Source organism: Flavobacterium sp. FG139 (assembly GCF_057809695.1).
Genome location: NZ_JBMDKL010000005.1, coordinates 1 through 57,671, shown reverse-complemented (window position 1 = coordinate 57,671; position 57,671 = coordinate 1). Strand labels below are relative to the sequence as shown.

Below are 57,671 nucleotides of genomic sequence, written 5' to 3'. Positions count from 1 at the left end.
CGAAGGTCCAATAACCATCACCAACGATAAAGTTTTAGAATTGGTACAACAGAATACGGTACTGTATGACAAAACAGGTGAACAGCATTACGACATCGTTTCGGCATTTATTAAATCGATTCGTGGTAGTGATCCCAATGGCGCGGTATATTGGTTGGCACGCATGATTGAAGGTGGTGAAGATGTTAAATTCATTGCCCGACGCATGCTCATTTTATCCAGTGAAGATATTGGCAATGCCAATCCGACGGCTTTCATTATGGCGAATAACACTTTTCAAGCCGTTTCTACTATTGGTTATCCTGAAAGTAGAATTATTTTGAGTCAGTGTGCGGTTTACTTGGCCACTTCTCCCAAAAGTAATGCGAGTTACATGGCGATTGGTGAAGCACAAGCTTTAGTAAAACAAACTGGAGATTTACCGGTACCAATACATTTGCGAAATGCTCCAACCAAATTGATGAAAGAATTGGGCTATGGCGACGAATATCAATATTCACACAATTATGCCAATAATTTTAGCGAACAAGAATATTTACCAGATGCTATTAAAGCAACTAAATTCTACGAACCTGGAAATAATTCAAGAGAAAACGGTACCAGAGAATTTTTAAAAAACCGTTGGAAAGATAAATACGGGTATTAGAAATTTACAATCGAAATGGGTTCTGAAACCAGCTTTCCTTCCTTGTAATATTCAAAAAACCAATTACCACCTTTTTTCAATAAAACCCCTGAATTACTATCTTTACTAGCTATGTAACAATCTGCAGACGACGTTTTGTACACCGTCATAACATACTGCGGTACATTCGTATTGTTGGTTAGTAATTGAAACCCATTTTCTCCAAAAGGTTTGGCAAAAAGAGCTTCCAAAGAAGGTACTGATGGTTTCACTTCTTCAGACTTTGGTGATTCAGTTTGAGTTTTCGCAACGGTTTGAGTTGGTTCCCCAATCATTCCCATTTTTTTTTCTGAAGGTTTATATTGGTGTATTTTTAAGATATTAAAACTATCAAACGCCATACGCAATGCTTCGTTGTAGGCAATTCGGTATTCTTTATCGCGACTCGAACCTTCTTCTGAAGAACACAAAATTGTTCCTTTACAATCTTTAATCACAACTTTAATTTTAGTGGTAAAAATGCCATTGCTGGGTATCACATCAACAAAAACTTTATTGCAATTGGTATTTACAAAATCATCGGGTGCGGTTTCATTACTAAGATAGGTTTCGAAGCCATATTTCTGCATAAACATCTTAGTTAAAACATTCAAATTATACATATTTTCCTCTTTCAAAAAAGAAAATTTTGCAGGAACTATAGCATACTTATACTCATTAAGATTTTGAGAAAATCCAGTTACAAAAGCCAATAAAAACAATAGAATATATTTTTTCATTACAGGTATTTTTTTAATTCAATTAAGTGATTTACTTCTTTAATGTGTGATGGAATTTTTATTTTACTTTCGTTAAAAAAAATTGCGTCTATTCCAAAATCTAAAGCACCATTAACATCGGCGTCGATGCAATCGCCAATCATGATGCTGTTTTGTTTTTCGGCATTGGCTTGTGTTAAGGCGTATTCAAATATTTTAGGATGTGGTTTTTTTACTCCTGCCATTTCCGAATTGGTTACCGAAACAAAATAGTCTGCAATACCCGAATTTTTTAGTTTTTTATACTGAACTTCGGCAAAACCATTAGTAATAATGTGCAGTTTGTATTTTTGATTTAGATAGTCTAACACTTCTTCAGCGCCTTCAAAGAGTAAATTATTTTCGGGTAAAAAAGTAATATAATCGATGGCCATTTGATGAATATCATCATCTGAAATGGTATAATTTAGGGCATCAAACGAATCTTTCAAACGTTTGTACCGCAATTCGTCGTGTGATAGTTTATCGACTTGATAGAGTTTCCAACACGCTTGATTGATGGGTGCATAAACGGCTACAAATTCTTTAATATCAACATTGGGATGCTGCTCTTTAAAAATCTTGTCGAATGCCAATTCAGAATTTTTATCAAAATCCCAAAGCGTATGATCTAAATCGAAAAAAATATCGGTAATCTGATTCATGGTTTAAAAGATGCCTTCGTCGTTAAAACTGTAATAGCCATTTTCGGTAATAATGATGTGATCAAGCACTAAAATATCGAGCTGTTGTCCTGCCAGTTTCAATTTTCGAGTCACTTCTTTATCCGCATCACTGGCTTGCAATTTTCCAGACGGATGATTGTGCGTCAAAATTAACGAAGTTGCGTTATATTCCAATGCCGTTTTAAAAATTAATCTATTGTCAACTATAGTTCCGGTGATACCGCCTTTTGACAATTGGGCTTTATGAATCACTTTATTGGAATTATTGAGAAATAAGACCCAAAATTCTTCGTGCGGTAATTCGCCAATAATAGGCTGCATGATTTCAAATACAATTTTACTAGAAGTAATTTTGTCTAAAACAGGAACTTCTTCTGCCCTACGCCTTCTACCCAATTCTAAAGCTGCAGCAATAGAAATGGCTTTGGCTTCTCCTATTCCTTTGAATTCGGTAAGTTGTTGGATGGATAATTTGCCGAGTTGGTTTAGATTGTTATTTGTTGTCGCTAAGATGCGCTGACACAACTGAACAGCACTTTCGTTGCGTGAACCCGAGCCTATGAGAACCGCTAATAATTCAGAATCCGAAAGTGAGCTTTTCCCTTTTAATAGAAATTTTTCTCTTGGGCGGTCGTCTTCAGCCCATTGGTTGATTGGTGTATACATATGTTTTTGGCGTTTAAAAATACAAATGAAAATAAATTTTCAATGCGTTCAAAATAAACAGATTGAAAATTTAGTTTACTTATAAAATTGAATATATTATTTATGAAAAGTAACCCATTCAACGGCGATATCCTCGACTTTTTCGATATTCCAAAACCCTTTTTTAGTTGTTAGAACAAGCGTTTGATTAACAACCTCTTGTTTCTCTACATCTAATAAGTAATTGTTTTCAGAATCATAAATCGAAATATTGATTCGTTGTTCTTTAAATCCGTCTTTTTTATAATCGAGGTAGAAATTTTTCTGAAAATGAATATGTTGCCTTTGCCTCCGCGTTCTTTTGTATTGTAATGGATTATAAAGATTGGTAATTCGATATTTCTCGATATTGGATTTAACATCGGAAGTCGAATAATACATTAACGATTTAAATACTACATTAGAAGCAGTTCCAAAACTCGCGTATGACAACATCAAACTAAATATTCCGTAGAACAAATAGAGAATAATGGTATAAATACTAAACTTTGATTTTACCTTGTAATCGAAATATTGTTTGTATTTCAAATTAAAATACACTACTCCTATTCCAATGGGTAATATTTGAAAAAGAAGGTAATAGCGGTAATCCAAATTTAAAAATTGTTCTACCCAAAACATCCAATTGGCCAAACCAAATAATACAAAAACCAAAAAAAGCACATAAAGTTTACTGCTTTCTTGTTGGAACAGCTTCTTGTTATGGTTTCGCTTCTCTTTGAGAATGTTATTTCTTCTTTTGTCCAAAAAATTTACTGCATTAGATTTTTAACCTCATCAAAATTCAATCCGCCATAATTACCCGAACTCATCAACAACAACGCCGAATTATCGAAATTTTGACTGAACAAGAAATTTTTAAAATCGGCTGGATTGGTATAAATGATTAAATCTTCACGTTGAAACGATTGTGCAATTTGCTCGTAAGTTACTTCTTCTAACTGCTTGATTTTTACGGCATCTGGCGAGTAGAAAACCACCGCAACATCGGCTGCATCCAGCGCGCCTTGGTATTCTTTTAAGAATTCGGCATTCAAACTGCTGTACGTATGCAATTCTAAACACGCAATTAATTTTCTATCAGGATATTGATTTTTTACTGCTTTAGTTGTTGCAGCAACTTTACTTGGCGAATGCGCAAAATCTTTGTAAGCTACTTTGCCTTTGCCTTCGGCTATTTTTTCCAATCGTTTGGAAGCCCCTTTAAAACTGGCAATGGCTTCATAAAAATCGGCTTCATCAACACCCATGCATTGGCAAATCCATTTGGCACCAGCCAGATTATTTAAATTATGAGCACCAAAGACCTCAATAGGCATTGGTCCTTCGGGAGTATCTAATAGGGTAGTCCCGTCTTCAACCGAATAATTTGGTGTTTGATACGGAATTTTACGAATGGCATTTGAGGATGTTTCAGCAACATTCTTAACCGATGCATCTTCCTCATTATACACCAAAATACCGCCTTTTGTAATTTGATTTACAAAAATTTCAAATTGTTCTACATAATTTTCAAAAGTGGGAAACACATTAATATGATCCCATGCAATGCCAGACAGCAATGCAATATTAGGTTGATACAAATGGAATTTTGGACGTCGGTCTATAGGTGAAGACAAATATTCATCGCCTTCTAAAACAATAAAATCATTTTCGTGTGTAAGATGAACCATAGTATCAAACCCTTCTAATTGGGCTCCAACCATATAATCTACCTCAATATTATGATAATGCATCACGTGAAGAATCATTGATGTAATGGTTGTTTTTCCGTGTGAACCTCCAATTACGACACGGGTTTTATTTTTAGATTGCTCGTATAAAAATTCGGGATACGAATAAATTTTCAATCCCAATTCTTGTGCTTTCAACAATTCTGGATTATCTGCTTTGGCGTGCATTCCGAGAATGACGGCTTCAATATCAGAAGTAATCTTTTCGGGAAACCAACCCAATTCAATAGGAAGCAACCCTTTCTTTTCCAATCTAGATTTTGACGGTTCAAATATGGCATCATCGCTACCCGTAACTTGATATTCTTTATTATGTAATGCCAATGCTAAATTGTGCATGGCTGCGCCACCTATGGCTATGAAATGTGTTCTCATTTTTTTTATTGTCGGTTCTCGGTTTATTTTGTTGTAAACTGAAAACTATTTTTCAAATTGTTCTTTTAATTTTTGTGCTTTGGTTTTGTCTTTAATTTTATTCAAATACAAATTGTATAATTTTTGAAATGTAGTTTTGGAATTACCAATTTCATGAGCTTTAATGTAGTTTTTTTCGGCCTTGGTATAGCGTTCAAAATATTCATCAATGTACCCTTTTGCCAAATAACCATCCACTTTAGAAAGTACATAAAGTTCATCAGCATATTTCTGTGCTTTCTTTTCACTACCGCCAATAATTCCTGGTAATTCAATGTACAAAATAACTAATGCCCAACGGGAATCGATGTGCTTTGGATCAAGTTTTGCTGCTGTTAAAAATGATTCTTCAACCTCATCAATCATTCCCAAAGCCTTGAATTTACTGACTGATTTGGCTTTCATCCCTAAAGCACCTCCATATTTATAATGGTAATTGGCCGAAGTTGGAAACTGATTCTTTAAAATTTTATATTGTTTAATGGCTTCATCCCACTTTTTTTGATGTCCAGCGATATCACCTAAGTATTCTATTGTTTTATAATTGCTTGCATTAGTTTTTAAATACGATTCAAATAGTACTTTGGCTTGATCAAATTTATCTTGCTTATATAATTTTTCAGCCTTTTCAAAGTCGGATTGCGCCATTATTTTAAAGGAAAAAAGCAATAAAATAAACGTTATAAATTTCATCTTTTGAATTATTTTTTCAAAAATAAGAAATTGGTTCTGTATCTGAATGTTTGAATTGAAAATAGTTTATTAAATAAAATAAAACCAACCTTAATGTTTATTCGTAAATGCTTTGAAAAATTGAATAATGAGAAAATTTGACCCCGAATCTATTTTTAAATTATCTAGCGATACTGGTTTCGATAGATATTTTAAATTATTACTTTTATTTGTTATAGCACTTTATACAAATACAATTAAAGCGCAAACTTCACAAACGTTTACAACATCAGGTTCTTTTACAGTTCCATGTGGGGTAACTTCCATAACAGTAGAATGCTGGGGTGGCGGTGGCGGTGGCGCAAGAAGCACAACAGGTTATCCTGGTGGCGGTGGTGGTGGCGCTTATGCCTCTTCTACACTATCAGTCACAACGGGAACAACCTACAATTTTACTATTGGAACCGGTGGTAATGGATCAACAGCCATAACCAATGGAGCTAATGGCGGAAATACCTCTTTTGGAACCAACTTAGTAGTAGCCGCTGGTGGAACCGGTGGTGCCACTACTGGTGCAGGTGGAACTGGAGGAACTACAGCAGCAAGCATTGGTACAACACTCTTTGCTGGTGGAAACGGTAGTGCCGGAAATGCATTACTAGGTTTAACGGGTGGTGCTGGTGGCGGTGCAGGAAGTACAGCGGCAGGCGGCACTTCAATTCTGGGTAGTGCTGGTACAGGTGGAAATGCCAATGGCGGTGCTGGTGGCGCTGGAGTGGCACAAAACACTGCTGGAAAACCTGGTATTAACTATGGTGGAGGTGGTTCTGGAGCCTACAGAACATCAGGTACCATAAATGGTGGTAACGGAGCACAAGGATTAGTTAAAATAACTTACACTATTGGTGCCGCAACTTCTTTAAATATTGTCGAAGGATTCAACACTGCTTCAAGCGGAACGCTTCCATCATGCTGGTCACAACAAAATATTACTGGAAGTTCGTCAATTCAATTTCAAACAAACAATTCTAACCCAACAACCAGTCCCTATGAAGGAACTCGTTATGTATATTGGAATTCGGCAAATATTGCAAATGGCAACAGTACTCGACTAATTACTCCTTCGTTTTCAACTACAGGAATCACGAGTGTTGATGTACAATTTCAGTGGTATCATGACAGTTCTAATGCAGCAAAAAATGACGGTGTTTACGTTGAATATTCTACTGATGGAATTAACTTTACACAAGTAGGAAATCTAATCACTAGATACAGTGTAACCCAATGGGGATGGAATTTAAAAACCATAACGCTTCCAGCAGTTGTTGGAAATAAGCCATTAGTATTTGTTAGCCTTCGATTTGTGTCAGCACAAGGAAGCAATTGTTCGTTAGACACTTTGGTAGTGCAACCTACTCCGAATTGCTCTGTTGCAAAAACACTTCCTTATACTGAGAATTTTGAAACTATATATTTGCCAAATTGTTGGACAACAAATTTGGTCAATCCTACCAAAAGCAATGGAACTGGAGCTCCTAATACCAATGCAACATCAAGAATTATTATTTCTGCAAGTGATACTAACCTTCAAGAAACCTGCAACGGATCAACAACGTCTTTTGTTCACAATCTACAAGCAGGAAGTACCAATATGATCAAATATAATTCTTTCAGCCCTGTAATTAGTGGGAATTTTAGTCAAGGAAACTGTACCGAGTTTAAAGAACAGCTAATTTCTCCTTCCATAAACACTTCTGGAATACAATATGTTCAAGTAGAATTTGACTGGCTGGAAATGGAACGCACTTGTTTTACTAATATTAACTCAACCAACATTAGAGAAGGTGTAACTGTTCAATGGTCTTCAGATGGGATTTCATGGGAAAGCGCAGGGTATTTTCCACGTCATGTTGTTGGAAAAGCTCCAAACGGAACTTGGTCCAGAAAAACAGTAGTACTTCCTACTGGTGCTGGTAATAAACCGCAAATTTATATCGCCTTTTTATTCCATTCTGAATGGGGTTATAATATGTACATCGATAATTTTTTAGTAAAACAAAAACCTAATTGTACTGCATCAACAACCTGGAACGGATCGTCTTGGAGTGCTGGTGCTCCAAATAGTACTACCAACGCAATCATTAATGGTAACTATTCTGGATCGGGTTTTACTTGTTGTTCATTGACTTTAAATGCACCTATGTCAATTGCCAACGGAGTTAATATAGAAGTTTTAGACGAATATTCTGGAGCAGGTACCATAACCATTGCTAGTGAAGGAAGTTTCATTCAGAGAAATAATGCAGCACCTGGACCGAAGATTATTTTGACTAAAAATACTATCAACAAAAGACGCTATGACTACATTTATTGGGGTTCACCAATTGTAGAAAACATTACCACTTTTCCAGCAGAAACCGATTTAAAATACCAATGGAATTCAGGCATTGGAGGCGGATGGACTAATCTATCGTCTCCAACATTATCTGGAAAAGGATTCATCACTCGTGTTAAAAATATAGCTCCATTTAACGCTGGTGGTGGACCAATATCATTCACTTTTAACGGTACCGCTAATAATGGAATTGTGAGAAGAACTATTTTAACGGAAGATCAAGTAACAACTAATCAAAAAAATTACAACTTGATTAGTAATCCGTATCCAAGTGCCATCAGTGCCAGAGAATTTTTATCCTTAAACACTCATCTAGGTGCGGTTTATTTTTGGACATCAAACACATACTACTCTGGAACAGGACCTTATACAACTGCCGATTATGCCTCTTGGAATTTTTCAGGTGGTGTTAGTGCTAACAGTCAAGGTGCTCCTACTGGCTTCATCAATTCGGGTCAAGGATTTTTTGTACGCGGATTTGAAAATAATGTTGATGCTTATTTTACCAATACGATGAGAGTTAGCGGAAACAACAATCTGTTTTTTAAAAATACTTCCAACGCTACAGTACCTGGAACTGAAATTGTTGATCGCTATTGGTTAACCTTAACTAATGCTGATGGAGCTTTCAATCAAATATTGGTTGCTCATTTGCAAGGTGCTACTTATGGCATTGATAATTTATATGATGCTCCTAGAAATAGTGTTAGTGCTGTAAAATTGTATACTGTAATTGACAATGATAAATTTTCAATTAATGGAAGACCTATATTTGACATCAATGATCAAATTCCCTTAGGGATTACAAAAACCAATACGAACAAAGAATCATTTACACTTACATTAACTGATAAAGAAGGAATTTTTAATACTAATCAGACAATCTATTTATATGATAGCTTAAAAAACATTTACCACGACTTAAAAATAAGTCCATATACTGTGATAACTGCTAGTTTAGAGGACAATACTCGTTTTAAACTTACGTATACAACCAATAATACTCTTGCTGTAAACGACCCTCAAAATCCTGTTACTCGTGGTGTAACTACATTTTTGAATGATAAAAAATTGAAAATTCAAGCTTTTGACAGCATCAAACAAGTACTTGTGTATGACATCAATGGAAAAGAAATAATGGTTGTCAATTTAAAATCTGATTCCAACTCTTTTGAAACTGATTTCAATTATTCTAAGGGTGTTTATATCATCAAAACGATTTTGAATGATGACACTTATGTAAATCAGAAAGTTGTGCAATAAACTGATACATTTTTAAATAAAAAAACTCCGAACTAATTTCTTAATTCGGAGTTTTTTATTTCAACTTTGTACCCTGGAAATTGTGCTTCGAGTTTTTATTTCACCAAAGTCATTTCATCTACAATGTGTTTTGCTCCTGAGAAATTCTCAATCACCCACAATACATAACGAATATCAACATTAATGGTTCTTTGTAGTTTTTTATCAAAAATTACGTCACCTGCCATCGCTTCAATGTTTCCGTCGAAAGCGATACCAATTAATTCTCCTTTTCCGTTAAGAACTGGTGACCCTGAGTTTCCTCCAGTGATATCATTATCCGTTAAGAAATTTACGTGAAGCGAACCGTCTTTATCGCCATAACGACCGTAATCTTTGTTTTTAGCCATTTCCAAAACTTTGGTTGGTAAATCAAACTCCTCGTCACCTTTTTTGTATTTTTTAACTTGACTGTCTAATGTCGTGTAGTTATTAATGGCAACTGGATTGCGTTTGTCCGCTGGTAAAGCACGAACTTTTCCATAAGTTAGACGTAACGTTGAATTGGCATCTGGATATTTAATCGCTCCGATTTTTGATTCACGTAAACCTTCTACTAATAGACGGAAAGCAGCACCATAATCGTTTTGAGCTTTAGCAATTTCATCTGATTTTGAATTGAAATGCGTCAACATATCATTCGACAAAACATACAATGGATCGTTGTCTAACATGCCTTGACTTGGAACTTGTAAAAATGCTTTCACTTTATCCAAAGAAGAAAAAATACTCAAATCAACCACTGAATTAACATAGCTAGAAAAATCATTTTTATTGTCATCACCAATTTTCTTAACCATTGGCGCAATAGTATATCCTGTAGATTTTGTAGCATACAATTTTAATTGTGCTGCCAAAATATCTTTTTCAGCTGGTATATATAAATCTTCGAAGAATTTAGTAGCAAATTCTAAAATTTGAGGTGCCATAGTTGCGCGTTTGGCAGCATCGGCTTTTACATAGTTATCCAATTGTTTCCCTAACGTTCTTCCAACCGGACCAAAAGCAGATGTTCTAAGTAATTGTTGTAAATAGTTATCGTGACGAGCTTTCTCGTTAGTCAACCCATAGAATTTATTAATTGTGGCAACAACATTCCCATATTTAGCTTTATTTGCCGCTTTATTTGCCCATTTGTCAAATTTAGCCTCTTGAGTTGCTTTAGATTTAGATGTTTCTGCTTTAGATAAAGCGTCAATCATTCCTTGACGATTTTTCCAATAATTTGCCGTAGAAGCATATTTGGAAGCATAAACCAAACGAAGTGCGTCGCTTTGCTCCATATATTTTTTCATGTTATCCATACCGGTTTTAGCACCTTCAACCCATGCAGGATAAGCAAATTTTACGTTTTGCTCGATTCCGCCAGCTGGCATCCAACGGTTGGTTCTTCCAGGATAACCCAAAATCATAGCAAAATCACCTTCTTTTACACCACTCAAGTTTACTGGTAAATAGTGTTTTGGTTGCAACGGAACATTATTTACAGAATAATCGGCTGGATTTCCATCTTTATCAGCGTATACTCTAAACATAGAAAAATCGGCGGTTTGACGTGGCCATTCCCAGTTGTCTGTATCACCACCAAATTTTCCCAAACTTTCTGGCGGAACACCAACTAAACGAACGTCTTTATAATCTTGATACACAAAATAATAAAATTCATTTCCTTGAAAAAAGGAACGAACTGATACCGTATATTTTCCACCTTCATTGTTTTCTTTTTCAATCAAAGCAATCTCGGCATTAATGGCTTTTTCTCTATCCGCCTCACTCATTGATGGGTTTACCTTTGCTAAAATACGTTTCGAACAATCGTCCATACGAACAAAGAAACGTACGTATAAACTAGACGGTTTTTTCTCATCAGCTCTATTGGCTGCCCAAAAACCATCTTTTAGCAAGTTGTGTTCAGGAGTAGAAAGTTCGGCAATTCCATCGTATCCACAGTGGTGATTGGTCAATACCAAACCATCTTTAGAAATAATTTCGGCCGTACACCCTCCATTAAATTGCACAATAGCATCTTTCAAACTGTGGTGGTTGATGCTGTAGATTTCTTCGGCTGTCAATTGCAAGCCCATTTTTTGCATGTCGCGGTGGTTCAAACGTTCAATGAACATTAAAAACCACATTCCTTCATCTGCCTTTGCACTCATTGGAACCAGCATGATGGCAGCGATTAAGGATAAAATAATTTTTTTCATCTTAAAAATATATAAGGTTAATTGTTTGTGAGCTAATAGTCTGTCAAAAATGAAATAAGTTACACTTTAAACAGCTTATTTGCTAAAAATAGTGATGCGAATTTAGTGATTTTTGAGGATTTAATAGCATACTGAAAAAAGGATTTATTCAAAATAAAAAAAGCTCCGATTTATTCGAAGCTTTTAATATAATTTCAAGGATTTATAAACCGTGACTGTTGTCTGGCTTTTCATCTTCCACATTGAGCATTTCCCATAGTTTATCTTTTAACTCGGTTAAGCCTTGTTGTGCCACTGAAGAAATAAACATGTAGGGAATTCCCAATTTGGATTTATCTAAAAGCTGTCTCATTTCGGCTTTCAACTCGTCGTCTAGCATATCGCATTTGGAGATGACTAAAAGACGGTCTTTGTCTAACATCTCTGGATTGTATCGACGTAATTCGTCCAATAGAATTTCATACTCTTTTTTAATATCAGCTGCATCGGCTGGAACTAAAAACAACAAGGTTGAGTTTCGTTCAATATGGCGTAAGAAATAATGGCCTAATCCTTTTCCTTCGGCGGCACCTTCAATAATTCCAGGAATATCGGCAATTACAAACGATTGAAATTCTCTATAAGCCACAATTCCTAAATTTGGTTTTAGCGTAGTAAACGGATAATCAGCAATTTTAGGTTTGGCAGAAGTTAAAACAGAAAGTAAAGTTGACTTTCCAGCATTTGGAAAACCTACTAAACCAACATCGGCTAAAACTTTAAGTTCTAAAATAACATCTAACTCCGTAGAAGGCATTCCAGGTTGTGAGTATCTTGGCGTTTGGTTGGTTGAACTTCTAAAGTGCCAGTTTCCTAAACCACCTTTTCCACCTTGAGCCAAAATACGCTCTTCACCGTGCTCGGTAATTTCAAAAAGAGTTTCACCCGTTTCGATGTCTTTAACCACAGTTCCTAGCGGCACTTCTACATATTTATCTTCACCATCGTGACCGGTACTTCTAGAGCTTCCTCCATCACCACCATGACCCGCACGCATGTGTTTGACAAATTTTAAATGAAAAAGTGTCCAAAGACTTTTATTTCCTCTTATATATACGTGACCACCACGGCCACCATCACCACCATCGGGACCACCTTTTTCAATAAATTTTTCTCTGTGTAAATGCGTAGAACCCTTACCTCCTTTTCCGGAAGTAACATATATTTTTACGTAGTCTACAAAATTTCCCTCTGTCATTGTAATTTTAGATTTTAGATTTTAGATTTTAATAATAGATCTAAAAAACTATTGTTTCTATTCAAATGGTTTACTCTCTAGCCCTGATTGAAGCGGCGCCTTGCAGAGCGGAAAGCAGGAACATGGACCCTAAAAATGCCCAACCCATTCGCTTCTAATTTTCTTTATAGGTTTTAATCAACACTTTGTCAATTTTAGCGCCATCCATTTTTTGAGCTTCTAACTCTAATTTATTCCAAATTAATTTTTCGCCTTGTTTTGGTATGTTTCCCAACTCTGTCATGAAAAATCCACTAACCGTAGTTACTTCATAATCATTTGTTAAATCGTCCATATCAAAATACGTTAAGAAATCATGCAACGAATATTGACCATCTACCAACCACGTCCCATCTTCGTTGGCTACTAATTTATATTCATCATCATCAAAATCGGAAGCATCGCCAACCAACGCTTCTAAAATATCATCTAGGGTAATTATTCCTTGAAAAACGGCATGCTCATCAACTATAAAAGCATAATGAACACGAGTTTTTTTGAAATTTTCCAAAGCTTTGTATGCCGAAGTCTGTTCGATTAAATAAGCTGGCTCTTTGGCAATCGCTTTCAAATCGAAATTGCCTTTGTCAAAATTAGAGAACAAGTCTTTCAACGAAACGACACCGATAATTTCGTCTAAACTATCATTACAAACGGGAAAAACAGAATGCAACTCATTTAAAACTTTCGCTTTTAATTCTTCAACCGAATCGTTAATAGATAGCGAAACAATATCCGAACGATGGGTCATTAACGAATTAATTTTTCGATCTCCAATATGAAAAACACGTTCTACAATATCTTGTTCGATTTCTTGCACCTCACCTACTTCGGTTCCTTCCTTGATAATGGCTTTGATTTCATCTTCAGTAACTTTTCCGTCGGCCGTAGGTTTGATATTGAATAATTTCAAAAGGGCATCGGTAGAAATGGTGAGTAACCATATGAACGGCGCTGTCAATTGTGAAATCACCTTCATCGGAACAGCCATCCCTTTAGCTATGGTTTCAGGATAATTTAACCCAATACGTTTGGGTACTAATTCCCCTAAAACTAAAGAGAAAAATGTCAGGATTACAACCACAATTCCTACCGCAATGGTATGTGCATAATGTGCCAAAGCAGGAAAAGTGGCAACAAAGGCTTGTACATCGGTTGTGATTTTATCTCCTGAAAATATACCTGTTAAGATACTAATTAATGTAATTCCGATTTGAACGGTTGAAAGCAATTTGTTAGGAGAATTTACTAAATCCAAAGCCACTTTGGCATTTTGTTGTCCTTTTTTAGCGGCGGTTTCCAAACGATTTTTACGTGCCGAAATCAGAGCGATTTCCGACATCGAGAAAACACCATTTAATAGTATTAAAAAAAGAATAATTAAAATTTCCATAATTGTATTTTACAAAAAAAGAGCTTGTATCCTTGTTTTGGATCTAGCTCCTTTTCTGTGTGCAAATATCTGAAAAAAAATTGAATGCTCGAAACTTTATATCAGTCAATAAATTAGACTATAATTTATCAAAAATCTCGTTCAATCGTTCGTTCACTTCTAAAATAGTTCCGATACCATCAACCGCATGGAATTTGCCTTGCGCTTTGTAGTAATCCATCAATGGCGCAGTCTTTTGGTTGTATTCGTCGTAACGGTTTCTGATTTTTTCTTCGTCTTGATCGTCAGGCCTTCCCGAAGTTTTTCCTCTTTCTAACAAGCGAGCCACTAGGATATTATCATCTGCTTCCAATGCAACTGTAGCTGTGATGTTTTGATTTTTAGATGCTAAAAATTGATCTAGTGCTTCGGCTTGCGCCAAGGTTCTTGGAAAACCATCAAATAAAAATCCTGCTGATTGTGGGTTTTTATCCACTTCACTTTGCAACATTTGAATCGTTACTTCGTCTGGAACTAAATCACCTTTGTCCATGTAGGTTTTGGCTAATTTCCCTAATTCTGTGTCGTTTTTGATATTGAATCTAAAAATATCACCTGTTGACAAATGTGTTAAATTGTATTTTTCTTTTAAAAATTCAGCTTGTGTGCCTTTTCCTGCACCTGGTTTTCCGAAAAGAACGATGTTGATCATTTTGATTAAGATTGTTAGATTATTGGATTGTTAGATTATTGTGCTAATTGGTATACGTCGGCCAAATTTCTTCCTAATCCGTCGTAGTCTAAACCGTATCCAACGATGAATTTATTAGGAATTCTAATTCCAACGTAATCAATTTTAATATCTTTTTTATAGGCTTCTGGCTTAAAGAATAAGGTAGCAATTTTTAAGTGTTTCACACCTTTTGATTTGAAAATTGCTTTCAATTCTTCAACCGTATTTCCAGTATCTACAATATCTTCCACGATTACAACGGTTCTTCCTTCTAGATTTTCGTTGATCCCTATTAATTGCTTCACGTCATTGGTTGATTGCGTTCCTTCATACGAAGCCATTTTCATGAAACTCACTTCACACATCCCTCTGTAGTGTTTCATCAAATCGGACATTACCATAAAAGAACCATTCAGAATTCCGACAAAAATTGGAATCTCATCAAAAAAATCGTCGTCCATTTGCTTGGCCATGTTGGCGATTGCAAAATCAATTTCTTCGGCAGCAATAAACGGTTCAAAAGTTTTATCGTGAAGATGTATCATAGTAGTGTTGTTTTTAAAAATAAAGAGGCAAATTTACGAACTAATAACTATTTAGTAACAAGTATTTTGAGTTTTTTGCTAATTTGATATATTTACCAAATGAATGCAGAATTTTACAACCAAATCGCGCGAAGTACAGCACATCGAAAAAGCAGGGATGACAATAAAAATTTTGTCTTCTCTAATCCAAGCTATTTATCCGATTTAACCAAAATTGCCTTCAATCCCAAAGATAAAAACCATCATAAGGCCTGTTGGATCTTAGAATTAGTTTGTCAAGAACGCATGGAGATGTTTGTACCATTTGTAGACGATTTTTGTAAAACTTTACCGAATTTTAAAATTGATCCAGCGCTTCGTCCTACTTCTAAAATTTGTTTGTTTCTAACCCAAAACAAAAAAATATCGTTAACCGAATTTCAAGAAGAAAAAATCATTGAAACCTGCTTAGATCGATTAATTGATACCGATTTAGCGGCAACAGCAGCCTATTCAATGCGCGCTTTATACCTACTTGGAAAGAAACACGAGTGGGTAAACGACGAATTAAAAGCAATCCTTTCTAGAGATTTTAGCAATCAAACACCAGGTTATCGTTTTGCTGTGAAAGATATTTTGAAGCGGTTAAAATAATTTTCAAATGTTTATCTTTGCGCAAACACAACTACAACAAAAAATGAATTATTTTTCTTCCGATTTTAAACTGGGAATTCTCGGTGGCGGTCAATTGGGCAAAATGCTGTTGGCTGAAACTCGAAAATTTGACATTCAAACTTGTGTAATTGATCCAAGCCCAGCAGCACCGAGTCAATTTGGAGCTACTGAATTTTTTATAGGCGACTTAATGGATTATGAGGCGATTTATCAATTCGGAAAAAAAGTGAATGTGCTTACTATTGAAATCGAAAATGTAAATCTAGACGCTTTAGACCAATTGGAAGCTGAAGGATTAGCTGTATATCCCTCACCAAAAACCTTACGTTTGATTCAGAATAAAGGTCGCCAAAAAGATTTTTATATTGAAAATACCATTCCAACATCACCACACCAACGATTTATAGACCTAACAGAACTTAAATCGGCCGTTACATCAAATAAAGTCGAAATGCCTTTCGTATGGAAATGTGCGCAATTTGGGTATGATGGAAATGGTGTGAAAATAGTGCGTACTGCATCCGATTTAGACATTTTACCGAATGTAGAATGTATTGCGGAACAAATGGTTCCGTTTAAAAATGAGTTAGCGGTAATTGTGGTTCGCTCGGTTTCAGGTGAAGTTAAAACCTACCCAGTAGTCGAAATGGAATTTCATCCCGAGGCCAACCAAGTAGAATATGTAATTTGTCCGGCTCGTATTGATGAAAAAGTGGCTCAAAAAGCAACCGAAATTGCCTTAAAAGTTTCTGAAGCATTCCATCACGTTGGTTTATTGGCAGTCGAAATGTTTCAAACCGAAAACGATGAAATTTTAGTCAATGAAGTCGCACCGCGTCCACACAATTCGGGACATTATTCAATTGAAGCAAGTTATACCTCGCAATTTGAAAATCATTTGCGTGCCATTTTAAATTTACCTTTGGGAACTACTGCAAGTAAAGTAGCTGGAATTATGGTGAACTTGGTCGGTGCTGAAGGCTTTTCAGGGCCTGTAATTTACGAAAACATCGAAAAGATCATGGCGATAGATGGGGTAACTCCACATATCTATGGCAAACGCGAAACACGACCGTTCCGAAAAATGGGCCATGTTACGATTGTAAATGAAAACATGACCGAAGCCCGAAAAATCGCTGAGGAAGTGAAGAATAGTATTCGAGTAATTAGTGAGATAAATTAAACACAAATTGCACAGATTTACACAGATTTAATTTGTGCTAGTCTGTATTCAAAAAAACACAAAATGAGTAAAGTAGCCATAATAATGGGAAGCATTTCGGATATGCCTGTAATGCAAGAAGCCATCGACATCTTAGAAGGATTTGACATCGAAACCGAGGTGGATATTGTTTCGGCACATCGAACGCCCGAAAAATTATTTGATTTCAGCAAAAACGCCCACACTCGCGGTATTTCAGTAATTATTGCTGGTGCTGGTGGCGCGGCACATTTACCGGGAATGGTAGCATCGATGTCACCGTTGCCTGTGATTGGAGTACCCGTAAAATCGAGTAATTCTATCGACGGTTGGGATTCGGTTTTGTCGATTCTTCAAATGCCTGGTGGCGTTCCAGTCGCAACGGTAGCGCTAAACGGTGCTAAAAATGCCGGAATTCTGGCCGCACAAATCATAGGAAGCCAAGACAAATGTGTGCTCGACAAAATCATTTTCTATAAAGAAAGCTTGAAAGAAGCAGTCAACAAAGCTTCTAATGAATTGAAAAAATAAAATTATTTAATTAATAAAACCCTGTCAGAGTTTAAAACTCCGACAGGGTTAATCGTACTATAAAAATGAAAACACTTACATCAACATTCCATACCAAATACAATACTGCGCCTTTTTCGCAAATCAAATTGGACGATTACAAGCCTGCTTTTATTGAAAATATCGCAAGCGCCAAAGCCGAAATTGATGCTATAATTACAAATTCTGATGCTCCAACTTTTGAAAACACTATTGTTGCTTTAGACTATTCGGGTGAACCATTGGATCGATTATCATCCATTTTCTTCAACTTAAATTCGGCAGAAACTTGTGATGAAATGCAAAAAATTGCTCAAGAAGTCTCACCACTTTTAACCGCATTTGGAAATGACATTTCGCTAAACGAAGACTTGTTCAAACGAGTAAAAGCCGTTTACGATCAAAAAGATACTTTAGATTTAACTCCTGAACAAGCCACTTTATTGGATAAAAAATTCAAAGGCTTTTCTAGAAATGGTGCCCTACTTTCGGAAGAAAACAAATTAAAATTGCGAGAAATAGACACCGAATTAGCGAAACTAAAATTGACTTATGGCGAAAATGTTTTGGCCGAAACCAATAACTATCAATTGCATATTACCAACGAAGCTGATTTAAACGGTTTGCCGGATGGTGCTAAAGAAATGGCCGCCAGTTTGGCAAAATCTAAAAACGTAGAAGGCTGGATTTTCACCTTAGATTTTCCGAGTTATTTACCTTTTGTAACGTATGTCGATCATCGAGAATTGCGCAAAGAAATCGCCATCGCAGCCGGAAAAAAAGCGTTTCAAAACAACGAATTCGACAATCAAGAAAATGTAAAAAGAATTGTGGAGTTACGTCATAAACGTGCTAATTTATTAGGATACAAATCACATTCTGATTTTGTTTTGGAGGAACGAATGGCTCAAAATCCTGAAAAAGTGCAATCGTTTTTGAATGATTTGTTGGTTAAAGCCAAACCAGCAGCTGAAAAAGAATTTGCCCAATTGACCGCTTTCGCCAAAGAACTCGACGGCATCGATCAATTGGAAAAATGGGACGGTTCGTATTATTCTGAAAAATTGAAACAAAAATTATTCAATTTGGACGACGAATTATTGAAACCTTATTTCAAATTAGAAAACGTATTGCATGGCGCGTTTACCGTTGCCGAAAAACTATTCGGAATCACGTTCAAAGAAGTTTTTGACATTGATAAATACCACGACGATGTACAAACCTTTGAAGTATTGGATTTTGAAAACCAACTGGTTGCTGTTTTCTACTCCGATTTTTTTCCAAGAAAAGGAAAACGAAACGGCGCTTGGATGACATCATACAAACCACAATACATCAAGGATGGCATAAACGAACGACCACACGTTTCTATTGTGTGTAATTTTACACCTCCTACCGAAACGAAACCATCATTATTGACTTTTAACGAAGTAACCACTTTGTTTCACGAATTTGGTCACGCACTACACGGCATGTTGGCCAACACTACCTATCCGAGTTTGTCGGGAACTTCGGTGTATTGGGATTTTGTGGAACTACCAAGTCAGGTGATGGAAAACTGGTGCTACGAGCCCGAAGCCTTAGCCTTGTTTGCAAAACATTATGAAACAGGTGAAGTCATTCCGCAACAATACGTCGACAAAATAAAGGAAAGTGCAAGTTTCTTAGAAGGAATGGCGACTTTACGTCAATTGAGTTTCGGAATTTTAGACATGACGTATCATGCCAAACCACAAACAATTGAAAACGTAAAAGCGTTTGAAAAAAAGGCAATGGAAAACACTAATTTATATCCCGATGTGGCTGAAAATTGTATGAGTACCTCGTTTTCTCATATTTTTCAGGGCGGATATTCTTCGGGATATTACAGCTATAAATGGGCCGAGGTTTTGGATGCCGATGCCTTTGCGTATTTCCAAGAAAAAGGCATTTTCAATACAGAAGTGGCAACCAAATTTAAAGACAACGTACTTTCCAAAGGTGGCACCGAATTACCTATGGAATTGTATAAACGATTTAGAGGTCAAGAACCCAATGCTGACGCGTTATTGAAACGCGCTGGATTACTATAATCATCACAAAAAAGAAGTTTACAACCCAGCAGAAACTATTTTCAAAAGTATTTTTCTGCTGGGTTTAAATTAAAAATATAGTATGTTTGCCAAAATTTAAACAAAGACAAAAATGAAAATCAGTAAACTTTTTACACTATTATTACTTGTACTCTTTAGTTTTAATCTTAATGCACAAACAAAGATTAGTGACAGTAAGTATAACAAATTAATTAAAGCAGAAAAATTCTCGGAAGCATTAGACTATTTAAGAGACAAAGGAGTTTCCAATCCAGACAGCTATTGGTTTAATAAGGATGTACAACAATTAGCTACGTTTTGTTTTGATCCAAATTTTGACGATTATAAATTCAACATTATCATTACTTATGTCAATAATTCATTCAAAAATATGGATTATATGAATAGAAGTTATTATGAAGTTGCTACTTGTTATTTTGTAAAAACAAACTATTATTTATGGAAAGGTGATTATACTAATGCAGCGGTAGCTTATAAAGAATCGTTAGAAAAATTAGAAAAATTTAAGACCGAAAACGACATTAAACCGGATGATATTAGAACTATAAAAACGGTAATTGATAGACTTTATTTCAACCAAACCGAAACACAAAAATTAGTTAAAGTATTGAGAGATACTGATGTTAATGCATTAGGCCTTACTGAAGATCAAGCATTTGAAGCAAGACAATCGATAAAAAAATTATTGGCTGAATATGATAAACCTCATAAAGTTCATTTCTTTACCTATGAGAATTATTCTACTTTGAATGAAGCTTTTGCTTCTTATAATTTTAGAGTGGGCAACTATTTTGAAGATAATTTTTTCTACAACATGCCTAAAAAAATTAAAGATAAGTACTTCCCTACCATAAATTTAAACAATCTTTTTGATGACAAATACAAAACTAAAGAACAGAAAGATCAACAAACTGGTGAAAGAAAAGCTGCATTAATTAAAAAATACGGAAAAGTTAATGGTGAAGCTATTTTTAATGGAAAAATACTGATTGGAATGACCAAAAAAATGTTAGAAGATGAATTCAACAAACCAAGAGCTGTAGATGTTTTTGAGTATTCTGAATTTTGGACATGGTCTAACATAATGGTGACTATTGATAAAAAAACATTGAAAGTAACCGGTATTACAGAGTTACAATAAAAAAAGAGCGCAAATTTATTCCTCAAAAGATCCGTTTTACAAGCAATTTGTATGACGGATTTTTTTTTGTTGGAATACTACAAAACCTCCTATGAATGACATTTGCGTTAGGGATTGCAGCGAAAAGCCCACAACAAGGAGGAACGACGCCGTGAGGACTTGCAGCGGAAAGCCCGACCTGAAAGGAAACGCCAAAAAAAATCAAACACAGATTTCACAAATTACACAGATAAATCGGTGTTGTTTAAATTTCTTTTTTAAAAAAATTATTGCCTTACAAACAAAGTTTCATTTTTTTTTGAAAGTTTAAAAACTTTGTTGTACATTTGTCCTATGGAATTCAGAGAAGCAAAAAATAAGTTCGTTCAAACCTGGGGTGCCTTGGGCAGTCAATGGGGCATTAACAAAACAATGGCTCAGATTCACGCGCTGTTGATGGTGTCGCACGAGCCAGTTTCTATGGAAGATATTATGGAAGAATTGCAAATTTCACGTGGAAATGCTTCTATGAATTTGAGAGCCCTAATGGATTGGGGCATTGTGTATAAAGAATACAAAGCAGGTGAACGACGCGAATTTTTTACTGCTGAAAAAGATTTAGACGAATTGGCCGTGAAAATCTCTAAAGAGCGTAGCAAACGTGAAATCAAGCCTGCCTTGAAAGTATTGAAAGAAGTTTCGTCTATTGAGGCTGATGCTACTGCAGAAGAACGTCATTTTGTGAATCAAACTACTAAACTGTATGATTTTGTGTTGCAAGCCGACAATGTTTTAGATAAAATCACCGAATACAAAGACAATTGGTTGGCGCAACTTCTTGTTAAATTTATGAAGAAATAAAAAATTTTAATCCAAACTTTCATTTTTTTCTGAAAGTTTAAAACAAATAATAATTATGAAAACACTATTTACCATTTCAAAAGTCATTAATATTATAGCCTTAGTATTTTTAATCCTTGGCCCATATGGTTTGGCAATTACTGGAGCGTTGCAAGTTTTGGCTGCCGTGATATACTTTTTTGTATTTCCAAAAAGCAAATTGATCTATACCTATTTCGGATTAGTCGCACTTTTCTTTTTGATTTGGGATCAAGAAGGATTTAGCTGGTGGTTTGCTATTCCGTTTTTTCTAATTGTATTCTTAAGTTATATCATTCACTTTAATAAAAATCAATTATGATGACAACGGTACCCAACTGGCTCATCATCACAAGTGGTGTGGGTCAAATTTTTACGGCGCTGATTTATCCTTATATCCGTCATCAGGTTTTTGATTGGTACAATGATGTGAAGCAACTCAAACCCTTAAATCAAGAAATTGCCAAAACCTATGGAAGATACATTCAAGGACTGAACTTTTCATTTGGATTGATTGCGATACTTTTTACTAACGAACTTCAAGAACATTCTGCTTTATCAGTAGCATTAACCGGATTAATAGCAACGTATTGGGTTGGGAAAGTCGCCACACAAATAGCGTATTATCCGATGTATGATATTCCGAAAAGAACCTTATTTAAAGTAGGAAGTTATTTTATGAATACGTTGTTTGTGCTTTTTGCAGTGGTGAATACACTCCTTTTTGCTTACAACTTAATAGAACATTACAATCTATTTTAGTCATGAACCTCAACATCATTGGTTACACAATTTATTTATTGATAACCACAATCATCATAATGAAAGTTGGCAAAATATGTTACCATAACGGCAACATATTCGTTTCCGAACTACTCCCAAATCACGAAGATTTGTGCCATAAAACCAATCAAATATTGTTAGTTGGTTATTATTTATTGAATCTTGGTTATTGTGCGATGACCTTAATTTCTTGGGAAAAAATTCTATTCTTTCATCAACTCATTGAGATTATTGCCTACAAATCGGCAGTCATTATTGGCACTATTGGTCTGATGCACTACTTCAATATTATCATTATTTCGAAATACATCAAAAAATTAATTTAAATACATTTATTATGGAAACTACAAAAATTTTAATCGGTTATGCCATTTATTTACCTGTTGCTTTATTCTTAACCTATTATGTTTCTAGAACACTTTTCAAAAACAGTAAAGTTTATATGTTAGATATTTTTAAAGGTCGCGAAGAAATTGCAACTGCAACCAACAAATTATTCGAAACCGGATTTTACCTACTCAATTTAGGATTTGCCTTAATGATTCTTGAAATGAATATGAACCAAGACAGTTACCAATTATTAATAGAAAAATTGAGTTATAAAATTGGTGGATTTACCATCTACTTAGGAATCATGTTGTTTTTGAACTTATACTTTTTCTTTCGAGGAAAACGAAAAGCAAGTGAACATAAAACAGAAGAAAAAATAGTAGTAAACGCATAGAACACTATACCTGACAGGTGCTTAAAATCTGTCAGGTGTTTTGTACCATTGCAACTAACACCCACCAGAATATTAGTATACTTTCGACCCAAAAAGCAGTATAATAACGTGATCGTTTTTCATTTGAAAATACTAAAAAAAATAATGTCGTAACCGCTAACACCGATTTTAGTCCCACAATTTGAAAACTAAAATTACTTGAAAAAAACTCCAATCCCACGAATAAAATCAGTAGAAAAATTCCAATCAGTTTCGTTTTAAAAACACCAATTTGTTGCGGAACTGTTTTTAAATGAGGATCATCTAGAGGCAAATCGATTATTTCAAAAATTAAAATCAGGACAAAAATTAAAATAAATCGCTGTAACGCCACCAGAAAAACAACACTATCTAAAGGCAATCCATTATTAATTATGGGTAAAAAAAGCGTTACGCCTACCCAACATAATGCTACAATATAAATCTTAATTCCGGCCCAATTTCTAGCATTTTTTCGATTGGGAAAGAACGGCAAAGTATATAACAAGGTAATAGCCAGAAACACAATACCAATTATTTGAGTAGTTCTTTGAAGCTGAAAAAAATAATAGCCTGTAGCCATTAAAGATAAAAAACTAACTACCGTAATGGCTTTCAACTGGTTTCGCATAGCCCTTTTTTGGTCTCGAGCCAAAGCATCGTATTTCACAAAATTATACCCTACAATAGTGCCAAAAAAAGCAAACCAAACCGTACATTCATCGTCATAAATATGAAACAGCATTTGAGTCATTTTTACCAACGAAAATACTCCCAAAGCAACATGAATGCTTGAATTGATATAAAAATCGAGAAGTTTCTTTAAAAATAACATCCTACAAAACTAATCATTCTGTTAATAAGACTCGTTTTTGGTTAACAAATTCTCAAAATATTACGTCTTGTTTAACTTAAAAATAGAAGTTTAATAATTACTTTTGTGTGCTTTAATCTGAACTCGATTTAGATTCAAAACAACACACACAAACTTTATATTTATTATCTTCAAATGAGAACAGACGCATTTGCATTACGCCACATAGGTCCACGTGAGAACGACCTACAACATATGTTTAAAACCGTTGGAGTTGAAAGTCTTGACCAGTTAATTTATGAAACTGTGCCCGATAATATCCGTCTCAAAAAAGAGTTGGAATTGGACGCTCCAATGACCGAATACGAGTATTTATCACACATTCAAGAATTAGGAAAGAAAAACAAAGTATTCAAATCCTACATCGGATTGGGCTATCATCCAGCAATTGTTCCGGCGGTTATTCAAAGAAATATTTTTGAAAATCCGGGTTGGTATACCGCATATACACCCTATCAAGCCGAAATTGCTCAAGGCCGTTTGGAAGCTATTTTGAATTACCAAACCACCGTTATCGAACTAACCGGGATGGAAATCGCTAATGCTTCATTGCTAGATGAAGGAACTGCAGCTGCCGAAGCCATGGCACTGTTATTCGATGTTCGTTCTCGTGATCAAAAGAAAAATAACGTAAATAAATTCTTCGTTTCGGAAGAAATATTACCTCAAACTCTTTCTGTTTTACAAACTCGTTCTACGCCTATTGGGGTTGAATTAGTAATTGGAAATCACGAAAACTTTGATTTCTCAACAGAGTTTTTTGGAGCAATTTTACAATATCCTGGTAAATTCGGACAGGTAAACGATTACGCTGGATTTATTGCAAAAGCCAAAGCAAATGAAATTAAAGTAGCCGTTGCGGCCGACATTTTATCCTTGGTAAAATTAACGCCTCCAGGAGAAATGGGTGCCGATGTGGTAGTAGGAACTTCACAACGTTTCGGTATTCCGATGGGTTATGGTGGACCACATGCCGCTTTTTTTGCTACTAAAGAAGAATTCAAACGCTCGATGCCAGGAAGAATCATTGGAGTTACCATTGACACCAACGGCAACAGAGCTTTACGAATGGCATTGCAAACTCGTGAGCAACACATCAAACGTGAAAAAGCGACATCTAATATTTGTACAGCTCAAGTTTTATTAGCTGTTATGGCTGGAATGTATGCAGTATATCACGGTCCAAAAGGATTGAAATATATCGCCAATAAAGTTCATGCCTCGGCGGTTACTTTGGCAGATGCCTTAAACAAATTGGGCGTTTACAACATAAACACTTCGTTCTTTGATACTATTGCTGTTAAAGCAGATGCCGCTAAAGTGAAAACTATTGCTGAGAAACACGAAGTAAACTTCTTTTATATTGATGAAGAAACAATCTCAATTTCGTTAAACGAAACAACTTCATTGAATGATTTGAATCAAATTGTTGCGATTTTTGCAGAAGCTACAGGAAAAGACTCTTTTACTATTTCTGAATTGAATACCAACAATAACTTGCCTACTTCTTTAGAAAGAACCTCAACTTTTTTGACACACGACGTTTTCAACAATCATCATTCTGAAAGTCAATTGATGCGTTACATCAAAAAATTAGAACGCAAAGATTTATCGTTAAATCATTCGATGATTTCGTTAGGTTCTTGTACTATGAAATTGAATGCCGCAGCCGAAATGTTGCCTTTATCAATGGCAAATTGGAACAGCATCCACCCTTTTGCTCCTGTAGAGCAAGCAGAAGGATATCAAATAATGCTTAAAAAATTAGAACAACAATTAAACGTTGTAACTGGTTTTGCTGGCACTACACTACAACCTAATTCAGGTGCACAAGGTGAATATGCAGGTTTGATGACCATTCGTGCTTATCATTTATCACGTGGCGATCACCACAGAAATGTATGCTTGATTCCGGCCTCAGCTCACGGAACCAATCCAGCTTCTGCAGCTATGGCGGGTATGCAAATTATTGTTACCAAAACCATGGAAAACGGTAACATTGATGTAGAAGATTTAAGAGCTAAAGCTATTGAACATGCTGCTAATCTATCGTGTTTGATGGTAACATACCCATCAACTCATGGTGTTTTTGAAAGTGCGATTTGCGAAATCACGCAGTTAATTCATGAAAATGGCGGATTAGTATATATGGATGGTGCCAACATGAATGCACAAGTGGGATTGACTAATCCGGCTACCATTGGAGCCGATGTTTGTCACTTGAATTTACATAAAACCTTTGCTATTCCTCACGGTGGTGGTGGACCTGGTGTTGGACCAATTTGTGTAAACGAAAAACTAGTGCCGTTTTTACCAACTAATCCTATTATTCCAACCGGTGGTAATCAAGCCATTACCGCAATTTCTGCGGCACCTTATGGTTCAGCTTTGGTTTGTTTGATATCCTATGGTTACATCACAATGCTAGGTTCAGAAGGTGTTACTAATGCTACTAAATACGCTATTTTGAATGCTAATTACATGAAAGCGCGTTTGGAAGAACATTATCCAATTTTATATTCAGGAGAAATGGGACGTGCCGCACACGAAATGATTTTAGATTGTAGAGCATTTGAAGAACACGGTATTAAAGTTACCGATATTGCTAAGCGATTAATGGATTATGGTTTCCATGCGCCAACAGTATCTTTTCCTGTAGCAGGTACGTTAATGATTGAACCAACAGAATCTGAAGATTTAGCAGAATTGGATCGTTTTTGTGACGCTATGATTTCCATTCGTAAAGAAATTGCTTCTTCTACCAAAGAAGATGTAGACAATATTTTAAGAAATGCACCTCATACTTTGGCTATGGTAACGAACGATAGCTGGACGTATCCTTACACTAGAGAACAAGCGGCTTTTCCTTTAGATTACATTTCTGAAAATAAATTCTGGCCAACCGTACGACGCGTTGATGAAGCCTATGGTGATAGAAATTTAGTATGTAGTTGTGCGCCAATTGAAGCATACATGTAATTTTTAAAGCAGCTACAATATATAATCAAAAAAAAGGTTTCAAGTGAAAATTTGAAACCTTTTTTAATTTCAAAAAATGATATTAATCAGATTAATAAATTTGTAAAGAAGTACCTTTGTATTTTAATTTTTCAAGAAATGAATGACGTTCAAAATCAAGACGATTTATATTTAATAGTAGATAAATTCTACCAAAAGCTTCTAGCCGACGACAAAATTAGTTACATTTTTACTGATGTGGTTAAAATAAAATTAGAAGAACACTTACCTATTTTGGTCACTTTTTGGTCTCAAGCTATTTTTGGAACCGGTGGATATTTTAATAATTTGACACAGATACATTTGGATGTCAATATGAAATCTTATTTATCGAAAGAGTTGTTTGAAATTTGGCTAACTCATTTTGAAGCCGCTATAAACGAAAATTTTGAAGGCTTTAATTGTGAGCGAATGAAAAATATGGCACACAACTTATCGACCATCATGCAAATTAAAATTGCCCAACAAAAAGAGGAATAATTACCACATCAACAATTAAAATAACCTTTTTTTAAACATTTGATAATAAAAAACTATTTGTCAATGTGATTCAGAAATAATAAAATTATTATTAATAAATTCGTCATGTAATTTATTCAAAATGAACATAAAAATAACCGGATCGGGAAGCTATATCCCTACCGAAACAGTTTCTAACCAAGACTTTTCTAATCATATATTCTTAAATGAAGATGGCACTCCATTTGCTCAACCAAATGAAGTGATTACACAAAAATTCAAAGGCATTACTGGAATTGAAGAACGTCGTTATGTTACTGATGACTTATTGACTTCCGATATTGCGGTTAAGGCTGCTCAAAAAGCCATTGAAGATGCCAAAATTGACCCAGAAACACTAGATTACATCATCTTTGCACATAATTTTGGAAATGTAAAAAAAGGCGCTATTCAAGCCGATTTATTGCCTAGTTTAGCTACAAGAGTAAAGCACGACTTGCGAATTAAAAACCCCAAATGTGTTGCTTACGATATGCTTTTTGGTTGTCCGGGTTGGGTTGAAGGTGTTATTCAAGCTACAGCATTTATTAAAGCTGGAATGGCTAAAAAATGTTTAGTCATTGGAGCAGAAACCTTATCTCGAGTAGTTGATCCTCACGATAGAGATTCAATGATTTATTCTGATGGTGCAGGTGCTACAATAATTGAAGCCCTAGCCGGAGAAAATGAAGGAATCCTGGCTCATGAATCGGCAACTTACGCCTATGACGAAGCACATTATTTATTTTTTGGAAACTCATTTAATAAAGATCACGATCCAAATGTGCGTTACATCAAAATGTATGGTAGAAAAATTTACGAATTTGCTTTAAGCAATGTCCCAAAAGCGATGAAAGAATGCTTAGACCATACCGGAATTGAAATTGGTCAAGTTAAAAAAATACTCATTCATCAAGCCAATGAAAAAATGGATGAAGCCATCATTCAACGTTTTTACAAATTATATGGTCAAACGCCTCCAGATGGAATTATGCCAATGAGCATTCATAAATTAGGAAATTCGAGTGTGGCTACCGTTCCAACATTGTATGATTCACTTATTAAAGGGCAAATCGAAAATCAAGAAATCCATAAAGGAGATATTATCTTATTCGCTTCAGTTGGTGCAGGTATGAATATCAATGCTATTGTATACAAAATGTAATAAACTTTGTAAATTTGCAACTTTATAACTTTGCAACTCCATAAAATGTACGAAAAAACATTTCCAAATAAGCGATTCAAACATACGTTAGAATTTTTACAAAAACACATTACCACTTCTGAAACAATTTTTGATTTAGGAGTCCCAAATCCGTTTTCCAAAATTATGGAAGAAAATGGATATACTGTCAAAAACACAAAAGGTGAAGACCTAGACAACGACCAAACGGCTTTACAAAACGAATCGTATACTGTCTTTACAGCCTTTGAAATATTTGAGCACTTATTGAACCCTTATACGGTATTGCAAAATGTAAAATGTGATAAACTGTTAATTTCAATTCCGTTACGGTTGTGGTTTTCACCGGCTTACAGAAGTAAAACTGATATGTGGGACCGTCATTATCACGAATTTGAAGATTGGCAATTGGATTGGTTGTTAGAAAAAACAGGATGGAAAATAACCGCTAGAGAGAAATTCACCCATCCCGTTAAAAAAATCGGATTCAGACCTTTATTACGTTATTTCACTCCACGATATTATATCGTTTATGCAGAAAAAGCAAAAAATTAATTTTACAAATCATCTTCGGATGATTTTTTTTTTGACACAAAAACAATAAGTTAATCTTTTTCTTACTTTTAGGTATTTTTTTTTGTAAGTTTTGTTTTATAAAATATGTTAATTTTAACAAATTAATGCATTTTGACCTGTTTTTTTAACACTTAATCGATTTTTATTTCTATGTTTGTCTCGTTAAAAACAATAAAAAAATAAAACCCCTAAAAACCTATTAAACATGAAAAAAATTTTCTCAATCAGCATGCTATTTTTAGTTACTTGTTCTTTTGGTCAAAAATTATTTATCGTTAAATCTGATGAACGATTTGGACTTATTAATGAATCAGGAATTGAAGTAATTCCGCCAAAATATAATTTTATTGAAGACTTTGATAAAGCACACGCCAATTGGGCTAAAGTTGAATTGAATAACTTGTACGGATTTGTAGACAAAAATGGTAAAATTGTTGTAGAACCAAAATACGAATCAATTAGTGATTACAACGAATACAACCAAGGTTGGGCACTAGTAAAAAAAGACGGAAAGTTTGGATTTATCAACGAAGCTGGAAAAGAAGTAGTTCCTCCAGTTTATGACAAAATTGGAAAATTTGGTGAATATACTAAAGATTGGGCTTCTGTTGAATCTCAAGGATTAACTGGATTTATTACCACAGATGGAAATATTATTGTTCCATTGAAATATGCAAGTATTGAAAAATTTGACGGAATTAGAAGAAACTGGGCATTAGTTAAAGACAAAAAAGACAAATTAGGATTCATCGATAAATCAGGAAAAGAAATTATCCCTGTGGTTTATGATAGTATTGAAGCTTTTACTAAGAAAAAAACGGAAAGCATTTCAACTGAAAAAAAGACTGAATTAGCAAATGCAGACTAATTCAACCTAACTTATTTTATATTAAAAAGGGATTTCTTAACGGAAATCCCTTTTTAGTTTTATTGTTTTCCTAATTTTACAAAATCAAAACTACACTTAATGCATTATTACATTGTTATTCCAACTCACAACGAAGAAGCTTTTATTGCTTTAACCTTACAATCATTGGTAGAACAAACCGTTTTACCCAAAAAAATTGTAGTTGTGAATGATAATTCTACCGACAAAACTGTTGAAATTGTAACTTCATTTGTGTCAAAATTTCCTTTCATAACCTTGGTCAACAAAACTTCTGATGCTATTCATTTACCGGGAAGCAAAGTAATTCAAGCATTTCAAAAAGGCTTAGAAACTTTAGATGAAAATTATGATATTATGGTAAAAGCAGATGCCGATTTAATATTCCCAAACCATTATTTTGAAACTATCATTAAGCATTTCAAATCGGATGATGCCATTGGAATGGTTGGAGGTTTTGCCTACATTGAAAAAGAAGGTACTTTCATTTTAGAAAACCTTACCGATAAAGACCACATTCGAGGTGCTTTTAAAGCCTATCGAAAAAAAACTTTCAAGCAAATTGGTGGTTTAAAACCAGCCATGGGTTGGGATACTGTTGATGAATTACTTTGTAAATTCTACCATTGGAAAGTAGTTACGGATGCTACTTTAAAAGTAAAGCATTTAAAACCTACTGGCGCAAACTACAACAAAACCGCCCGATACAAACAAGGCGAAGCCTTTTACTCCTTGGGTTACGGATTCTTAATAACAGCCATTGCCTCAGCCAAATTGGCTATGATGAAACGAAAACCCTTACTTTTTTTGGATTATATTAAAGGTTTTTGGAAAGCCAAACGCGCAAAAAAACCACTTCTAGTAACCGAAGAACAAGCCGAATTCATTCGTAAGTATCGTTTAAAAAAAATGAAAGAAAAATTGTTTTAAGTTAAAAACTGCTAACGCATAACCTATAACTCATATCTTCTTAGTATTTTTGACCATATTTTAAAACTATGATGCTTGTTCGCTATTTATCGCAAATAGGAAAATATTTTCTAATGCTGAAAGAAGTCTTTAATAAACCAACCAAATGGTCGGTGATGAAAGGCTTAATTTTCAAAGAAATTGACGATTTAATCATCGATTCACTTGGAATTGTAGCATTCATATCCTTTTTTGTTGGAGGTGTAGTATCCATTCAAACTGCTTTAAATCTAACCAATCCTCTTATTCCTAAAGAGCTTATCGGTTTTGCAACAAGACAATCCATTATATTAGAATTTGCACCAACTTTTATATCCATTATTATGGCTGGAAAAATGGGTTCTTTTATTACATCAAGCATAGGAACCATGCGTGTTACCGAGCAAATTGATGCCTTGGAAGTGATGGGAGTAAACTCTTTAAACTATCTTGTTTTTCCCAAAATAATTGCTTCGCTTTTGTATCCATTTCTTATCGGAATTGCCATGTTTTTGGGTATTTTAGGCGGATGGATTGCTGGAGTATATGGCGGATTTGTATCTAGCAATGAATTTATAACGGGTCTTCAAACAGAATTTATTCCATTTCACATTGAATATGCTTTTATAAAAACAGTAGTCTTTGCAATCCTTCTGGCTACAATTCCCTCCTTTCATGGATATTATATGAAAGGTGGTGCTTTGGAAGTTGGAAAAGCAAGTACCGTTTCATTTGTGTGGACCAGTGTGGTCATTATCCTTTCAAACTATGTGCTAACTCAATTACTTTTAACCTAATGATCGAAGTTAAAAATGTAGAAAAATCGTTTGGCGAATCAAAAGTTTTAAAAGGAATTACAACCACTTTTGAAACTGGAAAGACCAATTTAATTATCGGACAAAGTGGTTCGGGTAAAACGGTATTACTAAAATCGTTGTTGGGAATTTTTACTCCTGAATCAGGAACTATTTCTTTTGATGGCAGAATATATTCCGACTTAGATGCCGATGAAAAACGTGCCTTACGTACCGAAATTGGAATGGTATTTCAAGGAAGTGCCTTGTTTGATAGCATGACTGTTGAAGAGAATATTGGGTTCCCATTGAAAATGTTTTCAAACAAATCTCTAGAAGAAATAAGAGAACGCGTAAATATTGTTATTGAAAGGGTGAATTTAATCAATGCCAACCACAAAAAACCTTCCGAAATATCTGGCGGAATGCAAAAACGTGTTGCCATTGCTAGAGCCATTGTGAACAATCCGAAATATTTATTTTGTGATGAACCCAATTCAGGTTTAGATCCAAAAACAGCTATCGTTATCGACAATTTAATTCAGGAAATTACAAAAGAATATAACATTACAACCGTAATCAATACCCACGACATGAATTCGGTTATGGAAATTGGCGAAAAGATAGTCTTTTTAAAAGAAGGTATTTTGGCTTGGGAAGGTTCTAAAAAAGAAATCTTCAAAACTGATAATGAAGCTATTGTTGACTTTGTATATTCCTCTAATCTTTTCAAAAAAATCAGAAAAGCTCAGAACAAAGAAGAATAAAACTTTATTTGGCAGTTATCAAAACCCAACCGTGTTTCTCTTCTCCAGATCGCATTTGCAAGTAATAATAATACGTTGAATCGGGCAACATTTGTTCATTTTTGTTTTGTCCATACCATTGATTGGTGTAATTATTTTGTTCATAAACCAATCTACCCCATCTGTTATAAACTTGAAATACCGCTACATCATATCCTGTTAAATCAAAACTATCATTACTCCCATCATTATTTGGGGTAATAACATTTGGAAAATCACAAAAAGTATTTACAATGTTAATGGTTTGAGGAATCGAACAACCTTCAGTGTTGGTTACAATTACCGAATAATCGCCTCGAGGCTGGTTGGTTAAAATTAATGGATTTTGCGAACTTGTAAAACCATTAGGCCCTGTCCATTGATATGTCGCTGAGTTTGCACTAAACGAATCGTCAACCGGAACGATTAAAACGGTATACGCTCCGCCTAAACAAGAGGCTTCATACGTATAACTCGGAACTGCATGCACTATTACATCAACAGTTGCTGATGCTAAACATCCATTTACTGTCACAGTTATGGTATAGGTTCCAGAATCGCCCACTGTGCTATTTACTATTGTTGGATTTTGAAGCGTCGACGAAAAATTATTTGGTCCACTCCATTGATAGGTTGCATTCGCAAAATTTTGAATGTTAAATTGAATCGTTTCTCCCGAACAATAGGTTGGATTAACAGCAATTATAGGAGTATCTGTAGCGGAATTATACTGAATGGTCACAACAGATTCGTCGGTACTATTACAAAATCCTGAAACGGTATATTTAAAGACATACGTTCCAAATGGAATACCAACTGGAAGCCAACTACTACCCGACAACATACCACTGGAAGTAGTTTCTTGCCACACACCTCCTGTATCATAAGCACCAACTAATAAAGAAAATAAATTAATTCCTCCTGAAGCTCCACAAATTACCAAATTACCATCCAAACCTGCATTTGGAGCATTTACTGCTGGAATAGTATACGAAAGAATTTTATCGACACAGGAAGTTCCATCCGAAGAATAAATTCTCACATAATAAGTCCCTGGTGAAGTTGTATTAGAAAATGGATTAAACGACAATACATTGGTGGTACTCAAAATGGTTGTTGTATTGGTTCCCTCCCACCATTGATAATTTAAAAAAGCCAAAGGTTGAACCGATAGTGATCCATTTAATCCACTACACAAGTTATTGGGTGTAATCGCTGGTTCGGGTAAAGAAGTGATATCAAATAAACGATTGACAATATTTCCACAAAAATCTTCCACTCTAAAATTATAAATCCCAGGTTGCAATCCCGAAAAAACATTTGAATTTGAATTATCCACAAAAAAAGGCAGACCATCTTTGGTAGTGATTTTATAATGTAATGGAGGTGTGCCATTGGCCGTAATAACCACTTGGGAAACCCCATTAGAACAAGGCAATAGGTAGGCCGAAATAATTTTTAATTCTCCTGTAAAATCAAACGTTTTGACTGGTTCAACACAGGTTGTTAAAGTTGAAGATCCATTGGAATAATAGTCGTATTGCATCACTATTCTAAAAGTCCCCAAAACAGCTATATTGTAATTTATTGTATTGTTGGTTAAAGAATATGAATTAGAAGCATTCGGCACCGAGTTCGCAGGATATAGAACATTGGTAAAAGGATGCACCCATTGATTTGAAATAGGATCATACTTTTGCAACCAAAACCCATGAAGTGAAGGATTATTATCCTGAAAATGCATATCTAAATTAAAAGAACCACAATTTGGAATGACTTGAATGTTATTATTGACAACATGATAACCTAGCAATTGTAACGTTTCTGTTCGCTCTACATTGCAAACATCTTTAGAATAAAAAACATAGGTTCCTTCAGGCAAAGAGTTCATATAAAAATAGCCTCCACTATTAATATTTGAAGAAACATTGTAGGGCAAAGGAAATGGAAAGCTTAATGGAGCAGCAGTAATAATAACACTTTGAAGAGCACCATTTGGACTTGAAAGTGAAATAGAATCAAAATTTTCTCCGCATCCTTGCTTCTCATAAAAAACTAAAGGTGCTTGTGAAATAACAGTAGTAATCGTAACCGTTTTAATATAATGATTCCCACAACTATCCGTAATGTTCAACGTGTAATTCCCACTTGGAAGATACATGATGTGTGCAGTAGTATAATAAGTTGTATCTATACTTGCAGAAGCATCATAAGGCAGCGTTTGATTGTAAGAAACTGGGGCTTGAGTGATACTAATTGAAGCCAATTGAGCTCCAATAGCAGTGATATTAATCGCTCCATTCGGACCAGAACAACCAGTAACATTAACTCCCAAAGCGGTTACATCTATTATTTTAGGCGGAACTTCAATAGTGAAATTATATAAATTACCACAAGCATCTGCACCTTCAATAACATAAGTACCTGCCGGTAACGCCATATTAAAAATACCATTGCTGATGTTGAAAGAAACATCATAAGGCAAGGTATGATTTAGGGCTGCAGGTGCCGAAGTGATGATCGCTGAAACAATGTCAGAGTAAATTTGGACAATTATTTGAGTACTACAAATATCTGGGTTTGGTATTAAAAGATATTTTGGCCCAGGCGGTACAACCTCAACTTGTGTTTGTGCCGAATGCCCACAAGCATCTGTAATTTCAATAATGTATACTCCATCAGGCAAATTATTAGTTGCCGTAGAAAGATAGCTGGCAGTACTCGTAAATGGCCCAGGATGAGTGGCATTATAGTCCGATGGATTAAATCCCGAAGGAGCAAATACAAAATTTACAGTATAAGGCGGCATAAAATTACAAGCTGTAATATCAATTCCCTTAAGACAATTACTGTAGGTATATGCTGCACTAACACTCAACTGTTTGATAATTTGATTGCCATCACTATGGTATACATTTCCGCAAGCATCAGTCACCTGAACATTAAATGTATACAATTGATTGTAATAAAATGGTAGTGTTAAAAAAACATCCTGTGTCGTTGAATCTCCTGAATTTAGGGTTTGATTCAATACAATAGGTGCCCCAGACGCAGGAGGAAAAACGGTGGTTTGGATCGTTAACGGATATCGAATGGTGGTGTTAAAAAAAGAGGTAATATTAAAATATCCAGACAGCGTATTACAAGAATTAAACTGACAATTAGTATGAAAAGAATCTAAAATTAGATTTGGTGGATTTGAAAAAGTTAAGGTATACGATTGCACTACACCTTCATTACAACCATCATTAACTCTGATATTGTAAATGCCAGAAGGTAAATTTTGAAAAATATTGGAAGATTGAGGCGGCACAATAACCGGTCCTGAAATAATTTCATAACTTACTGGATTCCCAGATAATACACTTACAATTATGCTCCCATTATTACAACTAACCGCTTGACTTGATAATTGATAGGAGACAACCGTACGAGTATCTATTATTTGAATATCTTGTTGTTGTGTATTACTTAAATTACCTAATGTTTGTGTTGCAATCACACGATAATTACCCGATGCTAAACCCGTAAAATTAGGCGCAACTGTAACAGCAATTGGCGTTGTTAAATTTGGAAATTTATAAATACTATAGGTAATTGTAGCACCTGCAGTTGTTCCAGAAACGCTAAAAGACAATGAACCATTACCCGTGCAAGATTCATCCGTTTTTGTTACCGTTAATGAAAAATTGGCTAATTGTGCCTGTGAAAATTGTACTAAAAATAAAAAGAAAATAAGGCTAATACGCATCTTAAATTGGCTTTTCATAGGTTTAAATTTACAATTGCAATATTATAAAGATACACTTTTTACGAATTAGTTATGTTAAAAAATAAAAAAAGGAGTCTAATTGACTCCTTTCTTTTACAGCTTATCTACCATTGCAGTTATTCGCTTAATATCTTGTTCTTTACTTTTAGGATATATCATTAAGACATTGTCCTTGTCAACAATAATAAAATCATCTAAACCATCAATAATAATAATTTTTTTTCCTTCCGATCTAATGATGTTATTAGAGGCATTTTCAAGAACAACTGTCGCATTTACCACAGCATTATTTTGATTGTCTTTATCCAATTTTTCGTGTAATGAACCCCAAGTTCCTAAATCATTCCAATCAAAAGTGGCCGGTAAAACATATACGTTTTTGGCATTTTCCATCACGGCATAATCTATCGAAATGTTTTCAGCATTTGGGTAATTTTCATCAATAAATTGTTTTTCTAAATGGGTATTGTAAGATTCTAATCCTTTTTGAAACAACACATTCATTTGGGGTTGAAATTTTTCAAATGCAGCAGTAATCGACTTAGCTGACCATATAAATATACCACCATTCCAAAGAAAATTTCCAGCTTCTAAAAACGATTTAGCCGTTTCATAATCAGGTTTTTCTCGAAATTGATTTACTTTTTTTATCGGATTTTCATCTGATTTATCAAATTCAATATATCCAAAGCCTGTGTTTGGAAACGTGGGTTGAATTCCCAAAGTCATTAAGGCATCCTCTTTTTGACAAAAATCAAAACATTGCTGCAAATTAGATGCAAATTGATTTTCGTCTTCAATCCAATGATCACTAGGTGCCACTACCATCACGGCATCCGGATTCATTTTTTGAATTTTTAATGACGCATATAAAATACATGGTGCGGTATTTCTCATCGCTGGTTCTAACAAAACTTGGGCTTGTTTTACCATCGGCAATTGCTCTAAAACCAATCCGTTATAGCGTTCGTTCGTTAGAATCAAGATGTTTTCAACCGGAATCAATTTTGATAACCGACTAAAAGTTTTTTGTATCAAAGTATCGCCCGAACCCAACATATCGTGAAATTGTTTAGGAAAATCGGTTGTGCTTACTGGCCAAAATCGTGAACCAACACCACCAGCCATTAATATTGCGTAATAATTTTTATTCATTTTTGAGTTCTAGCTAGTTAGCAGCTACCTTTCTTATATTCTTTAGCTGTGCGACAAATATATTTATTAAAAAGAAGAATTGCAGAAAAATAATCAACAACAGATTTATTCTTACATAATAATCATAATTTATAGGTTTTGAGAAATTTTGACCGATAACTACAGTTAATGTTTGATTACTTTTATAGGTAAAAAAAATCATGGAAGACATCAAAACTAAGGTGCCAAAAATATGAACTTTGGTAAAAACCGGTTTTAATGCCACCAACGACTTATCCAACACAAAATAAACCAAACCTAATGTTAACGATAAAATAGCAAACATCTTATAAAAATCGGAACCCGACATCACATAATACGTGTCGGAAATATTAAAATTGTATCGAATTTCTTTTGAAACAAAAGTGCTCAATACGAACAAACTCAATGCTGAAATCAATAATAAATAGTACGCTTTAAAAATTTTCATGTTATCCTGGAATTAGTTCTACTTCGGCATTGGCATTAAACAAAAAAGTTCTACCTGTTTGCACCTCAACACATTCGTATCGTTTGGTTCGAAGTCCTTTTTTTTGAAAAACCCTGCCATTTTTTATTCTAAACAAACTCCCACTAGGCACTTCATGAATGTAGTACACATCGGGTTTTCGCTCGTCAAACTGCTTTAGCGCAAAGGCCAATTTTGCATCGGTATCACTACTTGCTGTGGGGTTTCTAAAATGATTGGCTACCAACGGCAACACCGAATGCGGAAAAATTTCGGGTCGAATAAACGGCACCATCAACCGTTGAAAAGTCATCTTCCACTCGACTCCATGTGGTTTAATATTCCTACCAAATTTTTCGAAAGCCGCTAAGTGCGAAATTTCATGAACTAAAGTAATCAAAAATCGGTATTTGTTTAAATTGGCATTGACCGTAATTTCATGTTTGCCTGAAAGGCCTTTACGATAATCGCCATGACGTGTTTGCCGTTCGTTAACGATTTTGAGATGCACACTGTTGCTTTTGATCAATTCAAAGCACATTTGCACAGCGTGTTCAGGCAAATATTTAGCTAAAACTTCACTCAAAATCAGGGCGTAGTTGATGAAACTTGCAACACTCTTCCGTTGTAATAGGTATTTCCGGTTAGTGCAAAATTATAAATATAATCGGCCATTTCTTTGGCCGAAATTGGAGCTTGATATCCTGGAAAAGCTTCAGCTAACATTTCGGTTTGCACCGAACCCAAAGCCAAAACATTGAAGGAAACTCCTTGTTCACGGTATTCTTCTGCTAACAATTCAGAAAGTGTGATTAACGCACCTTTACTCGAACTATAAGCAGCCAAACCAGGAAATTTAACACTTCCTTGAATGCCACCCATCGAACTAATCGAAACCACATGACTACCCTTATTCATATAAGGTAAGCATATGCGAGTTAAATTGGCAACCCCAAAAACATTGACTTTATACACCCGTTCAAAATCAGACTGTGACGTTTGAGAAAAAGGTTTGTTCAACAAGCAACCAGCATTGTGGATAAGAATGTCAACTTTTTTCCACGTTGCGGCTATGAATTTATCTATTTCATGCATTTCATCTTCAACAGACATGTCAATAGAAAGGCACGTGATTTTTGGATTTCCTAACAACTGCTCTGGAATTTTTCTAGAAACGGCTAACACTTGATGCCCTTTTTGAGCAAATTCTAAAGCCAACTCCAATCCTATTCCGCGAGAAGTTCCGGTGATAATAATATTTTTCATTTTCAATTTTATTGTTGTAAAGATACTAAAAGTTGAGAAATGAATTTTATTTAGAATATTTCTTGTAAAATTTAATTCCTTGAAGAATTCCCAATCCCACAAAAACCAGTGGAATGATTATTCTCATGAGGTATTTCGACAAAAAATCGGTTTGAAGTGTGAGGAAATTCAAACTTAAAATTAGGACTAACATTCCGAAAAAAGTTCCAGTTACTGTTCCGAACACGTAAAAATACTTCTTGAACTTAGAAACCTCAATATGATTTCCGTTCAACAAATACAGATTCCAACTCAACCAAAACGGAATTTGAATAAAGTTAGTGCTACTCAAGAGAATTCCAGCTAACAGAAAATGTTGTGAAACATTAGAACTAATAGTGCCATTAAGCTGTTCTGAATGGCCACTAGAGAAAAACACATAAGCCAAAACAAACATAAAAATCACAGAAAAAGCTTCAATAAATCGAATTAATTTCAAATTACTAGTTAGTTTTTTGGCAAAAACTAGTGTACAAAAAATTACAAAAAATTCAATTATTATAACCCCAAGCAAATAATGTATTGCTGGATATAAACCCCTATTTCTGTAAATATCATAGCCTACAACATTGAGGTATCCCAAAGGAATTGAACCTATGAAACTGACAAGAAAACCAACAAAAATGTTTTTTATGATTTGCATTAAAAATTAACAATTTTAGCACTTTGTTCTAGATGCAATCGATATTGACGCATGCCTTCTTTGTGAGAAAGATAGGGAAATCCTCGCTTGTGATTGGCCACACTAATTTTGTACATATAGGTGATGTGCTTCGCTAATGTTGACCATGCAAAAAAGAGGGAATGTTTTGGATCATAAATATGGGTTGGTTCACTTGCAGCGCCATTCAACTCCACTATTTGGAAGTTTTTACCTTCTTCTAAATCTTGCCAATTGTGGTACATTACATCCATTCTACCAAAGTAAAATTCGTTTATTTGTAAACACATTTCGTCTATTACCTTGGTCAATTTATCTGATATTAAATGACTGGCATCGATAAATTTGGCGCCACGAGCATGATTTCCGTAAGGTACTAAATTGCGTTTTTCGCCTTTTGGTAAAATTTCTTTCAATGCTTCCCCATATTCCATTTTTAAGACATTTAATTGCAAGGCAAACCTTGGGTTTTGGCAAATTAAATCTTCAATAGTTGAAATTCCATTTCCTTCCACAATCAAAAATTCTTTGGAAACTATTCCCGTAATTCTACCGTTTTTTTCATGCGGAAAACGAACGTAAAAAATTCCGACTTCATGTTCATACGGAATTAAATCCTGTACTAAATAATCAAAATTGGCTTTGCTGTGATACGCTTTTAACTCTTCCAAATTACTGATTTTTTTTACTGCTGAACCACGCAAACCAATATCCGGCTTAGCTATAAAAGGAAATTTGATTTCCGATTTACCGAGTACTGTTGTAATGGTTTCAAAATCGCAGTTCTCTTTTACAAACTGGGTTTTAGGATAATAGTGTTGCGGAATCAAATCATAAATTTCTTTTTTACTATCCATAATAAATCCGCCATTTTTCATAGTTGGATTGCTCGAATTAAAAAAGAAAATGGAACGTGCTTTTAGAGCATAATAGGCCCACAAAAAGTAAATGGGCACATAAACTACTTGAAATGGCCAATATTCCCAGTGAAAAAGTTTGTGAAAAAAGAGTTTCATCCAAAGTAATTAAAGAGTGATAAACGCATTTGAAAATTCTCTTTCTGCAATCAAATCGGTATAAAATAGTGCTGCTTTATTATCTTCAATTACAGCTTGAGTGATGCTCAATGTTTTTAAAACATCATTTCTGTTGATGACCAATCCGTGCTCTTGATTTTGATTTTCAGTATAACGATGAAAATGAAACAAATCTTCTGGCACAAGATTGGCATTAGAATTCACATAATTATAAAACCAATCGGCTCTTTTCTCGCGAATCTCATTGGCATACAATGTGGCTGAAGACCAAATATGACTTTGGGTTACTTCTAAAATTACAGTTTCTTTTGTGATTTCATTCCAGCGCAATTGATACAGTTTTTTATCTTCAAAAAGCACTAACGTAAAAGGTTCAATACCTTCTAAATCTATAGTTTCCCATTCTAAAATAGGCGAATTGGAAGTAATCAAATCGATTACAATCAAGCCCCGACTTTTTCGATAATTGGATTTTAATTGATGTTTTTCTGAAGCACCGTTGAGTAAAACTAGTACCGTTCCGTCTTCGTTTACTGCAAACCAAGTTCCACCTGCTTTTGGGTCTTTTGGAAAAATAATGTTTTTATTATTAATGAAATAATTTTTAGGTTCGATGGCGCTTTCTCGGACTACTTTTTCGTCACGATTAGACGTGATGATTGTTTGTCCATTAGAAGCAACAAAACTTACTGTGCACATTGTTTTCTGTATTCGATTGTGGAACGAGCGACACCAAAATTTTCATCGATTTGCAGATGATGCATTTTTAGTAAGGCAACTTTAATCAACGCTTGATGATGAATGCAATGCTCTAAATTATACAATAATTCTCTAAAATAGTTACTTTCGATGCACACCTTATCATCATCAATTTGTTGTTGCAAAGCAAGTGATTTATTAGGTTTTTCGATTGTATATAAGATACTATTTATAGCTTGTTTAGCCACAAAAACATCTGTTTGAATTGTATAATCTCGTAATCGATTGTCGTAATTAATTACTCCCGAATGGTATTGATTCTCCAAACATTGAAACAATTCAATAATATGTCGCGTATGTTGCCCAATGCTTGAATTGCTTAATTCTTTACAGGGAAGCGTATAGTCATCGTTGGAAAGTTGCGATAACAAATCGAAAAGTTCATTTAATGTTTTAGCAATTGAAGATGTTAGCATATTAGTCAGTTTGAATCTTATATACGATGTTAAATATAAGAAAGTTCTATTTAAATCTATATTTTAATAATCCCGAAATCTCTTTTTTATTTTGATACATCAATAAGGTACAACATAAAAAAGTTACTAATGCCAAAATAAAAAGTGTTCCACCATCATTTTGAACAACAATTCCAAGAATTAAAAGGTGCGAAAGAAGTGCCCCAAGCATGGTAAAAAAACCAAGTAATGCCCCAAGTAATGTCGTTCTTGGAATTAAAATTAAAACCGAAGCAACAAGTTCAACTATACCAGAAGCAATTCTTCCATAAGGCTCAACTCCTAACTTTGAAAAAATATAAACACTTTCTTCTGCTCCAGTAAATTTAAAAAACAAAGTTTGTATTAGAATTATTACTGCCGTTAACTTAACAATCCAAGTTAAAATTGGGCTTTTCATAAATATCATTTTTAAATTAGTTTATAAATTTCTTCCAGTTAGCATCGGCTTTTTTCTTCAAATTCGATTCATCTTTGTTCCAAGATTTTAAGGTATTATTAAAGTAGGCATTGTAAAATAGATACAATTTGCCTTCAATAATTTTAAAAGTTTCGGGATCAATTTCAACTTTCTCACCAGAACTTCCCATCGCATAAGCACACCATCCTCCATATTGCGGTTCATAGCTTGCTGGGCTTTTCAAAAAAGCATCCTTGTTGGCTTGAGTAGAAAATTGATAGATTACACCTTCATAGGTTGTATTAATTGCCGACTTACCTTTAACCGCTTTTTTCTGAGTAAAATAAGCCACTGGATCATACCCTTGTAGGGCAACTTTGTTTTCTAAATTAAATGCTGATGCTCTTTTAGCAGCAGTTTGTGCATAAGCAGTTATCGAAATAAATGCGAATATTATAACAACAATTTTTTTCATGATGTTTTTGATTTTGTTATTGATGAAGCAAATGTAAAACAGGTTTAAAAATGGTTTTGTCTGCTACTTTACATTTGAGTAAAAAAAGTGAATTAAAATGCAATTTTATAAATCAAACTCGCTACAACACTACGTGTTAATCCATCAGGACGTATCGTTCTAACTACAAATGGAGTTGCTAATGACAATTCTAAACTGTTGCTTTTATTAAAATTGTATGCAGAAATTAAGTTCCCATTTACTGTTAAGCCATCAGAACCAACAATAGATTGACGTTGACCAAAAATAGTTTCAAAACTATCTTCACCTAAATGATAAATGAATAAAATATTGGGTTTGAATGTAAATTTTTTGTTTTTTGTTTTCAAAGAATAGGTAGCACGAACTAATGCATCTGATTTACGTCGAAATAAATTCGTGGTTGGAAAATCAGTTGTTCCAGAAAATTCTGAGAAATAGGAGTTTTTGTTATTGTTAAAAACAGGAAGCTGTAGAACAGCATTAAAATCCCATTTATGGTATTTAAAATTGGCTCCCAAAAACAAATCGAACGTTCCCAAACTGGCTTGATAATCCAACGGAAGTGAATAGCCATTTATTTTTTTGTTGGCACTGGTAAAGGGAAATTTCCATCCAAAAATAGTACTCCACTGGTTTTTATTTTTTTCTTTAAACGTATAATTCCCGATTAAAAAAGCATCTCCAAAAGTAGCTCGAGTACCAAAATCACCAGTTGCAGACGAAAAGGTTACTTTAGTATTTAATGAAAAATGCTCCGAAAACTTTCGAGTATAAGATACGTATGGCGACACATAAGTAATATTAGTTTCACCTTTACCATAAATGGCAGCCACCTCAATATTGTTTTTGGCGGCCTTTTCAGAAGCCTCAAAAGAATGCCCAATGGAACAAATACCTGCATCACTACACCCTTGCGCATTTGCAAATTCAGCCACAAATGTGAATAATAATAGATAAAATATATTTTTCATCTTAATTTTGAATTAGTTGAGCAATAGCATATAAATGATTGTATTGTTGGCAGTGAATCAATACATGAGAATAGGTCGACACGTCTACATTTTGAGGAATGGAATATACGGTAGCAGCCGTCAAATTTCCGAGAGTAACAAAATCATTGGGCGTGTCTGCTTTAGACAAATACACTTTCAAATCGGGACCATTTGAGATAGAAAAATCATCAAGAACCAACGTATACTGGTTATTTTCTACATAAATTTTGACTCCTCCAGCGACTGTAATTCCAGAAGTTGGCACAAACGAACCATGATATTTTAATACCGCACCTTGATTTACAGTGGCAACATTAAATCCATCTTTGGTTAAAATCCCTTGTTCTTCACAACCGAACAACAAGCATAAAATTGGTAACATAAAAAGTTTTTTCATAGCATTTTTTATTTTATTAAAACAAAAATAAGAAGCTATAAAAAAGAGAAATGTCAGGTAGTTTACAAAAGAGGTAAAATAGTTTTATTGCATTGCTTTAGCAAAACCAACGGTATCGCGATACAACTGTGGAGATACCTCGGCATTGTTTTTAAAGAATCGACTAAAATAATGTTCGTCATCATACCCCAACTCAAAGGCAATTTCTTTAACTGATTTATTGGTGAGGTACAACTCTCGTTTTGCTTCAATAATGATGCGTTCTGAGATTAAACTGGTAAGGGTTTTGTTAAAATGATTTTTTGTAATCTTTGCTAGCGCCTTTGGTGTAATATGCAACAAATCGGCATAATCACTAGCCGAATGTTTGGTTTTAAAATTCGTTTCGATGTAATTTTTTAAATTCTGAAGAATAAAAGGTGTATCGTTTTCAGATGCAAAAGTCACCTCTGATACTTGTTCTTTCTTCAATCTAGAGGCGGTTATTAGCATAATCTTCAAATAAGAAATCAACAATTCATATTGAGCCAATGCTGGATTTTGCATTTCAATTTTAATTTGTTCCATAACCATTTCAAAAGTATTTTTAGCAGCCTCATCAATTGTTACATAAGGTGGCTCATATATATTATTGAATAAAACACCATGGCAGGCTACCTCTTGGTGGTGTTTGTGAATACAAAAAAAATCAGGATGAAAATGAATCACGGTAGCTTCTAACGTTTCTTTAGTTGACATCATAAAAGGCTGATAAGGTGCAAAAGCCAACAATTGATTTTCTGAAAAATCATATTCTGAAAAATCAACTTTAATGCTCCCATTGCCTTTTTGAATCCAAATTAAAGAATAATAATTCAGGCGCTGAATATGATCAAAATGGGAATTGTCGTCTAATGAAAATAACTTAAAAGCTAAATTCCCTGTTTCTGGATTAACTAAAGTAAACGTTTTGTTATTGGTCATTTTTTATTTTAAAATTCGATCAAACTCATTAATTTCCCTATCGTTAATACTAGCAAAACGCTTTTGCATTAAACCGTTTTCATCAAATTCCCAAAGCTCATTACCGTAAGCGCGAAACCATTGTCCATCTTGATTTTGATATTCATACTCGAAACGCACAGCCATTCTGTTTTCACGAAAACCCCATAATTCTTTTTTAAGTTTATAGTGTAATTCCTTTTCCCATTTGCGTTTTAAAAAAGCAATGACTTCTGCCCTTCCATTAATAAATTCGGTTCGGTTGCGCCATTCGGTATCTAAAGTATAGGCTTTTGCAATGTGCTCTACATCTTGACTGTTCCAAGCGTCTTCTGCCAATTGTACTTTTTGCAAAGCGGTTTCCATAGTAAATGGAGGTAAAGGAAATTTTTGTTCTATTGGATTCATAAGATAAAATTAAAGCAAGCCAATCTATACCATTGGCTTGCTAAGTTACAAAATTATAAAGTTGCAGCTACTGGAAAATCTACCGGTACTTGTGTTAAATTATGCAAGTAATTCATTGCCGTCTTGTCGCTAATTTGAAGCATCAAATCAACCAAGTTCTCATTGGTATACCCTTGAGCAAAAAAAGCATCAACCAAATCAGCATTAGCATTCCCTCTAGTTTTTGTGATTTCTGCAGCCAATTGTACTAAAGCATTTAATTTAACATCCGAGCTTTTGCCTCTTCTTATGTCAAGTAATTGTTCGTCTGAAAAACCATTCATTTTTCCAATAACCAAATGAGCGCTTTGGCAATACACACAATTATTAACTTGACTTACAATTAAATTTACGGCTTCTTTTTCTTTATTAGATAAAGAGGTTTTTGCATTTTGATAGGCTAAAAATCGCTCTAAACCATTTTTAGAATAGGCAATGGTAGCATATAAATTAGGTACAAATCCTAAGGCTTTTTGTAAATTATCAAAAATTACTTGATTGTTTTCAGATACTTCTGATCTAGTTGGAACGGTAAATGTTGTCATTGTAAATTTTATTTAAAGTTGATTGTCATTATTGACATGGCAAAGTTGCAACAACTTTAAATCTTATAAAATGGAGAATTTACGCCTATAGGTGGACAATTTTCAAACCTGAAATGCGGTAATAAAACCAATACTAAACGGATAATTACAACTTATTAATATCGTCAATGATAATTTCTTTTCTGTTGTAATAAATCAAGTTTTTTTCTTCTAATTCGTTCAGTAATAACGTGGCGGTTTGCCTTGAAGTACAAATGATTTGGGCAATATCATTTTGGGTGAGATAATTGTCAATCGTATATTTAGTACCCTCTTGTTTGCCTTCTTTTTCGGCCCATTCTTTTAGGAAAGAAATCAATCGGGTTTTGGCATCTTTAGAAACTAAATTAGCATAATTATTTTTGATACGCTTCATTTTCAAACCAACAAATTTGGTGTAGGATAAAGCCAAGCTCGGATTTTTAACCAATAAATCCTCAAAATCAGACATCAAAAAACTACAAATTGATACCTCATCGGTTAAGGCTTTAGCATACTCATTAACATCGGTATCCTTTTCTAATGACAATTCACCAAATAAATCGCCTTTTTGAAGAATCTCTTTTATGGTTTCATTGCCTTCATCATCTACCGAAACGATTTTGATGTTTCCTTTTTTAAGTAGAAAAATTCGAGGTACGTCTGAAGTAGAAAAATAAATCACATCCCCTTTTTTGGCTTTTTTAAAACCCGTAATTATACACAACTGCTTGATTTGAGACATACTCAATGTCCAAAACAACTTGTGATCACGTAGATACCAATATTTTAATTCTTCATACATGATGTAAATGTATTAAAAAACCCTTTCAATTAAAAACTGAAAGGGTTTGTTGAATAATAATTACCATTTTTTATACTAATCCTCTAGAAATCACAATACGTTGAATTTCTGAAGTTCCTTCATAAATTTGAGTGATTTTAGAATCACGCATCATTCGTTCCACATGATATTCAGCAACATAACCGTTTCCACCGTGAATTTGAACCGCTTCGTTAGCCACTTCAAGTGCAATTTCAGAGGCATACAATTTGGCCATAGCACCCGAATGCGCAATGTCTTTACCTTCGTCTTTTTCACAAGCCGCTTTCATCACTAATAATTTAGCTGCCGTAACTTTTACATACATATCAGCCAATTTAAAGGCTATCGCTTGATGATTGAAAATTTCTTTCCCAAATGCTTTACGCTCTTTAGAATATTTTAAAGCAATTTCATAAGCTCCTGCGGCAATACCTAAGGCTTGAGATGCAATTCCGATTCGTCCACCGTTTAAGACATTCATGGCAAATGAAAATCCGAAACCATCTGCGCCAATTCTGTTTTCTTTTGGAACTTTCACATCATTAAAAAGTAATGAATGTGTATCGCTTCCGCGGATTCCCATTTTCTTTTCTTTCGGACCAATATCAAAACCTTCCCATCCTCTTTCAACGATAAATGCATTGATTCCTTTGTGCCCTTTTTCTAGATCAGTTTGAGCAATTACTAAGTAAGTAGAAGCAGTAGAACCATTGGTTATCCAGTTTTTAGTACCGTTTAACAAATAATAATCGCCTTTGTCAATAGCCGTAGTTTTTTGCGAAGTAGCATCACTTCCTGCTTCGGGTTCAGACAGACAAAAAGCACCAATCACTTCACCTTTAGCTAACGGCACTAAATATTTCATTTTTTGTTCTTCCGAACAATATTTTTCCATTCCAGCACAAACTAGTGAGTTGTTCACCGACATAATTACGGCTGCAGAAGCATCTACTTTGGCAATTTCGGTCATCGCCAAAACATACGAAACACTGTCTAAACCAGCACCACCATATTTTGGATCGACCATCATTCCTAAAAACCCTAATTCACCCATCATTTTAACTTGTTCTGTCGGGAATTTTGAATGCTCATCTCTTTCAATTACTCCAGGTAATAATTCGGTTTGAGCAAAATCTCGCGCAGCTTGCTGAATCATTAAATGCTCTTCGGTAAGATTAAAATCCATATTTTTGATAAATATTATTTAGTAAAATTTTCGTTTGAGTGGTCAAAAGTAGCACATTTTCATTAATATCTCAAACGTTTTCGTAATTTTAGCCAATGTTTAAAGAAACCTATAATGTTATCGGAGTTATGTCGGGCACATCGCTTGATGGAATCGATTTAGCGCACATCCATTTTACTGTATTTGAAGACAAATGGACTTATAAAATTCTTGAATCAGAAACGGTTTCATATACTAATGAATGGGTCAACAAATTGAAAGTTGCAGTTGGTTTTTCTGAAGAAGAATTGACGCAATTGAACGAAGAGTACACCCAACTTTTAGGAAAAACCATCGCCTCATTTATAACCCGATTTTCTATTGCAAATCTTGATGCCGTTTGTTCACACGGTCATACCATTTTACATCAACCCCAAAATGGATTTACGCTTCAAATCGGAAATTTACCAAAAATTGCAGAAATCGTAGGTGAAAAAGTAGTTTGCGATTTTAGAGTGCAAGATGTAGAATTAGGAGGTCAAGGTGCACCACTAGTGCCAATCGGCGACCGAATTTTGTTTTCAGAATTTGACTATTGTTTGAACTTAGGAGGATTTTCGAATGTTTCATTTGAGCAAAATAACCTCCGAATTGCATTTGACATTTCACCTGTAAATACCGTTTTGAATTTCTATGCCAATCAGTTAGGATTGGAATATGATGATAAAGGAAAAAACGCTCGTTCCGGAAAATTAAATACGGCTTTATGGAACGAATTAAATGCATTAGACTTTTATAAAAAACCATTTCCGAAATCACTTGGCTTTGAATTTGTAAAAGAAATTGTTCTGCCCATAATAGAAAACTATTCCATCGCTATTGAAGATAAAATGCACACATTTACCGAACATATTGCTTGGCAAACTGCATTAGCGCTTCCTAAAAAAGAAGGTAAATTATTAATCACAGGTGGTGGCGCCTACAATGATTACTTGATAGGACGAATGGCATTTTATGTGCCCAAAATTAAAATCATCATACCCAACACTAAAACCTTAGAATATAAAGAAGCACTAATTTTTGCTTTGCTTGGAGTTCTAAAATTACGAAATGAAATTAACGTGTTGAGTAGTGTTACTGGCGCGAAAAAAGATCATAGTTCGGGTGTGATTTTTAACTAATAATTCACATTCAAATCCATATTATTTTATACATTAGCTATTCAATCTTAAACTTATAAAAAATGAAAAAATTAATTTTAACCGCAATCGCACTTTTAGGTTTTACTTTAAGTACTACAGCGCAACAAGCACCTAAAAAAGCCGACAAAGCTAAAACTGAAACTAAAAAACCGGAAACTAAAAAAACAGAAGCAAAGAAAGCTGAAGCTAAAAAGCCAGAAGCTAAAAAAGACGTGCCATTAAAGAAAGATGGAACTCCAGATAAACGCTACAAAGAAAACAAAGAAAAAGTAGTTTTGAAAAAAGACGGAACTCCAGATAAACGTTACAAAGGAGGAAAAAAATAAAATAAAAAAGCCGCTTAATTTTAGCGGCTTTTTTTATGAGATAGATTTACTTTTTGTCCATTTGGTCGAGCATTGCTATAATTTTGTCCAACTTATCAACCTCTAACTTATTCAATTTTATAGTTAAAGCTTCTATTTCTTGCTTTGCTTCTATATTAGTTTGGTAATCTGCCTCGGCATGCATTCTATCACGTTCATTTTGTCTGTTTTGTGCCATCATGATAATTGGCGCGGCATAGGCCGCTTGTGTAGAAAAAAGCAAATTCAGTAAAATAAACGGATAAGGATCCCAATGGTTGATGAGTGCTACCACATTTAACCCCATCCAAACAGCAACAATAACGGTTTGAATAATAATAAAACGCCACGAACCCATTCCGGTTGCTACGCCATCGGCTAATCTGCTTCCAAAACTTAAATTGTCTTTGTGTTCTTGATGCCATGTTTTTGCTCTCATAAAGTAATTTTTAAATTTTTAACTTGTTTTTTGAATTATAAATGTAATTATTAATTTATACATTATCACAAATTCTAAATCTTTTTAAAACCTTATATTTGCACCACAAACTAAACAAAAGCATGAAAGAATTACTAAAAAAATTTGAAGATAAACAACCCGAGATAGTATTCAATTGGAAAGATAGCGAAACCGATGCCGAAGGCTGGACTGTTATTAATTCTCTTCGTGGCGGCGCTGCAGGTGGCGGAACTAGAATGAGAAAAGGTCTTGACATGAACGAAGTGTTATCGTTAGCCAAAACCATGGAAGTAAAATTTTCGGTTTCTGGACCAGCAATTGGTGGCGCCAAGTCGGGCATCAACTTTGACCCGAATGATCCACGCAAAAAAGGTGTTTTACAACGTTGGTATAAAGCCGTTTCGCCGTTATTAAAAAGCTATTACGGAACTGGTGGTGATTTGAATGTTGATGAAATTCACGAAGTAATTCCGTTTACCGAAGAATGTGGCGTTTGGCATCCTCAAGAAGGGGTGTTTAACGGTCATTTTAAACCTACAGAAGCCGATAAAATCAATAGAATTGGACAATTGCGTCAAGGCGTAATTAAGGTTATTGAAAACCCTAAATTCTCTCCAGATGTATTGCGAAAATATACCGTTGCCGACATGATTACGGGTTATGGAGTTGCCGAAGCGGTGCGCCATTATTACAACACCTATGGTGGCGACTTCCACGGTAAGAAAGCCATTGTTCAAGGTTTTGGAAATGTTGGTTCGGCTGCGGCTTTTTATTTAGCTGAAATGGGGGTAAAAGTGATCGGAATTATCGACCGAGATGGCGGTGTGATTAATGAAAACGGATTTTCATTTGAAGAAATCAGACGTTTATTCTTGAATAAAGACGGTAATAAATTGGTTGCTGAAAACATGATTCCTTTTAATGAAATCAACCAAAAAATATGGACGATTGGCGCCGAGATTTTTGCGCCTTGTGCCGCTTCTAGATTAGTAACCAAAGACCAATTGGATAATTTAATCGGTTCTGGATTAGAAGTGATTTCTTGTGGTGCAAATGTTCCGTTTGCCGACAAAGAAATTTTCTTCGGACCCATTATGGAAGAAACCGACAGCAAAGTAAGTCTGATTCCTGATTTTATTTCCAACTGTGGAATGGCACGTGTATTTGCCTATTTTATGGAGAAAAAAGTTCAAATGACGGATGAAGCTGTTTTTTATGATATTTCTGAAACCATCAAAAAAGCGATTGAAAGAGCACACGATTTGAACCCTGATGCCAAAAATATCAGCGCCACCGCTTTTGAAATTGCCTTGAAACAATTAGTATAATTGAACGTAACCACATTATTTAAATCGTTTTTCGAAAGTGAAAAAGCTGGCGGATTAGTGCTTTTAATTTGCACAATCATTTCGCTGTTGCTTGCCAATTCAACATTTTCAGAAGCCTACTTATCTGTTTGGCACCATCCTATTGGAAATCATAATGCCGAATATTGGATAAACGATGGTTTGATGGCAATTTTCTTTTTATTAATTGGCTTAGAATTAGAACGTGAAGTCTACATAGGCGAACTGTCCAAATTAAAAGATGCCATTCTGCCTTTATTTGGCGCTTTGGGAGGTATGATTGTTCCGGCAATACTCTATTTAATTTTTAATTTGGGTACAACTACCCATTCTGGTTACGGAATTCCAATGGCAACCGATATTGCTTTTGCTATTGGAATTTTATCATTATTGGGCGATAAAGTTCCGCTTTCGCTGAAGGTTTTTTTGACCGCTTTAGCTGTTATCGATGATTTGGGCGCTATAGTGATGATTGCCATTTTTTACACCAAAACACTGTATTTTAGCAATTTGTTAATTTCACTTTCGATTTTCGGAATACTACTGATTATGAATCGAATGAACGTTAAAAGTTTAATTCTATATCTTATTGGTGGCGTATTGATGTGGTATTTTATGCTGAATTCAGGAGTTCATGCTACCATTACCGGAATACTGTTGGCCTTTGCTATTCCTTTTCAAGATGGAAGTGAAAACACGATTTCATACAAACTTCAAAATTGGTTGCACAAACCAGTAGCCTTTTGCATCATTCCTCTTTTTGCATTGAGTAATACAGCCATTGTGATTGGAAAGGATTGGATGCAAACGTTTACTGAAACCTACTCGTTAGGTATCATTCTTGGACTGTGCTTAGGAAAACCACTAGGAATTTTGAGTTTTATTTATCTATCCATAAAATTAAAACTCACCGAATTGCCTTCTGATGTAAATTGGAATCAATTAATAGGTATAGGATTTTTGGGCGGCATCGGTTTTACCATGTCTATTTTTATCACCTTATTGGCATTTGAAGATAGCACCATCATAAATAATGCAAAATTCATGATTTTAATTGCTTCATTTATTTCGGGTGCTTTCGGGTTTATATGGTTAAAAAAAAGTCTTATTTCTAGAAAGATTACAGCAATTGAATAACAATTTTTAGTAAGTTTACACGTTAATAAAGTCTACAACACTATTGAATATGGGAAAAATAATTAGATTGATACGTTTATTAGATGGATACGTCCCTCTATCAGTTATACTAATTTTAGTATTCTTTTTATTATTTATTGTACTAGCAATACAGCTCAAAAAAATGCAAGTTTCTGACAAAAAAAGATCTTTCATTTTGAGTAGCTATTCTTTTTTAGCGCTTTTATTAATCTTATTTTCAATACGCTTTTGGCCTCCATCTGATGCTGAATTACTAGCAATGGCTGGCGGTGGCGGTGGTGGCGGAGTTACTGTTAATTTTGGCGACACCGATTTTGGTTCTGGAAATAATTTTGACAGTAAAGAATTGGAAGTAAAAAGTAATACCAAACAAACTTCTGCTCAAGAAACACCACAAGAAGACATTATTACTCAAGAAGATGATGGGGATAAAACCGATGCAGTTATTGCGAAACACGAACCTGTAAAAAACCCAAAAACACTTATAAAACCTGAAATCACTAAACCTGTTGAGGTCAAAAAACCGGTTAAAAAAGTTGATGATGCTTTGTCCAATATTTTGCATGGAAACAAAAAAGGTGGTGATGGAAACAGCAGCTCGTCTGGAAATCAAGGACGTGCCAACGGCGACATAAACTCTAACGGATACAATGGCTCGGGTGGTTCTGGTGGAGGCACTGGCGGTGGAAATGGATCGGGCAATGGCACAGGAACTGGACCTGGTTCAGGTTCTGGAAGTGGTGGCGGTAACGGAAGTGGAAATGGATTAGGCAATGGTTCTGGATATGCTTTAAACGGCAGAAGAGCATTGAACAAACCACAACCCGCTTATACTTGTAATGAAGAAGGCGTAGTAGTAGTCCAAATTACAGTTGATAAAAACGGTAATGTAATTGAAGCCAAACCAGGTGCTAGAGGCACTACTAATGCTGCAAGCTGTTTAGCAACTCAAGCTAAAATTGCTGCAATGAGTACCAAATGGAGTGCTAGTCCTGATGGCACCGAAAAACAAGTGGGAAGTATTCGATATAATTTCAGTTTGAAAGACTAAATTATGCTTTTTAAGAAAATAATACTTTTGCTTTTATTTATCAGCACCCAAACATTTGCTCAAGAAAGCAAAACTAATAATGTACTTGAAAACAGAAATCAACTTGCAAAAAAAATTCCTCATTACACTTGTAATGAAGAAGGTTTAGTTGTTGTTGAGATAATTGTTGACAAAAAAGGCACCGTCATTGATGCTCATGTGAAAGAAAAAGAATCAACTGCAACTGCCGAATGCTTAAAAAAAGAAGCTATAAAAGCGGCATACAACACTCGATGGACTCCTTGTTCGACATGTAATGAAAAACAAATTGGTACTGTTAGATATAATTTCAGTTTGAAAGACTAAACAAACAGCCAATACGTTAACAATCTAGCCCTGATTGCAATGAAAATAAAAAATGTCCCGATGGTTTCGGGACATTTTTTATTGCAATGAAAAGCAGGAATAAGGCTTAGAAATAAATCCCGAACCATTCGCTTCTAATATTATTTGGTATTGTTGGTTGCGATAACAAACTTTAACTTGTTCTTCACGCCAATTTGCAATACATCAACTAAATCTTGTACTTGCAGGTTGAACGGAATGCGAACCACAACCGTTTGGTCTTTGGCATCGCCCATTTTAGACAATAAAGTAGTTTCTAATTGATCGAAAGCCACCTCATCTTTGTCTAAATAAAATCGTTTGTCTTCGGTTACCGATAAACTGATGAGTTGTTTGTTGGTTTTCTCATTAGTCTTCGATTTTGGTAACGTCATTTTAATCACGTTTGGATTGGCTAATGTTGATATAATTAAGAAAAACAACAGCAAGAAAAACATGATATCACTCAGTGACGAAGTGGCTACTTCGGCATGAAATCGTTTATTTCGTTTTACCATTTGGACGTTGAATTATATTAACAAAATCTAACACTTGTTTTTGGATGGCTAAAGTGAAACTATCAATTCTTCCATTGAATAAGTGATAGGCAGAATAAGCGATAATACCTACTACCAAACCAGCACCTGAACTGATCATTTTTTCGTACAATCCGCCTGAAATATTACCAATACTGATGTCTTCTGTTTGCGAAATGCTGTAGAAAATTTTGATTACCCCAGAAATGGTTCCGATGAAACCAAAAGTTGGTGCAATACCTGCAATCAACCCGAGTTGTCCTAGTTTTTTCTCCATTTCACCCACTTCAATATTGGCGGCGCGTTCCATATTCGACTCAATTTCAGAAATTGGTCTTCCAATGGTTAGGATTCCTTCACTAAGCACATAACCAGAAGCCGTTCCGTTACGTTCTGCGATAGATACGGCAGCATCAAGATTTCCAGCATTCAAATTATCACGGATATCACGAATTAAATTTGAATCGATTACAGCACGTTTGTGAATATACAAATAACGTTCGATGATGATGTAAAAAGTATAAAAGAGTAAAAGAGCAATCGGAATGATAAAAAATCCTCCTTTAGTAATGAACCCTAATACTGAAATTTCAGTAGTTTTTGTAGTACCTTCAATTATTGCGCCAGTAGCCTTTGCAACTGTATCATTTTGGACTTGAAGAAAAAAGTTAATCATATAATTTTATTTTTGATTTAGTTATTAAAAATAATCTCAAATTTGCACTAAAGATAAATTCTAATACAATATTAAACTACAAAATTGGGAAATTATTTTGTTTTAAGATTTTTTTATTAAAAAAGTAATGAACTATCAGGAAACCATAAATTGGATGTTTAACCAATTGCCTATGTACCAGCAACAAGGTGCTTCGGCGTACAAAAAAGATTTAACCAACACCATTTTGCTTGCCAATCACTTAGGTAATCCTGAACAACAATTGAAATGTATTCATGTCGCTGGCACCAATGGAAAAGGCTCTACCTCACACCTATTAGCGTCTGTTTTACAAGAAGCTGGCTATAAAGTCGGACTCTATACTTCACCACATTTAAAGGACTTTAGAGAACGAATAAAAATAAACGGCACGGAAATATCAGAGGATTTTATTTGTGATTTCGTAGCTAAAAACAAAGATTTTTTTGAAGAAAACGAATTGAGTTTCTTCGAAATGACGGTGGGTTTAGCCTTTGAATATTTTGCAAAAGAACAAACCGACATTAACATCATTGAAGTCGGAATGGGTGGTCGATTGGATTCTACCAATATAATTACACCTTTACTTTCCATCATTACTAATATCGGATTGGATCACACTCAATTTCTTGGAAACACTTTAGAAAGCATCGCTTTTGAAAAAGCAGGCATCATAAAAAATAATATTCCAGCGATAATTGGAGAATATACCCCAGAAACTAAAGCAGTTTTTCTGGCCAAAGCCAAAGAAACTAATAGTGATATCTATTTTGCATCCGATTTGATTTCAGAAACACTCCCATCTAATTTATTAGGCGACTATCAAGTCCACAATAAAAAAACTGTTCAACAAGCCTTAAAAGTTTTAACTGAACTATCAGAATTCAAAATTTCAACACAAAATATAGAGAATGGCTTTATAAATGTAATTCAAAACACAGGACTTCAAGGAAGATGGCAACAACTAAATGAAAACCCAAAAGTCATTTGCGACACAGCACACAATTCACATGGGCTAAAAATCGTATTAAATCAAATTCAAAAAGAAAATTTTGATAAATTGCACATCGTTATAGGGGTTGTAAACGACAAAGATTTAGACGAAATTTTACCTTTATTTCCCAAAAAAGCAACTTATTATTATTGCAAACCTAATGTTCCTCGCGGATTAAATGCCGAAATTCTCAATAAAAAAGGAGTTGAATTTGGACTCATTGGAAAAGTATATAATTCTGTTTCAAACGCTTATCATGAAGCTCTAAAAAATGCACACAAAAATGACTTCATTTACATTGGCGGAAGTACTTTTGTTGTTGCAGAAGTTTTATAAAAAATGTTTGCAGAATTAAAAATAAGCCCTATATTTGCACCCTGATTAATGAGAAATCATTATCGATAAAAGGGCGATTAGCTCAGCTGGTTCAGAGCACCTCGTTTACACCGAGGGGGTCGGGGGTTCGAACCCCTCATCGCCCACCACTTTTATCACCACATACTGATAATAAAAACAAGCATTATCGGGCGATTAGCTCAGCTGGTTCAGAGCACCTCGTTTACACCGAGGGGGTCGGGGG

The 57,671-nt window shown here is 34.7% G+C and carries 60 protein-coding genes and 1 tRNA gene (1 of these 61 running past the window's edge); 28 read left to right on the top strand and 33 right to left on the bottom strand.

The annotated features are described in order from the left end of the window. Window positions 1–646: the 3' portion of a replication-associated recombination protein A gene (locus tag ACODSI_RS05665; protein WP_488915880.1), read on the top strand. The gene continues 632 nt to the left of window position 1, outside the view; only the last 646 of its 1,278 coding nucleotides appear in the window; the start codon falls outside the window, past its left edge; the stop codon is at window positions 644–646. Here the strand turns inward: ACODSI_RS05665 and ACODSI_RS05660 are convergent. From ACODSI_RS05660 to ACODSI_RS05635, 6 genes are all read right to left on the bottom strand, one after another. Next, window positions 643–1,404, bottom strand: a complete 762-nt coding sequence (locus tag ACODSI_RS05660; protein ID WP_488915879.1) for a hypothetical protein — start codon at window positions 1,402–1,404, stop codon at window positions 643–645. The genes ACODSI_RS05665 and ACODSI_RS05660 overlap by 4 nt on opposite strands. Continuing rightward, window positions 1,404–2,087 (bottom strand): YjjG family noncanonical pyrimidine nucleotidase, encoded by a 684-nt coding sequence (locus ACODSI_RS05655; protein ID WP_488915878.1) that lies wholly within the window; start codon window positions 2,085–2,087, stop codon window positions 1,404–1,406. Before ACODSI_RS05655 ends, ACODSI_RS05660 begins: the two co-directional genes overlap by 1 nt. A gap of 3 nt (window positions 2,088–2,090) precedes the next feature. Next, window positions 2,091–2,774 carry a RadC family protein gene (radC, locus tag ACODSI_RS05650; protein ID WP_488915877.1) on the bottom strand — a complete coding sequence of 228 codons (684 nt, stop codon included), beginning with the start codon at window positions 2,772–2,774 and terminating at the stop codon, window positions 2,091–2,093. Between the two features lie 96 nt (window positions 2,775–2,870). Next, window positions 2,871–3,560 (bottom strand): hypothetical protein, encoded by a 690-nt coding sequence (locus ACODSI_RS05645; RefSeq protein WP_488915876.1) that lies wholly within the window; start codon window positions 3,558–3,560, stop codon window positions 2,871–2,873. Window positions 3,561–3,565: 5 nt separating this feature from the next. Beyond that, the gene (locus ACODSI_RS05640; RefSeq protein WP_488915875.1) at window positions 3,566–4,921 is read right to left on the bottom strand and encodes a UDP-N-acetylmuramate--L-alanine ligase; all 1,356 of its coding nucleotides are present in this window, start codon (window positions 4,919–4,921) and stop codon (window positions 3,566–3,568) included. A gap of 45 nt (window positions 4,922–4,966) precedes the next feature. Then, entirely contained in the window at window positions 4,967–5,608 is a 642-nt protein-coding gene (locus ACODSI_RS05635; protein ID WP_488915874.1) for a tetratricopeptide repeat protein, read from the bottom strand. A 172-nt stretch (window positions 5,609–5,780) separates the two neighbouring features. Here ACODSI_RS05635 and ACODSI_RS05630 point away from each other — a divergent pair, with 172 nt between their 5' ends. Further along, window positions 5,781–9,290, top strand: coding sequence for a DUF8693 domain-containing protein (locus tag ACODSI_RS05630; RefSeq protein ID WP_488915873.1), 3,510 nt, complete (start codon window positions 5,781–5,783; stop codon window positions 9,288–9,290). Between the two features lie 95 nt (window positions 9,291–9,385). Here the strand turns inward: ACODSI_RS05630 and ACODSI_RS05625 are convergent, their stop codons facing one another. The 5 genes from ACODSI_RS05625 to hpt all read right to left on the bottom strand — a co-directional run bounded on the left by ACODSI_RS05625 (window position 9,386) and on the right by hpt (window position 15,462). Further along, window positions 9,386–11,536, bottom strand: coding sequence for a S46 family peptidase (locus tag ACODSI_RS05625; RefSeq protein ID WP_488915872.1), 2,151 nt, complete (start codon window positions 11,534–11,536; stop codon window positions 9,386–9,388). Window positions 11,537–11,738: 202 nt separating this feature from the next. Next, on the bottom strand, window positions 11,739–12,773 hold the full coding sequence (gene obgE, locus ACODSI_RS05620; RefSeq protein ID WP_488915871.1) for a GTPase ObgE: 1,035 nt from the start codon (window positions 12,771–12,773) through the stop codon (window positions 11,739–11,741). Between the two features lie 154 nt (window positions 12,774–12,927). Next, entirely contained in the window at window positions 12,928–14,205 is a 1,278-nt protein-coding gene (locus ACODSI_RS05615) for a hemolysin family protein (RefSeq protein WP_488915870.1), read from the bottom strand. Between the two features lie 118 nt (window positions 14,206–14,323). Continuing rightward, entirely contained in the window at window positions 14,324–14,896 is a 573-nt protein-coding gene (locus ACODSI_RS05610) for an adenylate kinase (RefSeq protein ID WP_488915869.1), read from the bottom strand. Window positions 14,897–14,931: 35 nt separating this feature from the next. After that, on the bottom strand, window positions 14,932–15,462 hold the full coding sequence (gene hpt, locus ACODSI_RS05605; RefSeq protein ID WP_488915868.1) for a hypoxanthine phosphoribosyltransferase: 531 nt from the start codon (window positions 15,460–15,462) through the stop codon (window positions 14,932–14,934). A gap of 99 nt (window positions 15,463–15,561) precedes the next feature. Here hpt and ACODSI_RS05600 point away from each other — a divergent pair, with 99 nt between their 5' ends. From ACODSI_RS05600 to ACODSI_RS05555, 10 genes are all read left to right on the top strand, one after another. Continuing rightward, on the top strand, window positions 15,562–16,095 hold the full coding sequence (locus ACODSI_RS05600) for a hypothetical protein (protein ID WP_488915867.1): 534 nt from the start codon (window positions 15,562–15,564) through the stop codon (window positions 16,093–16,095). Between the two features lie 43 nt (window positions 16,096–16,138). Continuing rightward, entirely contained in the window at window positions 16,139–17,299 is a 1,161-nt protein-coding gene (locus ACODSI_RS05595; RefSeq protein ID WP_488915866.1) for a 5-(carboxyamino)imidazole ribonucleotide synthase, read from the top strand. Window positions 17,300–17,362: 63 nt separating this feature from the next. Further along, entirely contained in the window at window positions 17,363–17,848 is a 486-nt protein-coding gene (gene purE / locus ACODSI_RS05590) for a 5-(carboxyamino)imidazole ribonucleotide mutase (RefSeq protein WP_488915865.1), read from the top strand. Between the two features lie 65 nt (window positions 17,849–17,913). Further along, window positions 17,914–19,938, top strand: a complete 2,025-nt coding sequence (locus ACODSI_RS05585; protein WP_488915864.1) for a M3 family metallopeptidase — start codon at window positions 17,914–17,916, stop codon at window positions 19,936–19,938. A 112-nt stretch (window positions 19,939–20,050) separates the two neighbouring features. Continuing rightward, window positions 20,051–21,100, top strand: a complete 1,050-nt coding sequence (locus ACODSI_RS05580) for a hypothetical protein (RefSeq protein WP_488915863.1) — start codon at window positions 20,051–20,053, stop codon at window positions 21,098–21,100. 333 nt (window positions 21,101–21,433) lie between these two features. Continuing rightward, complete coding sequence (locus ACODSI_RS05575; RefSeq protein ID WP_488915862.1) at window positions 21,434–21,940, top strand: GbsR/MarR family transcriptional regulator; 507 nt, start codon at window positions 21,434–21,436, stop codon at window positions 21,938–21,940. A gap of 55 nt (window positions 21,941–21,995) precedes the next feature. Continuing rightward, entirely contained in the window at window positions 21,996–22,280 is a 285-nt protein-coding gene (locus ACODSI_RS05570) for a hypothetical protein (RefSeq protein WP_488915861.1), read from the top strand. Next, window positions 22,277–22,720, top strand: a complete 444-nt coding sequence (locus ACODSI_RS05565; protein ID WP_488915860.1) for a hypothetical protein — start codon at window positions 22,277–22,279, stop codon at window positions 22,718–22,720. Before ACODSI_RS05570 ends, ACODSI_RS05565 begins: the two co-directional genes overlap by 4 nt. A 2-nt stretch (window positions 22,721–22,722) precedes the next feature. Then, window positions 22,723–23,067 (top strand): hypothetical protein, encoded by a 345-nt coding sequence (locus tag ACODSI_RS05560; RefSeq protein ID WP_488915859.1) that lies wholly within the window; start codon window positions 22,723–22,725, stop codon window positions 23,065–23,067. Between the two features lie 11 nt (window positions 23,068–23,078). Continuing rightward, window positions 23,079–23,465: a hypothetical protein gene (locus tag ACODSI_RS05555; protein WP_488915858.1), complete on the top strand. Its 387-nt coding sequence runs from the start codon at window positions 23,079–23,081 to the stop codon at window positions 23,463–23,465. Window positions 23,466–23,496: 31 nt separating this feature from the next. Here ACODSI_RS05555 and ACODSI_RS05550 read toward each other — a convergent pair whose 3' ends face one another. Continuing rightward, window positions 23,497–24,228, bottom strand: a complete 732-nt coding sequence (locus ACODSI_RS05550; protein WP_488915857.1) for a UbiA prenyltransferase family protein — start codon at window positions 24,226–24,228, stop codon at window positions 23,497–23,499. A gap of 264 nt (window positions 24,229–24,492) precedes the next feature. Here ACODSI_RS05550 and gcvP point away from each other — a divergent pair, with 264 nt between their 5' ends. From gcvP to ACODSI_RS05510, 8 genes are all read left to right on the top strand, one after another. Further along, a complete protein-coding gene (gene gcvP / locus ACODSI_RS05545; protein ID WP_488915856.1) occupies window positions 24,493–27,336 on the top strand; it encodes an aminomethyl-transferring glycine dehydrogenase in 2,844 nt (947 codons plus the stop codon). A gap of 138 nt (window positions 27,337–27,474) precedes the next feature. Continuing rightward, entirely contained in the window at window positions 27,475–27,855 is a 381-nt protein-coding gene (locus ACODSI_RS05540; RefSeq protein WP_488915855.1) for a group III truncated hemoglobin, read from the top strand. Window positions 27,856–27,976: 121 nt separating this feature from the next. Then, window positions 27,977–29,038, top strand: a complete 1,062-nt coding sequence (locus ACODSI_RS05535) for a 3-oxoacyl-ACP synthase III family protein (RefSeq protein WP_488915854.1) — start codon at window positions 27,977–27,979, stop codon at window positions 29,036–29,038. 45 nt (window positions 29,039–29,083) lie between these two features. Then, window positions 29,084–29,611 carry a methyltransferase gene (locus ACODSI_RS05530; RefSeq protein ID WP_488915853.1) on the top strand — a complete coding sequence of 176 codons (528 nt, stop codon included), beginning with the start codon at window positions 29,084–29,086 and terminating at the stop codon, window positions 29,609–29,611. Between the two features lie 226 nt (window positions 29,612–29,837). Next, entirely contained in the window at window positions 29,838–30,500 is a 663-nt protein-coding gene (locus tag ACODSI_RS05525; protein WP_488915852.1) for a WG repeat-containing protein, read from the top strand. Between the two features lie 99 nt (window positions 30,501–30,599). Continuing rightward, the gene (locus ACODSI_RS05520) at window positions 30,600–31,448 is read left to right on the top strand and encodes a glycosyltransferase family 2 protein (RefSeq protein WP_488915851.1); all 849 of its coding nucleotides are present in this window, start codon (window positions 30,600–30,602) and stop codon (window positions 31,446–31,448) included. A gap of 68 nt (window positions 31,449–31,516) precedes the next feature. Continuing rightward, on the top strand, window positions 31,517–32,263 hold the full coding sequence (locus ACODSI_RS05515; protein WP_488915850.1) for an MlaE family ABC transporter permease: 747 nt from the start codon (window positions 31,517–31,519) through the stop codon (window positions 32,261–32,263). Further along, window positions 32,263–33,027, top strand: coding sequence for an ABC transporter ATP-binding protein (locus ACODSI_RS05510; protein WP_488915849.1), 765 nt, complete (start codon window positions 32,263–32,265; stop codon window positions 33,025–33,027). The genes ACODSI_RS05515 and ACODSI_RS05510 overlap by 1 nt, the downstream gene beginning before the upstream one ends. A 4-nt stretch (window positions 33,028–33,031) precedes the next feature. Here the strand turns inward: ACODSI_RS05510 and ACODSI_RS05505 are convergent, their stop codons facing one another. From ACODSI_RS05505 to ACODSI_RS05420, 18 genes are all read right to left on the bottom strand, one after another. Then, window positions 33,032–36,814, bottom strand: coding sequence for a T9SS type B sorting domain-containing protein (locus ACODSI_RS05505; protein WP_488915848.1), 3,783 nt, complete (start codon window positions 36,812–36,814; stop codon window positions 33,032–33,034). Between the two features lie 96 nt (window positions 36,815–36,910). Further along, on the bottom strand, window positions 36,911–37,972 hold the full coding sequence (locus tag ACODSI_RS05500) for a mannose-1-phosphate guanylyltransferase (protein WP_488915847.1): 1,062 nt from the start codon (window positions 37,970–37,972) through the stop codon (window positions 36,911–36,913). 13 nt (window positions 37,973–37,985) lie between these two features. Further along, a complete protein-coding gene (locus ACODSI_RS05495) occupies window positions 37,986–38,441 on the bottom strand; it encodes a hypothetical protein (RefSeq protein ID WP_488915846.1) in 456 nt (151 codons plus the stop codon). A gap of 1 nt (window position 38,442) precedes the next feature. Next, window positions 38,443–39,045: a SprT-like domain-containing protein gene (locus tag ACODSI_RS05490; protein ID WP_488915845.1), complete on the bottom strand. Its 603-nt coding sequence runs from the start codon at window positions 39,043–39,045 to the stop codon at window positions 38,443–38,445. 2 nt (window positions 39,046–39,047) lie between these two features. After that, window positions 39,048–39,725: an SDR family NAD(P)-dependent oxidoreductase gene (locus ACODSI_RS05485; protein WP_488915844.1), complete on the bottom strand. Its 678-nt coding sequence runs from the start codon at window positions 39,723–39,725 to the stop codon at window positions 39,048–39,050. Between the two features lie 46 nt (window positions 39,726–39,771). Beyond that, complete coding sequence (locus tag ACODSI_RS05480; RefSeq protein ID WP_488915843.1) at window positions 39,772–40,407, bottom strand: hypothetical protein; 636 nt, start codon at window positions 40,405–40,407, stop codon at window positions 39,772–39,774. Continuing rightward, a complete protein-coding gene (locus ACODSI_RS05475; RefSeq protein ID WP_488915842.1) occupies window positions 40,407–41,441 on the bottom strand; it encodes a D-alanine--D-alanine ligase in 1,035 nt (344 codons plus the stop codon). Before ACODSI_RS05475 ends, ACODSI_RS05480 begins: the two co-directional genes overlap by 1 nt. A gap of 9 nt (window positions 41,442–41,450) precedes the next feature. Further along, a complete protein-coding gene (locus tag ACODSI_RS05470; protein ID WP_488915841.1) occupies window positions 41,451–42,161 on the bottom strand; it encodes an NRDE family protein in 711 nt (236 codons plus the stop codon). Further along, a complete protein-coding gene (locus ACODSI_RS05465; RefSeq protein ID WP_488915840.1) occupies window positions 42,149–42,637 on the bottom strand; it encodes a DinB family protein in 489 nt (162 codons plus the stop codon). Before ACODSI_RS05465 ends, ACODSI_RS05470 begins: the two co-directional genes overlap by 13 nt. Before the next feature lie 46 nt (window positions 42,638–42,683). Continuing rightward, the gene (locus ACODSI_RS05460) at window positions 42,684–43,076 is read right to left on the bottom strand and encodes a DoxX family protein (RefSeq protein WP_488915839.1); all 393 of its coding nucleotides are present in this window, start codon (window positions 43,074–43,076) and stop codon (window positions 42,684–42,686) included. Window positions 43,077–43,092: 16 nt separating this feature from the next. Continuing rightward, window positions 43,093–43,551, bottom strand: coding sequence for a YHS domain-containing (seleno)protein (locus ACODSI_RS05455; protein ID WP_488915838.1), 459 nt, complete (start codon window positions 43,549–43,551; stop codon window positions 43,093–43,095). Between the two features lie 92 nt (window positions 43,552–43,643). Further along, window positions 43,644–44,543, bottom strand: coding sequence for a hypothetical protein (locus ACODSI_RS05450; RefSeq protein WP_488915837.1), 900 nt, complete (start codon window positions 44,541–44,543; stop codon window positions 43,644–43,646). A 1-nt stretch (window position 44,544) separates the two neighbouring features. After that, window positions 44,545–44,961 carry a DM13 domain-containing protein gene (locus ACODSI_RS05445; protein ID WP_488915836.1) on the bottom strand — a complete coding sequence of 139 codons (417 nt, stop codon included), beginning with the start codon at window positions 44,959–44,961 and terminating at the stop codon, window positions 44,545–44,547. An 84-nt stretch (window positions 44,962–45,045) separates the two neighbouring features. Next, a complete protein-coding gene (locus ACODSI_RS05440) occupies window positions 45,046–45,924 on the bottom strand; it encodes a helix-turn-helix domain-containing protein (protein WP_488915835.1) in 879 nt (292 codons plus the stop codon). A gap of 3 nt (window positions 45,925–45,927) precedes the next feature. Continuing rightward, window positions 45,928–46,341 carry a DUF1348 family protein gene (locus tag ACODSI_RS05435; protein ID WP_488916004.1) on the bottom strand — a complete coding sequence of 138 codons (414 nt, stop codon included), beginning with the start codon at window positions 46,339–46,341 and terminating at the stop codon, window positions 45,928–45,930. Between the two features lie 62 nt (window positions 46,342–46,403). Continuing rightward, entirely contained in the window at window positions 46,404–46,934 is a 531-nt protein-coding gene (locus ACODSI_RS05430) for a carboxymuconolactone decarboxylase family protein (protein WP_488915834.1), read from the bottom strand. A 145-nt stretch (window positions 46,935–47,079) separates the two neighbouring features. Beyond that, a complete protein-coding gene (locus tag ACODSI_RS05425; protein WP_488915833.1) occupies window positions 47,080–47,757 on the bottom strand; it encodes a Crp/Fnr family transcriptional regulator in 678 nt (225 codons plus the stop codon). Window positions 47,758–47,827: 70 nt separating this feature from the next. After that, window positions 47,828–48,964 (bottom strand): acyl-CoA dehydrogenase family protein, encoded by a 1,137-nt coding sequence (locus ACODSI_RS05420; protein ID WP_488915832.1) that lies wholly within the window; start codon window positions 48,962–48,964, stop codon window positions 47,828–47,830. Window positions 48,965–49,059: 95 nt separating this feature from the next. Between ACODSI_RS05420 and ACODSI_RS05415 the strand changes: the two genes are divergently transcribed. Beyond that, on the top strand, window positions 49,060–50,124 hold the full coding sequence (locus ACODSI_RS05415) for an anhydro-N-acetylmuramic acid kinase (protein ID WP_488915831.1): 1,065 nt from the start codon (window positions 49,060–49,062) through the stop codon (window positions 50,122–50,124). Window positions 50,125–50,186: 62 nt separating this feature from the next. Beyond that, the gene (locus ACODSI_RS05410; protein WP_488915830.1) at window positions 50,187–50,471 is read left to right on the top strand and encodes a hypothetical protein; all 285 of its coding nucleotides are present in this window, start codon (window positions 50,187–50,189) and stop codon (window positions 50,469–50,471) included. 46 nt (window positions 50,472–50,517) lie between these two features. On the opposite strand, the gene ACODSI_RS05405 is transcribed toward ACODSI_RS05410, so the two are convergent. Continuing rightward, window positions 50,518–50,928 (bottom strand): DUF1003 domain-containing protein, encoded by a 411-nt coding sequence (locus ACODSI_RS05405; protein WP_488915829.1) that lies wholly within the window; start codon window positions 50,926–50,928, stop codon window positions 50,518–50,520. A gap of 122 nt (window positions 50,929–51,050) precedes the next feature. On the opposite strand from ACODSI_RS05405, the gene ACODSI_RS05400 reads away from it, so the two are divergent. The 4 genes from ACODSI_RS05400 to ACODSI_RS05385 all read left to right on the top strand — a co-directional run bounded on the left by ACODSI_RS05400 (window position 51,051) and on the right by ACODSI_RS05385 (window position 54,849). Then, window positions 51,051–52,277, top strand: a complete 1,227-nt coding sequence (locus tag ACODSI_RS05400; RefSeq protein WP_488915828.1) for a Glu/Leu/Phe/Val dehydrogenase dimerization domain-containing protein — start codon at window positions 51,051–51,053, stop codon at window positions 52,275–52,277. Then, window positions 52,278–53,432 carry a Na+/H+ antiporter NhaA gene (gene nhaA / locus ACODSI_RS05395; RefSeq protein ID WP_488915827.1) on the top strand — a complete coding sequence of 385 codons (1,155 nt, stop codon included), beginning with the start codon at window positions 52,278–52,280 and terminating at the stop codon, window positions 53,430–53,432. Between the two features lie 163 nt (window positions 53,433–53,595). Then, window positions 53,596–54,504 (top strand): energy transducer TonB family protein, encoded by a 909-nt coding sequence (locus ACODSI_RS05390; RefSeq protein WP_488915826.1) that lies wholly within the window; start codon window positions 53,596–53,598, stop codon window positions 54,502–54,504. A 3-nt stretch (window positions 54,505–54,507) separates the two neighbouring features. Further along, complete coding sequence (locus ACODSI_RS05385) at window positions 54,508–54,849, top strand: energy transducer TonB (RefSeq protein WP_488915825.1); 342 nt, start codon at window positions 54,508–54,510, stop codon at window positions 54,847–54,849. Window positions 54,850–54,989: 140 nt separating this feature from the next. Here ACODSI_RS05385 and ACODSI_RS05380 read toward each other — a convergent pair whose 3' ends face one another. Further along, window positions 54,990–55,385, bottom strand: a complete 396-nt coding sequence (locus ACODSI_RS05380; RefSeq protein ID WP_488915824.1) for an ExbD/TolR family protein — start codon at window positions 55,383–55,385, stop codon at window positions 54,990–54,992. Further along, on the bottom strand, window positions 55,369–56,079 hold the full coding sequence (locus ACODSI_RS05375) for a MotA/TolQ/ExbB proton channel family protein (protein WP_488915823.1): 711 nt from the start codon (window positions 56,077–56,079) through the stop codon (window positions 55,369–55,371). Before ACODSI_RS05375 ends, ACODSI_RS05380 begins: the two co-directional genes overlap by 17 nt. A gap of 127 nt (window positions 56,080–56,206) precedes the next feature. On the opposite strand from ACODSI_RS05375, the gene ACODSI_RS05370 reads away from it, so the two are divergent. Together ACODSI_RS05370 and ACODSI_RS05365 are read left to right on the top strand one after the other, a co-directional pair. Beyond that, window positions 56,207–57,427 (top strand): bifunctional folylpolyglutamate synthase/dihydrofolate synthase, encoded by a 1,221-nt coding sequence (locus ACODSI_RS05370; protein ID WP_488915822.1) that lies wholly within the window; start codon window positions 56,207–56,209, stop codon window positions 57,425–57,427. Between the two features lie 71 nt (window positions 57,428–57,498). Continuing rightward, window positions 57,499–57,576: transfer RNA gene (locus ACODSI_RS05365), tRNA-Val, on the top strand. Window positions 57,577–57,671 lie beyond the last annotated feature (95 nt).

Excerpts from the sequence above, each read along its gene's own strand:
- ACODSI_RS05660 (WP_488915879.1), bottom strand. The coding sequence starts at position 1,404 with ATGAAAAAATATATTCTATTGTTTTTATTGGCTTTTGTAACTGGATTT.
- ACODSI_RS05655 (WP_488915878.1), bottom strand. The coding sequence starts at position 2,087 with ATGAATCAGATTACCGATATTTTTTTCGATTTAGATCATACGCTTTGG.
- radC (WP_488915877.1), bottom strand. The coding sequence starts at position 2,774 with ATGTATACACCAATCAACCAATGGGCTGAAGACGACCGCCCAAGAGAA.
- ACODSI_RS05640 (WP_488915875.1), bottom strand. The coding sequence starts at position 4,921 with ATGAGAACACATTTCATAGCCATAGGTGGCGCAGCCATGCACAATTTA.
- ACODSI_RS05635 (WP_488915874.1), bottom strand. The coding sequence starts at position 5,608 with ATGGCGCAATCCGACTTTGAAAAGGCTGAAAAATTATATAAGCAAGAT.
- ACODSI_RS05630 (WP_488915873.1), top strand. The coding sequence starts at position 5,781 with ATGAGAAAATTTGACCCCGAATCTATTTTTAAATTATCTAGCGATACT.
- ACODSI_RS05625 (WP_488915872.1), bottom strand. The coding sequence starts at position 11,536 with ATGAAAAAAATTATTTTATCCTTAATCGCTGCCATCATGCTGGTTCCA.
- obgE (WP_488915871.1), bottom strand. The coding sequence starts at position 12,773 with ATGACAGAGGGAAATTTTGTAGACTACGTAAAAATATATGTTACTTCC.
- ACODSI_RS05615 (WP_488915870.1), bottom strand. The coding sequence starts at position 14,205 with ATGGAAATTTTAATTATTCTTTTTTTAATACTATTAAATGGTGTTTTC.
- ACODSI_RS05610 (WP_488915869.1), bottom strand. The coding sequence starts at position 14,896 with ATGATCAACATCGTTCTTTTCGGAAAACCAGGTGCAGGAAAAGGCACA.
- hpt (WP_488915868.1), bottom strand. The coding sequence starts at position 15,462 with ATGATACATCTTCACGATAAAACTTTTGAACCGTTTATTGCTGCCGAA.
- ACODSI_RS05600 (WP_488915867.1), top strand. The coding sequence starts at position 15,562 with ATGAATGCAGAATTTTACAACCAAATCGCGCGAAGTACAGCACATCGA.
- ACODSI_RS05595 (WP_488915866.1), top strand. The coding sequence starts at position 16,139 with ATGAATTATTTTTCTTCCGATTTTAAACTGGGAATTCTCGGTGGCGGT.
- purE (WP_488915865.1), top strand. The coding sequence starts at position 17,363 with ATGAGTAAAGTAGCCATAATAATGGGAAGCATTTCGGATATGCCTGTA.
- ACODSI_RS05585 (WP_488915864.1), top strand. The coding sequence starts at position 17,914 with ATGAAAACACTTACATCAACATTCCATACCAAATACAATACTGCGCCT.
- ACODSI_RS05580 (WP_488915863.1), top strand. The coding sequence starts at position 20,051 with ATGAAAATCAGTAAACTTTTTACACTATTATTACTTGTACTCTTTAGT.
- ACODSI_RS05575 (WP_488915862.1), top strand. The coding sequence starts at position 21,434 with ATGGAATTCAGAGAAGCAAAAAATAAGTTCGTTCAAACCTGGGGTGCC.
- ACODSI_RS05570 (WP_488915861.1), top strand. The coding sequence starts at position 21,996 with ATGAAAACACTATTTACCATTTCAAAAGTCATTAATATTATAGCCTTA.
- ACODSI_RS05565 (WP_488915860.1), top strand. The coding sequence starts at position 22,277 with ATGATGACAACGGTACCCAACTGGCTCATCATCACAAGTGGTGTGGGT.
- ACODSI_RS05560 (WP_488915859.1), top strand. The coding sequence starts at position 22,723 with ATGAACCTCAACATCATTGGTTACACAATTTATTTATTGATAACCACA.
- ACODSI_RS05555 (WP_488915858.1), top strand. The coding sequence starts at position 23,079 with ATGGAAACTACAAAAATTTTAATCGGTTATGCCATTTATTTACCTGTT.
- ACODSI_RS05550 (WP_488915857.1), bottom strand. The coding sequence starts at position 24,228 with ATGCTGTTTCATATTTATGACGATGAATGTACGGTTTGGTTTGCTTTT.
- gcvP (WP_488915856.1), top strand. The coding sequence starts at position 24,493 with ATGAGAACAGACGCATTTGCATTACGCCACATAGGTCCACGTGAGAAC.
- ACODSI_RS05540 (WP_488915855.1), top strand. The coding sequence starts at position 27,475 with ATGAATGACGTTCAAAATCAAGACGATTTATATTTAATAGTAGATAAA.
- ACODSI_RS05535 (WP_488915854.1), top strand. The coding sequence starts at position 27,977 with ATGAACATAAAAATAACCGGATCGGGAAGCTATATCCCTACCGAAACA.
- ACODSI_RS05530 (WP_488915853.1), top strand. The coding sequence starts at position 29,084 with ATGTACGAAAAAACATTTCCAAATAAGCGATTCAAACATACGTTAGAA.
- ACODSI_RS05525 (WP_488915852.1), top strand. The coding sequence starts at position 29,838 with ATGAAAAAAATTTTCTCAATCAGCATGCTATTTTTAGTTACTTGTTCT.
- ACODSI_RS05520 (WP_488915851.1), top strand. The coding sequence starts at position 30,600 with ATGCATTATTACATTGTTATTCCAACTCACAACGAAGAAGCTTTTATT.
- ACODSI_RS05515 (WP_488915850.1), top strand. The coding sequence starts at position 31,517 with ATGATGCTTGTTCGCTATTTATCGCAAATAGGAAAATATTTTCTAATG.
- ACODSI_RS05510 (WP_488915849.1), top strand. The coding sequence starts at position 32,263 with ATGATCGAAGTTAAAAATGTAGAAAAATCGTTTGGCGAATCAAAAGTT.
- ACODSI_RS05505 (WP_488915848.1), bottom strand. The coding sequence starts at position 36,814 with ATGAAAAGCCAATTTAAGATGCGTATTAGCCTTATTTTCTTTTTATTT.
- ACODSI_RS05500 (WP_488915847.1), bottom strand. The coding sequence starts at position 37,972 with ATGAATAAAAATTATTACGCAATATTAATGGCTGGTGGTGTTGGTTCA.
- ACODSI_RS05495 (WP_488915846.1), bottom strand. The coding sequence starts at position 38,441 with ATGAAAATTTTTAAAGCGTACTATTTATTATTGATTTCAGCATTGAGT.
- ACODSI_RS05485 (WP_488915844.1), bottom strand. The coding sequence starts at position 39,725 with ATGAAAAATATTATTATCACCGGAACTTCTCGCGGAATAGGATTGGAG.
- ACODSI_RS05480 (WP_488915843.1), bottom strand. The coding sequence starts at position 40,407 with ATGCAAATCATAAAAAACATTTTTGTTGGTTTTCTTGTCAGTTTCATA.
- ACODSI_RS05475 (WP_488915842.1), bottom strand. The coding sequence starts at position 41,441 with ATGAAACTCTTTTTTCACAAACTTTTTCACTGGGAATATTGGCCATTT.
- ACODSI_RS05470 (WP_488915841.1), bottom strand. The coding sequence starts at position 42,161 with ATGTGCACAGTAAGTTTTGTTGCTTCTAATGGACAAACAATCATCACG.
- ACODSI_RS05465 (WP_488915840.1), bottom strand. The coding sequence starts at position 42,637 with ATGCTAACATCTTCAATTGCTAAAACATTAAATGAACTTTTCGATTTG.
- ACODSI_RS05460 (WP_488915839.1), bottom strand. The coding sequence starts at position 43,076 with ATGAAAAGCCCAATTTTAACTTGGATTGTTAAGTTAACGGCAGTAATA.
- ACODSI_RS05455 (WP_488915838.1), bottom strand. The coding sequence starts at position 43,551 with ATGAAAAAAATTGTTGTTATAATATTCGCATTTATTTCGATAACTGCT.
- ACODSI_RS05450 (WP_488915837.1), bottom strand. The coding sequence starts at position 44,543 with ATGAAAAATATATTTTATCTATTATTATTCACATTTGTGGCTGAATTT.
- ACODSI_RS05445 (WP_488915836.1), bottom strand. The coding sequence starts at position 44,961 with ATGAAAAAACTTTTTATGTTACCAATTTTATGCTTGTTGTTCGGTTGT.
- ACODSI_RS05440 (WP_488915835.1), bottom strand. The coding sequence starts at position 45,924 with ATGACCAATAACAAAACGTTTACTTTAGTTAATCCAGAAACAGGGAAT.
- ACODSI_RS05430 (WP_488915834.1), bottom strand. The coding sequence starts at position 46,934 with ATGACAACATTTACCGTTCCAACTAGATCAGAAGTATCTGAAAACAAT.
- ACODSI_RS05425 (WP_488915833.1), bottom strand. The coding sequence starts at position 47,757 with ATGTATGAAGAATTAAAATATTGGTATCTACGTGATCACAAGTTGTTT.
- ACODSI_RS05420 (WP_488915832.1), bottom strand. The coding sequence starts at position 48,964 with ATGGATTTTAATCTTACCGAAGAGCATTTAATGATTCAGCAAGCTGCG.
- ACODSI_RS05415 (WP_488915831.1), top strand. The coding sequence starts at position 49,060 with ATGTTTAAAGAAACCTATAATGTTATCGGAGTTATGTCGGGCACATCG.
- ACODSI_RS05410 (WP_488915830.1), top strand. The coding sequence starts at position 50,187 with ATGAAAAAATTAATTTTAACCGCAATCGCACTTTTAGGTTTTACTTTA.
- ACODSI_RS05405 (WP_488915829.1), bottom strand. The coding sequence starts at position 50,928 with ATGAGAGCAAAAACATGGCATCAAGAACACAAAGACAATTTAAGTTTT.
- ACODSI_RS05400 (WP_488915828.1), top strand. The coding sequence starts at position 51,051 with ATGAAAGAATTACTAAAAAAATTTGAAGATAAACAACCCGAGATAGTA.
- ACODSI_RS05390 (WP_488915826.1), top strand. The coding sequence starts at position 53,596 with ATGCAAGTTTCTGACAAAAAAAGATCTTTCATTTTGAGTAGCTATTCT.
- ACODSI_RS05385 (WP_488915825.1), top strand. The coding sequence starts at position 54,508 with ATGCTTTTTAAGAAAATAATACTTTTGCTTTTATTTATCAGCACCCAA.
- ACODSI_RS05380 (WP_488915824.1), bottom strand. The coding sequence starts at position 55,385 with ATGGTAAAACGAAATAAACGATTTCATGCCGAAGTAGCCACTTCGTCA.
- ACODSI_RS05375 (WP_488915823.1), bottom strand. The coding sequence starts at position 56,079 with ATGATTAACTTTTTTCTTCAAGTCCAAAATGATACAGTTGCAAAGGCT.
- ACODSI_RS05370 (WP_488915822.1), top strand. The coding sequence starts at position 56,207 with ATGAACTATCAGGAAACCATAAATTGGATGTTTAACCAATTGCCTATG.